General features: G+C 65.2%; 17 protein-coding genes and 6 pseudogenes. 15 read left to right on the top strand and 8 right to left on the bottom strand.

Annotation, left to right across the window (positions count from 1 at the left end; translation table 11 throughout):
• Positions 1–567, bottom strand: a 567-nt coding sequence (locus C5689_RS14610) for a Fic family protein (protein ID WP_280176413.1), incomplete at its 3' end; no start/stop codon positions are given.
• A 401-nt stretch (positions 568–968) separates the two neighbouring features.
• Between C5689_RS14610 and C5689_RS14605 the strand changes: the two genes are divergently transcribed.
• Entirely contained in the window at positions 969–2,084 is a 1,116-nt protein-coding gene (locus C5689_RS14605) for an RHE_PE00001 family protein (protein WP_108917999.1), read from the top strand.
• A gap of 166 nt (positions 2,085–2,250) precedes the next feature.
• On the opposite strand, the gene C5689_RS14600 is transcribed toward C5689_RS14605, so the two are convergent.
• The gene (locus tag C5689_RS14600) at positions 2,251–3,240 is read right to left on the bottom strand and encodes a LysR family transcriptional regulator (protein WP_244594721.1); all 990 of its coding nucleotides are present in this window, start codon (positions 3,238–3,240) and stop codon (positions 2,251–2,253) included.
• A 129-nt stretch (positions 3,241–3,369) separates the two neighbouring features.
• On the opposite strand from C5689_RS14600, the gene C5689_RS14595 reads away from it, so the two are divergent.
• Genes C5689_RS14595 through C5689_RS14585 form a run of 3 tightly spaced genes read left to right on the top strand, consistent with a single transcriptional unit; the run spans position 3,370 to position 9,366 of the window.
• Positions 3,370–6,591, top strand: a complete 3,222-nt coding sequence (locus C5689_RS14595; protein ID WP_108918000.1) for an efflux RND transporter permease subunit — start codon at positions 3,370–3,372, stop codon at positions 6,589–6,591.
• Entirely contained in the window at positions 6,578–7,777 is a 1,200-nt protein-coding gene (locus C5689_RS14590; RefSeq protein WP_108917997.1) for an efflux RND transporter periplasmic adaptor subunit, read from the top strand. Before C5689_RS14595 ends, C5689_RS14590 begins: the two co-directional genes overlap by 14 nt.
• Complete coding sequence (locus C5689_RS14585) at positions 7,774–9,366, top strand: efflux transporter outer membrane subunit (protein ID WP_108917996.1); 1,593 nt, start codon at positions 7,774–7,776, stop codon at positions 9,364–9,366. Before C5689_RS14590 ends, C5689_RS14585 begins: the two co-directional genes overlap by 4 nt.
• A gap of 61 nt (positions 9,367–9,427) precedes the next feature.
• On the opposite strand, the gene C5689_RS14580 is transcribed toward C5689_RS14585, so the two are convergent.
• Entirely contained in the window at positions 9,428–9,622 is a 195-nt protein-coding gene (locus tag C5689_RS14580; protein WP_108917995.1) for a hypothetical protein, read from the bottom strand.
• 51 nt (positions 9,623–9,673) lie between these two features.
• On the opposite strand from C5689_RS14580, the pseudogene C5689_RS14575 reads away from it, so the two are divergent.
• Positions 9,674–10,015, top strand: a pseudogene (locus tag C5689_RS14575) (IS6 family transposase); the annotation flags it as partial.
• A 72-nt stretch (positions 10,016–10,087) separates the two neighbouring features.
• A pseudogene (locus C5689_RS14570) lies at positions 10,088–10,459 on the top strand (IS6 family transposase); the annotation flags it as partial.
• 63 nt (positions 10,460–10,522) lie between these two features.
• Here C5689_RS14570 and C5689_RS14565 read toward each other — a convergent pair.
• Positions 10,523–11,190, bottom strand: a pseudogene (locus C5689_RS14565) (IS6 family transposase).
• A 197-nt stretch (positions 11,191–11,387) separates the two neighbouring features.
• Between C5689_RS14565 and C5689_RS18865 the strand changes: the two are divergent.
• Positions 11,388–11,597, top strand: coding sequence for a hypothetical protein (locus C5689_RS18865; protein WP_244594720.1), 210 nt, complete (start codon positions 11,388–11,390; stop codon positions 11,595–11,597).
• Positions 11,598–11,863: 266 nt separating this feature from the next.
• On the opposite strand, the gene C5689_RS14550 is transcribed toward C5689_RS18865, so the two are convergent.
• The 3 genes from C5689_RS14550 to C5689_RS14540 are packed head-to-tail and all read right to left on the bottom strand — an operon-like array spanning position 11,864 to position 14,757.
• Positions 11,864–12,907: a PLP-dependent cysteine synthase family protein gene (locus tag C5689_RS14550; protein ID WP_108917992.1), complete on the bottom strand. Its 1,044-nt coding sequence runs from the start codon at positions 12,905–12,907 to the stop codon at positions 11,864–11,866.
• Between the two features lie 7 nt (positions 12,908–12,914).
• On the bottom strand, positions 12,915–13,886 hold the full coding sequence (locus tag C5689_RS14545; protein ID WP_108917991.1) for a class I SAM-dependent methyltransferase: 972 nt from the start codon (positions 13,884–13,886) through the stop codon (positions 12,915–12,917).
• Positions 13,887–13,890: 4 nt separating this feature from the next.
• Entirely contained in the window at positions 13,891–14,757 is an 867-nt protein-coding gene (locus C5689_RS14540; protein WP_108917990.1) for a DMT family transporter, read from the bottom strand.
• Positions 14,758–14,878: 121 nt separating this feature from the next.
• Between C5689_RS14540 and C5689_RS14535 the strand changes: the two genes are divergently transcribed.
• Both C5689_RS14535 and C5689_RS14530 read left to right on the top strand, forming a co-directional pair.
• Positions 14,879–15,799, top strand: a complete 921-nt coding sequence (locus C5689_RS14535) for a LysR family transcriptional regulator (RefSeq protein WP_108917989.1) — start codon at positions 14,879–14,881, stop codon at positions 15,797–15,799.
• Between the two features lie 191 nt (positions 15,800–15,990).
• Positions 15,991–16,695: pseudogene (locus tag C5689_RS14530) on the top strand (IS6 family transposase).
• A 41-nt stretch (positions 16,696–16,736) separates the two neighbouring features.
• Here C5689_RS14530 and C5689_RS14525 read toward each other — a convergent pair.
• Positions 16,737–16,916: pseudogene (locus C5689_RS14525) on the bottom strand (IS256 family transposase); the annotation flags it as partial.
• 425 nt (positions 16,917–17,341) lie between these two features.
• Between C5689_RS14525 and C5689_RS14520 the strand changes: the two are divergent.
• From C5689_RS14520 to C5689_RS18690, 6 genes and pseudogenes are all read left to right on the top strand, one after another.
• On the top strand, positions 17,342–17,926 hold the full coding sequence (locus C5689_RS14520; RefSeq protein WP_108917988.1) for a toxin-activating lysine-acyltransferase: 585 nt from the start codon (positions 17,342–17,344) through the stop codon (positions 17,924–17,926).
• 3 nt (positions 17,927–17,929) lie between these two features.
• Complete coding sequence (locus tag C5689_RS14515) at positions 17,930–18,958, top strand: DUF4261 domain-containing protein (protein ID WP_108917987.1); 1,029 nt, start codon at positions 17,930–17,932, stop codon at positions 18,956–18,958.
• Complete coding sequence (locus tag C5689_RS14510) at positions 18,958–19,692, top strand: imm11 family protein (protein ID WP_108917986.1); 735 nt, start codon at positions 18,958–18,960, stop codon at positions 19,690–19,692. The genes C5689_RS14515 and C5689_RS14510 overlap by 1 nt, the downstream gene beginning before the upstream one ends.
• A 132-nt stretch (positions 19,693–19,824) precedes the next feature.
• Positions 19,825–20,562, top strand: coding sequence for an imm11 family protein (locus tag C5689_RS14505; RefSeq protein ID WP_108917985.1), 738 nt, complete (start codon positions 19,825–19,827; stop codon positions 20,560–20,562).
• Positions 20,526–20,849 (top strand): annotated as a pseudogene (locus C5689_RS19130) (AHH domain-containing protein); the annotation flags it as partial. The gene C5689_RS14505 and the pseudogene C5689_RS19130, both read left to right, overlap by 37 nt.
• A 282-nt stretch (positions 20,850–21,131) precedes the next feature.
• Positions 21,132–51,851, top strand: a complete 30,720-nt coding sequence (locus C5689_RS18690) for a tandem-95 repeat protein (RefSeq protein ID WP_244594719.1) — start codon at positions 21,132–21,134, stop codon at positions 51,849–51,851.
• The last annotated feature ends 294 nt before the right edge of the window (positions 51,852–52,145 follow it).

Here is a 52,145-nt window from a genome sequence, read left to right as displayed (position 1 = left end):
GTAATGCGCGATAGCGAGCCGGATCAGCGGATCGACGCCGTCATCCGCGTGGATGTAGCGCTCCCAATTGGCGAGTTTGTCGCGCAGCAGTTCGGCTCCTTCGGGCGGAGTGTAGACCACTCGGCCGGTCGCCTCGTTCAGCAGCGCTGTGCCTGGGGTTGCGCGGATATCGAGGTTCACTCCTTTGATGGTCCGACATATCTCGATGGCGCTCCGAGTCGAAAGCGGGCGGTCCTTCAGACTCTCGAAGCCCTGATAAAGCGCCGTGCGATAGCGGAGCGCTTCCTTGGTGGCAGGGTCGACGCCGGTTTCCGGCCGGTTGGCGAAGCGGAAGAGCCTGTCCGTGGTCGTGACGATGTTTTCGATCTCGGAGCTTGCTTGCGCTTCGAGGAGCGGAATCGAATTGATCAGAACCGACGGGTTGGGGATCAGCCGGCCAGAGATTTTGAGCTCCGCCAGCGCCGCGCGGGCCCCGACGCAGGCCTTGAGAACGGCCTTGGTCTCGACGTCCTGGCGCGGCGGCAGAGCCGGAAGATCATCATAGGGACGGGCAGGGTCGAACGACATGTCGATGAAGCCTTTGTCGATCGACAGATCGTTTCCGACATGTCGATGAGATCGACAAATGCCGGAAACGTGTCGATTATTCGAGATTCTATCGACATATAAGCTCCGGCGCAATACGCAAATACATAATCGTATGCGACTATAAATCGGTCGTTTGAAATCGCATCCGAAGGCCGACGCTCGCCGCCGGCGCATAGGGGCGAGCAGGAGAAAGGCCCGAAAAACAGCCCTTTTCGTCGATTTGCGGGCTAAAAGCGCGCCTCCAGAGCCGTGCCGAGGCGTGCTTTCGGCGGCCGAGGGGACGCATTTCGATCCGGGCGACGAAACAAACAAAGTGTCTTCTATCGCTCAAGCTAAATTCCAGATAAATTGATAATCGTCTTGATTCGTGCAGGATTAAAATGGGATTAGATCTTCCCGGCTCGGTTTCATTCGAGCCTCTGCAGGCGCCCTTCGAGAGCGCGTCGGACGCCCTCGCGCGTTTCGACGAGCGGCTTCGCTCCAGCCCCGTCGCCGAAGCCTTCGTTCTTCGCGCGCATTTCCACGACGCCTGCGCAGCCTTGTGGCGCGCGGGCGAATTCGTGCAGCTCGAAGACCTCGTGCTTCATGACGCCGGAATGGACGTGCGCACGCCGACGCACGAGCTCGTGCGAGCCCACGCCGTTCTGCTGACGCGCCGTCGCATTGCCGATCGCGAGCCGGGATGGGCGTTGACGACCGACGGCCTCGCCAGTCTGCGTGGCGCATGGCGACCGAACGGCGTTGCGTGCGAGCCGACCGCTGGTTCGCTCGTCATGGTCGAAGCCGCGGATCGGGAGGTGGATGACGAGGACTATGAGACGATCCTTACAGGAGAATTCGCCGAGATCGATGAATTGCTGGCGCGAACGTCACGCCCGATAGAGCGAATCCAGCCGGTTCCGCCGAAGCGGGACGACTCTGGTTTGGTCTACGACGAAGATTGGGACCGTGAGGCCCGTCTCGCGGAATGGCGCGAGCGTCTGGGCCGCAGCCAGAACCTTCCGCCTTTAATGGCGGCGAGCGTCGCGCTCGATGCTTGGGAGGAGATCGAGCCGTTGCAGCGCAGCGGTTGGCTCGGCCCCTTGCTCGCCGCAGCCTTGCTCAGATCCCGTGGAAAGACGCGACATCATCTCGCTGCGCTGCATTCTGGATTTCGATACGCCAAATATCGTCGAGTCGGCCGGGATGATTTGGAAACTCGATTGATCGCACTCGCATGTGCGATCGAAACGATGGCGAATGCGGACGCGAAGGAGCTCGACAGATTGACGCTCGCGCGCGAGCTCCTGCTCAGAAAATGCAAAGGCCGACGAACGAATTCGAGGATGCCGCAGCTCGTCGAATTGTGTCTCGCTTCGCCGGTCGTCACCGTCCCTCTCGCCGCCAAGGAGCTTCGGGTCTCTCAACAAGCCGCCACCACGATGTTCGACGAACTCTCGTCGAACCTTCGCGAGCTGACCGGGCGTGGGCGATACAGAGCGTGGGCTGTTGTCTGAGGGACGGGAACGCAATAATCGCGCGCGTCGCCGGCGAGATCGGAGGAGACGGCATCGAAAGTCTTCCAGTGGGGCGGATCGCATGTCTGGAAGGTGGGCTCGTCCCGCGGGAGAATGCCGCCGAACGCCGGTGCGGATGCGCCGCGGACGACGTCCATGTCATGCATTATTTCATGTCTTTCGCCCGTTCGCCGCACCGAGCCTCCATTTCCGCGAAGACTCGCTCGATCCACTCGATCACGAGCTTGATGCGCGCAAGATGCTTCAAATCGGATCGAACCAATAACCAGAGTTCTCGCGTGAGGACGGGTTCGGCTCCACTGAGCCGCACGAGACCTTCGTCACGGTCGCCCACGCAGATCGGCATGAGCGAGCGACCCAAGCCGGCGTGCACGGCATTCATCGCGAGATCGGAGTCGTTGACGATCAAGCCCGGGCCGAGGTCCGGCTCCTGCTTCACGGCCTCGGCGAGCCAGCGCGCGAGCGGCAAAGCGGACAGGCTCTCTTCGTAAGTGACCCAGGGCAGCTTTTCCGTCGAGGATCCAACGGCTCCGAAAACCCCATAGGGCAACTCGCAGATGCGGCGGGCGACGAGACGATAGTCTTGCTCGGGTCGGGCGAAGCGCACGGCGATGTCGATCTCCCTATCGCCGAGATCCAAGTTTCTCGGCTCGGAGACGAGGTGCAGCTGCAATTGAGGATGAGCCCGCAGAAATTCCGGGAGCGCAGGCAGCAAGACCCGATTCATGATCAGAGCCACCGAGGTCAATCGTACCGTTCCCGCGGCGCTGTCGTCCTGGCCTGTCGCGACGCTTTTGATGCCGCAGACGCCCATTTCGATTTGCTCGGCGTGCCGGAGAACCTCGTGACCGGTCTCCGTGAGCAGCAACTGCCCATTGGCGCGCTCGAACAGACGCGAGCCCAGGGCGCGCTCGACGCGAGCCACTCGGCGCGCGATCGTCGTTTCGTCGACGTGCAACTGCCGCGCCGCGGTAGCCAGACGGCCAGTCCGCGACAGGACAATGACATAGCGAAGATCGTCCCAATTCAGATTCTGCATTTTTGCAGACTGCTCCTGCAAAATCACTTCTAGCAAGGCAAAATTGTCGGTGCTAGCTTGCCCCCGGTCAAGGTGCGGCGTCGACGCTTTTTCCAACGGCTCGCCGGGCCGCCGGACGGATTCGATCCGCTCGGCGGGCGGAGGCGTCGCGTCGCCGATTAGCCCAAGCGTCGAATCCGTCGGCCGCCCAGCGCAGGCCGCCGTTTGTCCGACAAGGACTTCGAAATGCTCCAGCTCGTGCTGATCGCTCTGCGGCGCCCCTACACTTTCGTCGTGGCGGCGGTTCTCATCGTCATACTCGGCGCGTTGGCGATTGTCAGGACGCCGGTCGACATATTTCCGGCGGTCGGCATTCCTGTCGTGTCCGTGATCTGGACCTATGTCGGCCTTTCGCCGGACGATATGTCCACCCGCATCCTCTATCCTTACGAGCTGGCGCTGACGGCGCTCGTCAACGACATCGATCATGTCGAATCACAGAGCTACAATGGCATCGGCGTCAACAAGATCTATTTTCAGCCGAAGGTGAAAATAGATCTCGCGCTGGCGCAGGTGGGCGCGGCGGGCCAGACCGTCTTGCGCCTGCTCCCCCCGGGCGTGCAGCCGCCACAGGTCATATCTTTCAACGCGTCGACCGTGCCGGTCATTCAGATCGCGTTCTCGAGCGCCACACGCACCGAGGCGGAGGTCGCCGACGCCGTCTACACGCTCATCCGGCCGCCTTTGACGACAGTGACCGGCGCCGCCGTCCCTTTTCCCTATGGCGGCAAATCGCGGCAGGTGCGCATCGACCTCGACCAGGAAAAATTGCTCGGCCTCGGTCTCACGGCGCAAGATGTGGTGACTGCCGTCGAACGGCAAAATCTCATCATTCCCGCCGGCACGCAGAAGATCGGCGACTATGAATACGCCGTCCTCATCAACGACGCGCCCGCCGACATCGCCGCGCTGAACGACTTTCCGATAAAGCGCGCCGATGGCGCGATCGTCTATCTGCGCGACGTGGCCCATGTCCACAACGGCAACGCGCCACAAACCAATCTCGTGCGCGTCGATGGCGCGCCGGCGGTGCTGCTGCCCGTGCTGACCTCCGGATCGGCGTCGTCGCTCGACGTGATCAACGGCGTCAAGGCGATGCTGCCGCGATTGAAGCTCGCGCTCCCGGACGGGATCGAGATGACGGTGATCGGCGACCAGTCCGCCTTCATCAGCGGAGCGGTCGTGAGCGTCGCGCGCGAGGCGGCGATCGCGGCCGCGCTCACCGGCCTCATGATCCTGCTCTTTCTCGGCAGCTGGCGCTCGACGATCATCATCACGATCTCGATCCCACTCTCCATTCTCGCCGCCCTCTTCGCGCTGTCGGCGCTGGGCGAAACCGTCAATGTGATGACGCTCGGCGGTCTCGCGCTCGCCGTCGGCCTCCTCGTCGACGACGCGACCGTCACGATCGAGAATGTCAACCGTCACATGGAGGCGGGCGAGGCGATCGACGACGCGATCATCAAGGCAGCAAAGGAGATCATCACGCCCGCCACCGTGTCGCTGCTTTGTATCTGCATCGTGTTCGCGCCGCTGCTGCTTCTCGGCGGCGTCGCCGGCTATCTGTTTCGTCCGCTCGCCGAAGCCGTCGTCTTTGCGATGATTGCATCCTACTGTCTGACCTACACTCTGGTCGAGACGATGGCCCGCTATTTCCTCAGCGCGCAGCAACGTGAGGCGCTGCGCGAGGCGAAATACGGCCCGGCCCGGCGCGGCGTCTTCCTCGCGACGTTCACGCGCGCGCAAATCGCGTTCGAAAGAGGCTTCGAAAGATTGCTCGACACTTACGCGCGCGTGCTCCAACTGGCGCTTGCGCGCCCGAAGGCTTTCGTCGCTATGTTCTTCGCGGGCGTCGCGCTCTCTTTCACGCTGACCCCCTTTCTCGGACGCGATTTCTTCCCCGAGACCGAAAGCAGTTCCTTGCGACTGCATGTCCGCCTCCCCACGGGAACTCGTCTTGAGCAGGCTGGCGTTCTCTGCGACCGGATCGAAGCCGAGATCCGCGACGTTCTGCCGCATGGCGCGCTGACGAGCATCGTCGACAACATCGGCCTGCCGATCTCGGGCATCAATCTGAGCTACAACAACTCCGGCACCATCGGCACGAACGACGCCGATCTGACGCTGAGCTTCGATCCCGAGAAGGTCGCCGATGCGAGTCCCTTCGCGGAACTATTGCGCGAGCGTCTGCCCCGCGCCTTTCCCGGCGTCGTGTTCTCTTTCCTGCCGGCCGACATAGTGACGCAAATCCTCAATTTCGGCTTGCCGGCTCCGCTCGACATCCAGATCTCGGGAAGCAAGCGCGACGAAAACCTCGTCTATCTGCAAAAGACCTTGGAGCGAGTCGCCCGCGTGCCGGGGATCGCCGATCCGCGCATGCAGCAGGCGGGCGATTTGCCTACGCTCCACGTCGACGTTGATCGAACGCTCGCGCAGGAGGTCGGACTCTCGGAGCGCGACGTCACGGTCTCCTTGCAGACCATGCTCGCCGGCTCGTTCCAGACCTCGCCGGCCTTCTGGCTCAACGTCAAGAGCGGCGTCTCCTATCCGATCGTGACGATGGAGCCGCAGTTTTGGAACACGAGCCTCGACGCGCTGGCGAGCAAGCCGGTGGCCGCAGGCGAGGGACAACAAATTCTCAGCGGCATCGCCTCCATTCGGCGCGGCTGGAGTTCGGGCGTCGTCACGCATTTCAACAGCCAGTCGGCGTTCGACATCTATGCCGGCGTGCGCGGCCGCGACCTAGGCGCGATTGCGGATGACGTTCAAAAAATATTGGACGACACCCGCAAGGAAGCGCCGGCCGCCTCCAATCTGGCGCTGCGCGGTCAAATCGCCACGATGCGCAGCGCCTATGCGGATTTGCTGCTCGGCCTCGTCCTGTCGATCGTGTTCGTCTACCTCATCATCGTCGTCAATTTCCAATCCTGGCTGGACCCGTTCTTGATCGTCTCCGGCCTGCCGACGGCATTGGCCGGCATCGTCTGGATGCTCTTTTTGAGCGAGACGACCATATCCGTTCCGGCGCTGACCGGAGCGATCATGTGCATGGGCGTCGCGACGGCAAACAGCAATCTCGTCATCGCCTTCGCGCGCGAGCGGCTCGATCACGGCGACACTCCGCTCCATGCGGCGGCGGCGGCGGGCGTGACGCGCTTTCGCCCCGTCATCATGACGGCTCTCGCGATGATCATCGGCATGGCACCTATGGCGCTCTCCGCCGAGCAGAATGCTCCCCTCGGTCGCGCCGTCATCGGCGGCCTGACCTTCGCGACCATGGGAACGCTGCTGTTGCTGCCGGTCATGTTCAGTCTCGCGCATGGTTTCCTCGCCCGCCGCAGAGCGCAGCGCGCGCAATACGACGCGCCGGAGAATACGGAATTGGAGCAAGCGAATGTCGCACCATGAGCCGCCTCGTCTCCAACCGCCGGACCCGCTGGCGCAGGCGGAGTTCTTGCGCAGGCTGCGTCCGAGAGGACTCGTCGCCATAGGCGTTATTCTCGCGCTTGTCGTCTCCGGCGTGGCCTCGCGTCATGCGCGCGACGCCGAACTCGCGCGCGTGACGCAGGAAGCGGTGATTCCGACGGTCGAACTATGTACGCCGACGCTCTCGACAGCCACCCAGGAGCTCGTGCTGCCGGCCAATGTCGAGGCCTTCGTCGACGCGCCGATCTATGCGCGCGTCAACGGATATTTGAAGAGCTGGGCCTATGACATAGGCGCGCAGGTCAAGGTCGGCGACGTGCTTGGCGTCATCGACGCGCCCGACCTCAACCAGCAGGTGGAGCAGGCCAAGGGTCTCCTCGCGCGCAGCAAGGCGGAGCAAAATCTCGCGCGCGCGACGGCGAAGCGCTGGACCACGCTCCGCAACCAGGCCGCGGTCTCGCCCCAGAGCGCGGACGAAAAGACCGGAAATCTGGAGGCGGCGGCAGCCTCGCAGAATGCGGCTCAGGCCAATCTCGACCGGCTCGTCGCTCTCGAAGCATATCTCAATCTGACATCGCCTTTCGACGGCGTCGTTACAGCGCGCAATGTCGACGTCGGCGCCTTGGTCGACGCTGGCGCCGGGCGGCGGGAGCTGTTTCGCGTCGCCGACATTCACAAAATGCGCGTCTATGTCCGCGCGCCGCAGGCCTATGCGGCGAAGATCACGCCGGGGCTGACCGCGCGGTTGACGTTGCCGCAATATCCGACGCGGGAATTTTCGACGAAGATCATGACGACCGCCAGCGCGATCGCCGCGGGCTCGAGAACTCTGCTCGTGCAATTCGAGGCGGACAATCCCGATCGCGCGCTGCTGCCGGGCGCGTTCGGACAAATCAGGATTTCGCTTCCTCCCGAAGGGGCGCCGCTGCTTTTGCCGGCGAGCGCGCTCGTCTTCGTCAATGCGTCGCCGCAAGTAGCGACCGTCGACGAGCGGGGCGTCGTGCGCATGAAGAACGTGAAGATCGCGCGTGATCTCGGACCATCGCTCGAGATATCGGCGGGGCTCTCGGAGACCGATCGCGTGATCCGCACTCCATGGCAATCCGTGCATGACGGGATCGCGGTGAGAATCAAGGACGGCGAGCGGAAGGAAGCGCAGGCGAGATGAGATTGTTGCGTCAATTCCTCTTGATGACGGCATGTGTGTCTTTGAGCGGCTGCGACCTCGCGCCGGCCTATATCGCGCCGACGGTGGAGACTCCGGCGAGCTTCAAGGAAGCCAAAGGAGACGGATCCGCCGCCGAGAAAAAGCACGCCCTCTCGAGTGATGGCGGCTTGCAATGGTCTTCCGCCGACCCGTCGGATCTGAGTCCGCGGGGATCGTGGTGGCGCGCCTTTCGCGACAAGCGCCTCGACGCACTCGAGCGCGACCTCGACCAATTCAATCCGGACCTCGGCCAGGCCATGGCCGTCATGGACCGAGCGCGCGCCTTGGCCATGAAAGCCGCCGTCGGCCTCTCGCCGACGCTGACGGCGAGCGGCCAGCTGACCGAGAACAAGGAATCATTGCACCGCCCGCTTCGATTGGCCAATTCCTATCCGAGCGGCTCCGATTTCGCGCGATCGGCGCAGTCCCACGGCCTGCCCACGAATGCGCCGACTTTTTACGGCGACAATCAGCTGTCGATACAGTCGAGTTATGAGATCGATCTTTGGGGGCGCGTCCGCAATCTCGCATCCGCAGGCGTCGCGCAGGCGCAGGCGTCCGAAGCCGATCTCGCCGCCGTCGCTTTGAGCCTACACGCCGAGCTCGCGCGCGACTACATCAACCTGCAAGGCGCCGATAATGAGATCGCGCTGCAAAAGCGCATCGTCGCGGCCTATGGTCGCTCGCTCGCTCTCGTGCAGAAACGTGTCGGCGGCGGCATCACCTCGCCCGCCGACGTGACGCGCGCGCAGACCCAGATCGGCTTCGCGAGGGCGCAGCTCTCCGAAATAGAGGCGCGCCGCGCGCTGCTCGAACATGCGGTCGCAATTCTCGCCGGCCACACGCCGGAGAGCTTTTCTCTGCCGTCGTCGCAGACGCGCGTCGCTGCTCCGACAATTCCGCTCGACGCTCCGTCGCAGTTGCTTGAGCGCCGCCCCGACATTGCTGCCGTCGAGCGGCGGGTCTATGGCGCCAACCTTTCGATCGGCGTCGCGCGCGCCGCGTTTTTCCCACGCTTCACGATCAATCTTTCCGGCGGAACGCAAGACACGGGTCTCAGCCTCTTCAACGCGCGCAACAGCCTCTGGTCGCTCGGGCCAGCCGTGACGCTGCCGATCTTCGACGGTGGCGCGCATTCGGCCGATCTGCACGACGCCGAGGCCGCCTATCTCGAGGCCGTGGCGCATTACCGAAGCGTCGTCCTACGCGCCTATGGCGAGGTCGAGGACGCGCTCGCGCTCATTCGCTATTTCGACCGTCAGGAAAAGGATATTGCCGCCGCCGTCGTCGCCGGCAATAAGACGCTCGATATCTCGCTGAAGCTCTATGAGGAGGGCGTCGTGACCTATGTGGAGGTGGTGACGGCGCAGTCCGACGCCTTCGCCGCGCAGCGTCAGGCGATCGCATTGCGCACGGGACGCCTGCAGGCGGCGTTGTCGCTGATGACGGCGCTCGGCGGCGGTTGGAGTCGCCCGGTCTCTCCGCCACCCGTCGCGGAGTCGCCCTGCGCTCCGTGCGCAATGGCGACGCAGGCCGCGACGAAGTCCTAGCGCGCGCAGAAGAACGCGGAGGGTCGTGACGGATCGCGCCGTCTCGGTCTCCCCGATCAGTTCAATCCGCTTCGAGGATCTCGTCGGAGCGAAGCACCGACGTTTGGGCCGGCGCGAGGATCGGCGCGATCGTCTCGGTCACGCGGCCGTCATGCTCGAAGGCGATGCGCTTCAGCGGCGCGCGATAGAGCGAGCAGAGATTGTCCTCGGTGAGTATCTCGCGCGCCCTGCCGAAGAGATAATGGTTCTGGTGCAAAACGGCGTAAGCGGGACATAATCCGTGAAGGGGGAACCGGACGCTGGGGTAATGGGTGATGCTGAGCGTGGACGATCTTTTCAAAGACGCCATTTCGACCGCGAGATCATCGTTCTCTGCGTGCGGTGGTATCTGCGATACAAGCTCAGCTTTCGCGATCTCGTGGAAATGATGGCCGAACGCGGCTTGTCTTTGGCTCACACGACCATCATGCGCTGGGTTCAGCGCTACGTTCCAGAGTTCGAAAAGCGGTGGAACCGCTTCGCGCGCCAAACCGGCGGATCGTGGCGCGTCGACGAGACTTATGTCAAGATCAAGGGCCGCTGGGTTTATCTCTATCGCGCCGTCGACAAAGCGGGAAAGACGGTGGATTTTTTGCTGCGTGCGAAGCGAAGTTCTAGTGCAAACGGCGCGCGGGAGGCATAATTGCGTGGGCGAGACGCAATGGGGCTGGGGTAATTGGCGATGCTGAGCGTAGACGATCTTTTCAAAGGCCGCCATTTCGACCGTGAGATCATCGTTCTCTGCGTGCGGTGGTATTTGCGATACAAGCTCAGCTTTCGAGATCTCGTGGAAATGATGGCCGAACGCGGCTTATCTTTGGCCCATACGACCATCATGCGTTGGGTGCAGCGCTACGTTCCCGAGTTCGAAAAGCGATGGAACCGCTTCGCGCGGCAAGCCGGAGGATCGTGGCGCGTCGACGAGACCTACGTCAAGATCAAGGGCCGCTGGGTCTATCTCTACCGCGCCGTTGACAAGGCGGGGAAAACTGTGGACTTTTTGTTGCGCGCCAAGCGAGATGTCGCCGCCGCCAAAGCGTTTTTTCGTCGAGCGTTCAAGAGGGTTCTGTCGCAAATTTTGTCTACAGGCGCGCCGGGCAAGTGAGAATGACGTGGCTCAGGCGGCGAGGGAATAGAATTGCTGCGCAGGACGCATTTCGTTCGTCGTTCGCATCTGCCCCTTTCGGATCATGTGCATCAGCTCGATTCCAGAAAGCGTCGCGGCAGCCGATCGAAATGATTTGAAACCCAGCGTCGGACGCGTCACGCGTTTCACTGCTCGATGGTCCTGCTCGACGATATTATTGAGATATTTGATGCGCCGGATTTCGATGTCCGCTTCACGCTCCTCATTGTAGCTTTCGATCGCTGCTGTGTTGGCTCCGCTCTTGTCGATCGTTATATTCTTCGGCTCTCCGTGCCGGCCGATCGCCTTGCGCAAGAAGCGCAACGCCGCTTTGCAATCCCTCTTGGCCGTCAGAAGGCGACCGTCGCACCCGCTTTGTCGACGGCCCGATACAGATATTTCCAGCAGCCTTTGACTTTCACATAAGTCTCATCGAGACGCCAGCTCGACCCGACAGCGCGCTTGCGAGCACGAAACTCCTTCTCCAGCAAAGGCGCATATTTCGCGACCCAGCGGTTGAGCGTGGAATGGTCGACCTCGACGCCGCGCTCTTCCATCATTTCCTCGAGCTGACGATAGCTCATCGGATACGCCACATACCAGCGGACGCCCCACAGGATCACGTCGCGTTCAAAATGGCTGCCCTTGAAATCGATCATCACGCTATTCCGCCTGCCCCAGCCCGGCGATCATAGCCCCAACCGGCCCGCGAGAAAAATTCGCGACAGAGCCCAAGCTGGTCGGTCGCTGGCGCATCGTCGCGGCCGACCTCTGGGATCGCGCCTATCTCGACCTCTGCGGGCAGGCGGAGATCGTCATCGACGCCGACGGACGCGACGAAATCGCGTTCGGCGCAATGCAGGCGCCCCTCGATCTCGCATACGGCCCAACCTCGATCGCTTTCACATGGATGGGCTTCGACGAAATCGACGAAGTCTCCGGCGAAGGGACAGCCGAACTCGTCGATGACGGTTCGATCGAGATCGAGTTCGAATACGAAAACTGCGACGAGGCAGCCCTCAAGGCGACGCGAGACGGTTTTTCAACCAGCCTGCTTGAGATTTGAAAAATGGCGATGGAGTCCGACGATGGCAGGATCATGGAAGAGATCGGCGGGCTACTCGTGCACGCCGACCTTTGCCGCCTCGCTGCGCGAGCCGCTATCGTAGATCGACGCCAAGGCGAGGAGACGAGGCGACTGCGGCCCGTCCTTCGAACGTTTTGCTATCGCCAGCGAGGTTCCCGCATCGTAATCGCCCCGAAGCCCAAGCGCTGCCCATGACGGCCTCCTATATTCTCCAAGTCGGGAATCCCACGACGTGAGTTGGTCTCTCAGAGATTTGGCATCAGATGCTTATCCGGGACGAAACTCGCGTCTCGTTTCGGGACCAGCGTGCCGGGGTCACGGAAGGGTCGCATTTCATGGTCCACCAACCACTCATCGTTGTAAATTTTGGAAATATATTTCACGCCATTATCTGGAAGAACGGTCACGATGCTTCCGGGTTCTTTCATCCGGCGTGCGAGTTGAATGGCGCCCCACACGTTTGCGCCCGAACTGCCGCCGCACAGCAAACCCTCCGAGCGTGCGAGGTGATGGCAAGTGGCGAAAGCGTCTGCATCACTGAATTGGAGGACGTCCGATAGGACGGAAAAATCCATGCACTTTGCCAAATGGTCTTCGCCGACGCCCTCGACGTGATAGGGCGCGATCTGTCCTGGATCGACTACTCCTTGATGAAAATATTTGTGGTAGATTGAGCCTAATGGATCGAGCAGAACAATGTCGATCGCCGGATTTTTCGCACGAAGATAGCGACCTATTCCAGAAATCGTCCCTCCCGTGCTTCCCGAAGCGACGAATGCGCTGATCTGCTTGCCGAGGGCCGCCCATATCTCCGGGCCTGTCGATCGAAAATGGGCTTCGGCGTTGAGCGGATTGTCATATTGGTTCAGCATGAACGAGTTCGGTGTCTCCGCATGTACGCGACGCGCGGTTGCCACATAATGTCCCGGGCTGTCCGGTGGGGCGGAAGTGAGACAGACGACGACATCGGCACCCATCGCCGTGAGCGCATTCTGCTTCTCCTTGCTCACTTTGTCCGGCATGGTGAGAATGGCCTTGTAGCCGCGCATCGCTGCGAGCATCGCGATCGCCGCCCCGGTGTTGCCCGACGTATTTTCGACGATGGTCGAACCGGAACGCAAGATGCCGCGCCGCTCGGCGTCGTCCAGTATGTAGCTGACCACTCTGTCTTTGATGCTGCCGCCGGGATTGAGAAACTCCAGCTTGGCGAATATCCGCACGTGACGGGGAATATCGAGCGTCGTCAGCTCGAGCAGCGGCGTGCCCCCAATAAACGATTGCAGTCGCATGGAGTCCTCACTTGACCGATTCGAGAATGCCGACGGTGTGGCCGATATCCTGGCCGGCGCGCAATTGGATCAGGGCTTCAGTCGCCGTGATCTCGTGGCTGGAGAGAGCGGCCTCGATCGCGAGCGCCTGTGCTCCGGCTGCATGGACCGACATGCCCTCGAAGGTCTCTGCGAGAATGCTCGCCGGATAGAAATGGAACGGGCCGTGTCCGCGCACCTCCCATGCGGCGTAGCCTCCGATCACCTCTTCCGGTTCCGACTGTCGCTTCCATGTGTAGGTGAGGATGTTGCCGTGGTAACCTGTATGCTCTGCGAGATTCAAGATTTGCCGGAGCGGAACGCGGCCGCCGATGGAAGACAGTACGCGCCCGCCAGAGCGCAACATCGGACGAGCTTGCTCAAGCGCGAGATAGTGCAGCGTAATGAGATATTGTTCCGCGAACTTCGGAATAGCCTCCGAACGCTTCGTGATGAAGGTCGAGCTGGTTTGTCCATCTCGGATGTCCCCCGCCTCGGACAGGGGGATGTTCGGAAGATTCTCGTAGATGACGTCGAAATTGTCGGCCTCGCCGGCGAGAGGCGCGAGAATGTCCCCTGCCCCGGAGATGAGTTCGACCCGAACATCGGGGCGCAGATTGTCGAGAATGTTGTGGCGCGCGCGATCGACGACGTCCTGATGAAGATCGGTGAAAGCAACCGTATCGGATTTGAGTATCTCTATTGCGGCGAGGGCGTCCAACCCGGCTCCCGTGCCGATCGTGCAGAAGCGCGGGACGGAGGCGCCCGTTTGAGCAAGGGCTTTGAATGCCGGCGTCGCAACGCTGGCGACCCAGTCGCTGCGAAGATCGTTCGACTTGGGGAGATAGGAGCGATCGGTCAGGCCGATCTCGAGCGAGTCACGTATGCGCAGCACGGTCGGCAGCTCGAAGAAATCGGTCGGTGAAACACTGATACGAGTGTCTATTGCGGTAATGGTCATCGTATTACTCCTTCTTTCGTGGGGCTGAAATAACCAGAGCCAAGCCGCTCGCGACGATCGCAGCGCCGGAAAAATCGAGAATGCGTAACGGCGTCTTGAGCACGAGAGCGGATAGAACGACGCCGAAAAATGGATTGAGGAGGTGGTAGGAGGACGCCGTGGCGGCACCGGTCAGTCTTATGAGCAGTAGCCACAGTCCCATGCCGCCGATCGTCACCACGATCACGAGATAGAGAATGGCCGCAGCACTCTCGGTCGTCGGCGCAATCAAAGGTCTTCCAAAGAAATAGGCGATAGGCAACAGGACAACGGCACCGGTCATGGACTGCCAGAGATTCAACTGATCGATCGGATAGTGCTGTGCTCGCGCGTGGAACAGCACCGTCGCCAATGAGAACGAGGCGGTTCCCAAAATGGCGAGAGCAATGCCCGTGAGACTCGCGATCGCCCCGAAATCGATGCCGGTGGCGAGGATTACGCCCGAAAAACCGAGCGCTATGCCCGCGGCCTGTCGAAGCGACATCGCTTCGCTCTCGAAAAGCCAAGACAGCAGCAGAGTGAAAAATGGTGCGCAGCTGACGATGACGACGACTAGAACGGGCGAGATATAGTTCAGCGAATAGAACGTCAGACCAAGATATGCACAGTTGTTCAACAGGCCGAGCAGAACGCCTGTCTCGACAGCGTTCCTATTCGGCTTCGGTCGCGTGGCGACGACGAGCACGCCGAGAAGGAGCGACGCGATCATGAAGCGGACGACCAGCACCGTGAAAGGATCGTAATCGCGGAGAGCTATCTTTCCGACTACGAAAGCTGAACTCCAAATGGCGCTGAAGACGATTACTAAAACAGAGAGAGAAGTCCGCAACATCACGAGCCTCGCGAGGTTGTGAAGAACTATGGGGGAATGGGCATTTGCAGTAAAATTAGTAATTTGCGGGCGATATAAGTGCGCCTAATATGCCTTGTCATCGACAGCATATGAGGCGAGCATGAGCGATTTGCAGAACGACCGCGCGCGATCGGATGCGATCATGGGAGATCGTAGGATCACGCTCGAGCATCTTCGAGCATTCGTGGCGGTCAGCGACCATGGCGGTTTTCAGCGTGCCGGCAACGAACTCGCGCGCTCACAATCTGCGATCACGCAGGGCCTCAAAAGGTTGGAGGACATTCTTCGATGCGTGCTCGTCGTGCGTGATCGTGGCCACTTCGCGGGGCTAACCGAGGATGGCCATCGCTTCATTGGACCGGCGCGTGAGATTCTGGTGAAGCTCAACGACACGGTAGGGATCATGAGACAGCCGGATGCATCTGACCGGATCGCGCTGGGTGTCTTGGACGACTTCGAGGTCGAGCATTTGAACTCCCTCGCCGCACGCTCCCTCGAGAGCAATTCCAATCTGCGCGTCGAAGTCGTTTCCGGCCTGTCGGAGCAATTGAAAGAACAATTTTCCAGAGGCGCGCTGGATATCGTTCTCTACAAGGACATGGCGGAGGACAACCGCGTTGGCTGCGAGTGCAATATGCGGGTCATTCGTGAGGAGCCGCTGCTCTGGGTCGCCCGCGAGAGATTTCGTTTTGATCCGAGCTGTGCGCTACCGCTCGTCACCTTTCCAGACGGCTGCGCCTATCGGCGCGCGGCGATTCAGTCCCTGGAGACGACGGGCGTTAAATATTCGATCGCCTATTCAAGCGCATCCTACGAAAATGTCCGCTCGGCCATCAGCGCGAGGTTGGGAGTGGGAATACTCCCGAAGAGCGCGGTCGGCCCCGATCATGCGATCATGTCCAAAGACGTTGGGCTCCCCACCGTGCCGAACATTCGCCTGGTGCTCGCGATCCGCAATGGTTCGGCGCGGTTCGACAGATTCGCGGGCGACCTTCACAAGATGCTGACCGGACCGAAGTAACGAAAAGGCGATCAGATATGCTGACAGCCCCGTGACAAAGGCATTTGATCGGCCTCAACGCGCCGGAATCGAGTTTATGTGAGATCGTCCGCGAAAGGGTTGCAGTGCAAATTGAGGGAATGGGCACGCGATCAGGTTCGGGCGATGTCAGGTTAACGTTGGCGTAGGCAATTCCGGGTGATACGGATCGGATGACCGAGCCGCCGATCAGCTATAAGCGTCACCGCTTTCCGCCGCAGATCATCGCCCACGCGGTGTGGCTGTATTTTCGATTTCCACTGAGCCTACGACTGGTCGAGGAATTGCTGCTCGAACGCGGGGTCCTGGTTTCCTATGAGACGGTTCGCGTCTGGGCTAAAAAATTCGGACCGGATTATGTCCGGCGCTTGAAGCGAAAGAAGCCGAGCCGACAAGACATTTGGCATCTCGACGAAGTCGTCATCACGATCAATGGTGAAAAGCGCTATCTCTGGCGCGCTGTCGATCAAGACGGATATGTGCTCGACGAAATCGTCCAGATCCGCCGCGACACACGAGCTGCCAAGCGATTGTTGGAGCGGCTTTTGCGCAAACAAGGCTGTCCTCCCAAGCGCATGATCACCGACAAACTCGGCTCCTACGGCGCCGCCCGGCGCGAGATCATGCCGAAAGTGGAGCATCGCCAACACAAGGGTCTCAACAATCGCGCGGAAAACTCGCATGTTCCCATCCGAAAGCGCGAGCGAGCGATGTAAGGTTTTCGTTCATGGAGTGGGCTTCAAAGATTCGTCGAAACCTTTTCCGCCGTCCGCAATCTCTTCGTTCCACCGCGTTCACATCGCTCCGCAATCGCTACTCATCTGCATCGCCTCCCGGCGATGGCGGAGTGGAAATCCGTCACGCTGACCGTCGCCTAAAATTTGACCGTCGCGCGACATTTGCACCCTTCTCGAGTTAATCTGACATCACCGCGCTGGGCCAACTGGTCGGGCGAGCGCTCGCCGAGCGCGGCGCCGATCTTCGCGCCGACCTCCAGCTCCATCAGCCGCTCGGCGGCGAAACCGATCATCTCGCGAAGGAAATCGGCGTCGGGGGACTTTTCCAGAAGCGCCCGCAGGCTCATCATCTCGTCGGTCATCGGTGGGTACCTCGGTTGCGTTGAGATTCGCAAACCGACCTAACCGGAGAATCGCCGATGACCGTCGCAAGCCGCTCGCTCGCTACGGCGCTATGAAAAGCGCGCTTCGCGAGCGGCTTGCTCCCGAGCTGCTACACCATCGGAGGGGACACGACCCGAGGTCCGAGCTTGTTGTCAGCGTAAAAAATCACAAACTTGGAGATGACCTCTCGAACAACGCGCAGGGGACGCGGACCCTGCAAAAAAAATCTTATGGCTAAGCCCATGTCCGACAAAAGGGAATGCGCGTCGAGCCGGCGGCCGGCGGCCTCTTCGCGTCGCGGGCGCTTGAAAGGGCTGTTGCTCTCTTGATAACAATGCACCCTGAGTAGGGCTCGCCTCGGCGAGTCGGCGTCGCGCGGCAATTTTTTCCAAGGTGAGCGATTATGGAGCCGAGTCTTTTCAAAAACGGAGATGGACAGCGGCTGCCGCCGCCCGCGCCGCCGCTCTCCGACGAGCAGAAGCGCCAGATCGCCGCCTTTCGCGAGCATGTCTACGGGAGCCTCGGACGGGTCGTGCTGGCGATGGCGGCGACTCCGCGCTACCGGCATCATTCGCTCGCCGATTTGCAGTCGCTGGCGCTGGAGCCGCTGCTCGCCGGGCGAGTCGCGATCGCCATGGCGACGGAAAAGGACGGCGAGCCCACGGCCGCCGCTGCGGGCGTCGCGATCTGGGCGAGCGTGTCGGAGGAGGTCGACGCCAAGATCAGGGAGCAGATCAAGACCGGCGTGTTTCCGCTGCGCCTGAAGGCGCAGGAATGGGCCAGCGGCGACAAGCATTGGCTCCTCGACGTGATCGCGCCGACGCAAAAGCTCGCGTCTTTGGTGGTGGCGAATTTCCGGCAGGTGGTGAAGGGGGGCGAGTTGCGCATTCATCCGATGGCGGCGCGCATGGTCGATAAGGACATGCTCGAGCGGATGGCGGCTGCGTCCGCCAGCGGCGGAAGAGGTGAAGGCGGAAGAGGCGCATGATGCATGGCGCGAAATATCGAGACCGTCGGACACGCTCATGCGCGAAAAAATGCAGATCTAAAAAGCGACGCTCCGAGCGATGTCTCGACGCACGGCGCCGCCATCGGACGATGTCGAATTGATGAAGAAAGCGACGAGGCCCAGACCGCGATGAGCCATTTCATCACCTATCTCGCGTTGGAGGGGCGGTCGAGAGCGTCGGCGGCGCAGGTTATGACGCGGTATCGCGAACTCTTTACGGAGAAATGCTTCTCGATCCGGGCGGCGGAAGACGGCTCCGCAATAGAAGAGAAGCCTTTCGTTCTCTTGCTCGATGACATTGCGGTAGCGGTGATGTTCGTTGAACGTCCACTGCCGCTCGATGCCTGTGAGGAGGCCCTCGCCCTCGACATTGTCTGGCCCGAAGCCCGCCAGACCATGATGGAATGCCATGCCCACGCCATCGTCGCTCTCATCGGAGACCCTCGAGAGCATTTGGCGGCGCTCAACGGCGCCGCCGCGGTGACATTGGTGGCCGGGGCGCTGGCGGATCTGCTCGAGGCTCCCGCCTTGGTGTCCAGTGAAGGACGCGTTGTCATGAAGCGGGCGGACTTCATGCCGCTCGCCGTGGCGCTGGCCGATCTCGAGCCGCCGGTCCCCTTCTGGACGTCGATCGCGTTTTTCTCGGCGCCCGACGACGGTGGCGGACAGAAGCGGATCGGAGCCGCGAGCTATGGGCTCCAGCCGTTCATTGGTCGAGAGCTCGAATTCCAACCGGCGGCTCTGCAGCCTTATGAGATCGCGCGGCGTCTGGTCGGGCTTTTTCAATATCTCATCCTGAACGGCCCGGTCATCGAGGATGACGACACGGTCGGGGTGACGAAGGAAGAAAAAATACGCGCGCGCCTCGCGCCGCAAGGCAGAAGGCCGGGGCTTCCGATCATCGAATTGACGCTCGAGCGTCTCGACGATCATGCGCCACCCGCAACCTTTCGCCAGTCGGGCGCTCCTGCATCCGGCTCCCGAAAGGTCTTCGGCAAGAGGGGGCTGTGATGGCGGCGGTTCGAAAGAAAACGGAGGCGACGCCCGCAGTGTATTTGTTTCAGGCGGATATGGGCACGGTTCGAAGGCCGAGGTTCGATTTCGTCGAGAATGAAGAAAAAGAGAAGCTTTTCAAGGGCTACAAGCGCCTGACCCCTTCCGCGGCTCCGCTGAAAAGCAACGTCTATGCGAAGCAGCAAGACACAAAGAAGCTTTGCGACATTCTCCCGATCATCGGTTTCATTTGCGTAAGCCGCCGGGTGATGGATGTGATCGAGGAGTTTGAAAAGGGCGTCCATGTCTTTTACCCCGTCCATCTGCTGGACAAGGATGGAGCACCTTACGCGGAAGAATACTTCCTTCTGCTTCCAGGTCATCGCTTCAACGCGTTCATAGGCTCGTCCGAAGCGAGCTGGAGCGAAACAGTATCGGGAAAGCCGTATGCGCCATTCAATCGCGGGGGAATTATGAGCCTCAGAGAAATCGCGGGCCGGCACATATGGTGGCAGCTCTTCGCGCTGCCTAGTTACATTTTCATCTCTGGCGAGCTCCACGACCGTTTCGAAAAGGAGAAGTTTCGCTATGCGACCTACGATCGTTTAGTCGCCTCCGACATTCCCTGGACAGCCGAAGAGCAGATGGGGCCTTTTCTGCGCTGGGCCGAGGAAGATCCGAAACGCATCGCGGAGCTCGTCGAGGAATATCCCGACTGGGTGCGTCGACACCGGCCGCAATGGATGGATTGAGCACCTTCATAAAAAATTTGAGAGGGTTATTGCCATGGGGTTCACAACGTCGGCGCGGCCCGGTTTCCAAAATCGCCAATCGGGCGCTCCTGCGGCCGGCTCCCGAAAGGTCTTCGGCAAGAGGGGGCTGTGATGGCGGCGGTTCGAAAGAAAACGGAGGCGACGCCCGCAGTATATTTGTTTCAGGCGGACATGACCACCAATCGAAAGCCGATGTTCGATTTTGTCCAAGACGAAGGAAAAGCGGAATTCTCCGCCGTTTATCGGGGCAAATCGAAACTGGCGCAGCCCCAGAAACACAAGTTGTATGCGAAGCAGCAAGACACGAAGAAGCTTTGCGACATCCTTCCGCTTATCGGTTTCATCTGCGTAAGTCGCCGGGTCAAAGAGGTGATCGAGGAATTCGAAAAAGGCGTCCATGTCTTTTATCCCGTCCATTTGCTAGCCAAGGACGGAGCGCCCTATGCGGAAGAATATTTCCTTCTGCTTCCAGGGCATCGCTTCAACGCGTTCATCGCGGCGGCCTATCCGAAGTGGGACGAGACGGTGTCTGGAGAGCCGTATCTGCCCAGCCCTCCTCTCGGAGGAAGCATGAGCCTTCGAGAAATAGCCGGCCGGCATCTATGGAGACAGCTTTTCGCCCAACCGGAGAGGATTTTCGTCTCCGGCGAACTCCATGATCGTCTGGAGAGAGAAAAAATCCGCTACGCGACCTACAGTCGATATGACGCCTTCGATACTCCCTGGAGCGCCGAAAAGCAAATGGCGCCTTATCTGCGTTGGGCGGAGGAAGATCCAAAACGGATCGCCGAAATCATAGAAAAATATCCGGAATGGGCGCGCCAGCATCGGCCGCAATGGATGAATTGAGCATTGCAAAAAAAATTGAAAGGATGATTGCTATGGGGTTCGCAACGTCGGCGCGATCCGGTTTTCAAAATCAGCATATCATTCCTCAAGAACTCGCAAACCATCCGGTTCTGCGAGTTCTCGGGACCTTGTTTGATATCGACGACAACACGCACAACCGTCTTGAACTTCCGTCGTCGAAAGAAATGGCGAGCGCGACGGGGCTGGCCTTGGCGCCGGATGCCGTTCACAGAGGCTCCCACCCCGCCTATACGCGATATGTTCGGGAGATGCTTAATGATATTCAGACAAAATTCAACATCAGTGATGAGGGTGTTATCTCCGATCATGGAAGACTGGCCGAACTAGACAATTACATAAAAAATTTCCAGAATTTTCTCGCCTCAAAGCATACCTCTCTGCCGGGCGTAGACAAGTCGTCGCTGCCAGCCGCCTTCGTGTTGAACAACGCAGACCCTCGCTTGCAAGGACTCGGCGGGCTTTCGACAGATGAAATATATGCTAGGTATTACGCTCAACATAAATCCCTTGGTGTGTTGGAGGGCGATTCTTTTTTTAGGAATCGTGCTGTGTTGCAGGCTGCGGGCCTCGATTGGAACAATCGCTTCGATGGTCCGAACGGCAATACCAGCGTCAGCAGCAGGCTCAAGATCATCGAAGCGTTTCAAAAGGCCGGTCTGCACGACATCAACGGGATCGACCTCGCTGAATATGACGCCCAGAAAGTCGCTAAAAATGTCGAGCGAAAGGCGCTCGGCAAGCTCGACGCCTTAAAGAACGTCATCGAGGCAGCCAGTAAGAACTCGAGCGGATCGGTCGGGGTGGGTGGAAAATTTGTCGGTCTTTCCGACAAGCTCGGCGCACTCGACATGACGATGATCGGCCTCATCGGGCTCGGGCTCTATCAGATTTCGAAGGATTTGAATATTTCGGTCGCTGATTTGATCAAGGAATTGAAGCTCGACCTTTCTCCGGAGCTGCTGAAAGACGCCGCCGCTGGCGTAACGAAAATGATTTTCGAAAATGCCGCGCTGACTCTACTGACCGGAGGCGTCGGCACTGCGGTGCGTTTCGCCTATGACGCGAGCGACTCGACCGAGCTCGCGAAGCTCACATTCCAAATTCTGGACGTCGCCTTCCCCGAATGGGGGCTCGGCGCGACGTTCAAAGCCGTGTCGGACGAGCTGTCGAGCGAATACGAACATATCCAGCGCCTCATATCGAGTGCAATTACGAAGGCGGCGTTCAAGCTCAGCGGCGCCAAGGCGATGACGGTCGTCGATGGTGAGGAGCGTTTGGACTCGGGTCAGTTGACCGTCGCGGGCGACGATCAGATCGACTTCATGATGGCGAAGGGTTACGCCGACATTCGCGGAAACCAGGGAGACGACTGGCTCATTCACAGCGGGTCAGGGCAGGCTTCGGGGAATGAAGGGAATGATTTTCTTTTTGCCTGGAAGCCCGATTTCATCCGACAAGGGGAGTTCCTCGATCATGTTTCGGGGCCCGTCGCGGAAACCGATCTTCATCTCACGCTCGATGGCGGCGCCGGGGACGATTGGCTCGTCTCTCTCGGCGGTGAAAGGGCCATTACCGCCGGCGGCCTCGGCCGCGACTGGATCTTCAACACGTCGGACGGCGGCGAGCTCTGGGGGGATGTGGAGGGCAGCGTCTCGCTCGGCGGCGGGCGCTACGCCTATTTCGAGAATGGCGAGCAGAAGATCGTCGAGGACGGACACGATAATTCGGACAATTTCTGGTACGCGTCGAACACCACGATCATGGACGCCCAGCACAATGACGTGCTGAAGTTCTATGGCCTGCCGCTGACCGGCGGCGACGCCAATGGCGGCGTGGCGGGCCTCGCGATCAACGGGTTGGTCGGCAGCGCGATCGGCTTCGCCAACATCCTGCAGGGCAATCTCCAGGACCCGACCCGAGGGATCTATCAGGACCATCTGCTGCCCTGGATGACCTACGGCTTCAAATATGACGCCGAGGGCAACCTCGACATGTATGTCACCAACCAGTTCGACCAGCTGTTCCGCGCGGTGTTCGGGCTGGACAGCAGCGCGCTTTCCACGCCGTCCGACGGCGCGCTCAACGGCTGGATGAAGATCGAGAACGTCGATATCGTCGGCTCGCGGCTCGGCGCCGGGCAGTTCGGCCTGGAAGGCGAGGGCTCGCTCGGCATGGTGTTCCGCGCGGTCAATCCGCTGCAGGCGCTCCTGCCGGTGCTCAACCTCGTTCCCGGCGCGATCGGGGCGGCGCTCTATTATTCCGTTTACGCCGACACTCTCTTGTCGACCGTGGCGGCGACGCAGCGCTTCGCCAAGGCGCTCGAATGGTCGGCCGGCAACGACCCGCTGGTCATCGACCTCGACGGCGACGGCCTCGAGGCGACCGGCCTCGCGCGAAGCCATTCATGGTTCGACCTCGACGGCGACCTGTTCCGGCAAAAGACCGGCTGGCTCGATGGCGACGACGGCTTCCTCGCGCTCGACCGCAACGGCAATGGCCGGATCGATGATATTTCGGAGATGTTCGGCGGCCGCTTCGACGGCGGCTTCGCCGATCTGGCGCAGCATGACGGCAATGGCGACCGCAAGATTACGATGGCCGACGCCGTTTGGGCCGACTTGCGCGTTTGGCGGGATGCGGACGGCGACGGGGAGACCGATGCGGGCGAGCTGAAATCGCTCGACGAGCTCGGCGTCACCGAGCTGTCGCTGGCGTCGACGCCGCTCGGCGCGACCACGGCCGCGGGCGCTCGGCTGCTGTCGTATGGCTCGGTGACCTTCGCCTCGGGCGAGGTCTCGACGATGTTCGAAGCGATCTTCGCCTCGAGCGACACCGACACCAAATACGCCGGCGAGGCGGGCAAGGCCGATTGGCAGGCGGGTCAGAGGCTCGACGCCAAGGGGTTCGGACGGATCACCGACCTTTCGGTCGCGATGGCCAATGACGTCGCGCTGGAGGAGCTCGCGACCTCCACCGCCGCCGGCATGACCTCGATGAAGCTGGGCGAACTCGTCGCGCAGGCGGGCAAAGTGCTGGGCAAATGGGGCGAGAGCCTCGAGCTGACGCGCGAGCTGACGCCTGTGCTGATCGGCGCCGATGCGGACGGCGGGGCGGCGTTGCTCGACCGCGGCGTCTATGTCGAGGATGCGCAAGGGGGGTATTGGACGCTCGCCAGCGGGGCGTCGGTGACTGACGCCCAAGGCGCGCCCATCGCGCGCGCCAGCCTCGAGGAGCTGCTCGCCATGGGAGGCGGCTGGCGCCTCGAACAGATGTGGTCGCCGTCGGATCGCGCCTCGGCGATCCAGTTCCGCGCGGAAGCGCCGTATCTGATGCAGGTGGTCGACGGCCGTGCGGCGATCCTCGACTATGGCGTCGAGCAGGCCGACGGCGCGTGGAAGCTCGCCTCCGATCCGGCGACGATCTATGCGACGAAGGACGACATCCTCGCGCTCGCCCACGACGCGGGGACCGAGTGGCGCGTCGAGCAGATCGGCTTCAACCCCTATGCCGATCTTCCGGTCGACCGCATCGGAGTGCGCTTCACCAACGGACAGGCGGTCGACTACACCGTCGAGGTTACCGACCGGGACGGGACATTCTACGTCTGGGCCCGTAACCTCGACCGCGCGATCCAGCTCGAATGGAAGACCGGCGACAGCCGCGAATTCAACCTGCGAAATTACGCGATCGATTTCGATACGCTCGACGAAGTCGATTCGGCCGACGATTCCACCTACCGCGTCGAGATGCTCACGCCGGCGCAGTTCCACTTCGCGACCTCGCTCGGCGGGATCGACTTCCAGCCGCAGATGCTTTCGGCGACGCTCGATAACGCGACCGGGCATATCGACTATGCGGTGGGGCCGACCGGAAGCGCCAATCTTTCGAGCGATCCGGGACGCTACGTCTCCGGCGTCGGCGCGATGATCGACCTTCTCCAGCCGGTAATGGAGCAATATGTCGTCACCTCGCGGCGCTTTGCCGTGCGGCTGGCGTTGCAGGGCGGTCTTTCCGATTTCGCGCGCGGTTTTACTTACGACGTGACGAGCGATTCCTACCACTCGGTTCCTGTGGTGGTCGACACGGCGACGGGCGAGACGCGCAACCGCGAGCTCGCGCCGCTGTTCGAGGCGATCTTCGAGGCCGCGCCCGCGTCGAACGACAATGATGCTGTGCTCGACTACCTTACCGACTGGAACGAGATTCTCTGGCAGATCTACCCGGACTACAAGCCGGCGGGCGACGCCAACCCGCTGGGCGGCGCGGTGGCGGTCGACCAGGCCTTCATCATGCAGATGCTGCTGCCCGCGTTCGAGACGATAGGGGTCGACCTCGATCTGGAAGGCGTGGCGCACGCGCTTTCGATCGACGAGACGCGGATCGTGCGGCGCCAGGCCGCGGAGGCCGAAGTCGCCGGGACCGACGGCGACGATTTCTTCATTCTGACGGCGGGCGACCAGCATGTGACCGGCGGCGGGGGCTCCGACTACTACTTCGTGGGTCGCGGCTCGGGCGCCGACGTGATCTACGACCAGGATCTGAACGACAACGACGAGCTGCGCTTCACCGACGTCTATGCCGACCAGGTCGAGGCCTTGCGCATCGGCCAGGACCTGATCCTCCGGATCGATAACGGCGCGCGCGAAATCCGGTTGACCGACCAGTTTCTGGGCGAGCTCAACGACTACCTTTCGAGCGGCAAGCAGTTCGAGACCGGGGTGGACGCGATCGTCTTCGCCGACGGCGCGGTGTGGGACCGTTTCCGCATGGCGATGGAGGTCGTCGACAAGGACCGTGTGGCCGGAGTCTATAACGACAGTCTGATGGGCTCGGGCTCCGCCGACATATTGTGGGGCGGCAAGGGCAACGATTACATGAGCGGCAGCGCGGGCGGCGATTTCTATATCTTCGAACGCGGCGACGGACAGGACGTGATCGACGACCAGGGCGCGTTCTCCTTCGGCCTGGCCAAGGCGGGGATCGACTTCCTGCGATTCCAGGGCGATATCGCCGCAAGCGACCTCGAGCTGACCCGCGACGGGGAGAGCGACAATCTCACGATCACGCTGCTCGCGGACGGGGTCGAGACGAGCGACGCCATCGAGATCGTCGGTCAGTTCGCGGGCATACGCACAGGGCTGGGCCTGTTCGGCGACCTGCTCGGCAGCAGCGAGGGGCTGGATTATGTGGGGCCGAACCTGATCGAGCGCTTTGTCTTCGGGGACGGCTCCAGCCTCGAGTTCACCCAGATCATCGAGCAGGTTCTCCAGAACGCGAAGACCGACGGCGACGACGCGATCTACGGCTTCCTCAACGACAATACGCTCGACGGCGGGGCGGGCGACGATTTCCTGTCGGGCAAGGAAGGCGACGACACCTATATCTATGGACGCGGCTACGGCCGCGACGTGATCCTCGACAATGCGATCCCCGGCCTGTTCTCGCCGCCGCAGCACGACAGGCTGCAATTCGCCGACGACCTCCGCTGGACCGACCTCGAATTCCTGCGCGAGGGCGCGAGCGACACGCTGACGATGCGCGTTGCCGGCGCGACGGACGAGGTCACGCTTTCCGATTTCCTCGAGCAGGTCCCGATCCTCGGCTTCATCAACCTCATCGAGGACGTCGTCTTCGGCGACGGCACGACCTGGTCCGCCTACAAGCTCGCCCAGCACTATATCGATATCGCGAAGACCGACGGCGACGACACGATCTACGGCTTCGATCCGCTGTCCGACGAGATCGACGGCGGGGCCGGCGACGATACGCTGATCGGCTTCGACGGCAACGACGCCTATCATGTCGCCGCGGGCGAGGGGAACGACACGATCCTCGACAGCTCGGGCGCCGATCGCGTGCTGTTCGGGGGCCTGGCCTCGACCGACGTGACCTTCACGCGCACCGCGCTCGACCTCCTGGTGGTGGTCGAGGCGACCGGGCAGCGCATAACGCTGCAGAACCAGTACGTGCGCGACGGCGCGCAGACTTACGCGGTGGAAGACCTCGTCTTCACTGACCGCACGGTCTCGTTCCTCGACGTCAATCCCGAGGACATCGACCTCGTCGGCGCCGGCGCGGACGAGACGATCACCGGCTCGAACTTCGCCGAAACGCTCGACGGGCGCGACGGTAACGACACGCTGATCGGCGGCGACGGCGGCGACACCTACAAGTTCGACGCCGGTTATGGCCAGGACGTCATCATCGACCGCCGCTTGCGCGCTTCGTGGCAGGACCGGCGCGGCGTGCATGTGCCGGTGGACGATGTGGTCGAGTTCGGCGGCGGCGTCACCCGCGACGAGCTGGTCTTCACCAAGGACGGCGACGACCTGCTGATCTCGATCACCGGCCGAACCGACACGCTGCGCATCAAGAACCAGTTCCGCGACGCCGAGGACGGGGTGGAGCTGTTCCGCTTCTTCGACGGTTCGACGATCAAAATATCCGACGTCGAGGAACTGCTGCAGATCGCCGGGGGCAATCGCGGCGACAATGTGATCGAAGGCGTCGTCGACCAGCCCAACGTGCTCGACGGGCGCCAGGGCGACGACACGCTGATCGGCGGCGCCGAGGGCGATACCTATGCCTTCACCGCCGGCTATGGTTTCGACACCATCATCGAGAAGGCCGACGCCGCGAATGTGATCGACCGCGTGGTGTTCGGCGCCTCGGTGCGCGCCGAGGACATCGCCGTCAGTCGCAATGGCAACGACCTGCGGATCGATCTCGGCGACGGGGTCGACGTGCTGACCGTGGTGAATGGCCTCACCACCACGCGCGTCGAGCAATATGAATTCGCCGACGGCGCGGTGTGGACGATCGATCAGATCATCGATCGCATGCTGACCGGCGCCGGCGCCGACGACCATCTGATCGGACTCGACAACCGCAACGACACGATTTCGGGCGGCGGGGGATCCGACGCGCTCGAAGGCGGGCTGGGCGACGACACCTACCGCTTCGGCGTCGGCGACGGCAGCGACAGCGTCTACGATGTCGGCGGGATCGACCGTGTCGTGTTCGGCGACGACATCACCAGCGACATGCTGACCTTCGCCAATGTCGACGGCGACCTGGTGATCTCGATCACCGGCGCCGAGGACCATCTGGCCATCCTGTCGGGCTACGCGCTCGAGCCGGTCGAGAGCTTCGAGTTCGCCGACGGCGCCGTGCTGTCGCTGGCGGACGTGCGCGCGCTGATCCGCGACGCCATGCCCAACGCCGGGCAGGACATCGTCGACATGCGCGAGCTGCCCGCGGGCAGCGTGCTGCGGCCGGGCTCCGGCAACGACCGCATCATTCTGGCGAATGACGCGCGCGTCGAGATCGGCCAGCTCGAAGGCGTCGACAGCGTGGAGATGCCCTCGGGCGTCACCACCGCCACGGTCGCGCTGCTGGCCTATGCGTCGAGCGACGCCGTGGTGCGCATGGCTTCGCCCGATTCGACCGACCTGATCGTCGCCTTCCCCGCGACCGGCGACCAGCTGATCGTGCGCGGCGCGCTGGGCGGCGGCGCGCTGCCCTCGATCGAATTCGCCGATGGCGCGGCGTGGGACGGCGCGGCGCTGGTCCAGGCCTCGATCGCCGGGCAGGAAAGCGCGGGCGACGACGTGGTGACCGGCAGCGCGCGCGCAGACCGGCTGGCGGGCGGTGCCGGCGACGACGAGCTGAGCGGCGGCGCCGGCGACGACGCATTCGCCTTCGCGCGCGGCGACGGGCGCGACGTGATCGGCGATGCGTCGGGCGCCGATAGGCTGACGATCAGCGGCTATGCCGCGTCCGACATGCGCGTGTCGCAGATCGATCCGGCGCGCACGGAGCTGCTGCTGACCTTTGCAGACAGCGGCGACCAGATCGTTCTGCGCTACACCTCGGCCTGGAGCGGCGTCGACGCCGTCGTCTTCTCTGACGGGACCAGCTTCACGCGCGACCAGTTGCGCGACCTCGTCGCTGGCGCGGGGACTCGGCTGGATGACCGCCTGACCGGCTCGGCCCGCAGCGAGACTTTCGCCGGCGGCGCGGGCGACGATGTGATCGTGGGCGGCGGCGGCGACGACGTTTACCGTTTCGCGCGCGGCGACGGGCAGGACCGGATCGAGGGCAACGGCGGCGCCGACGGCAAGGGCGTGCTGGCGTTCGGCGCCGGCATCGCGCTCGCCGACATCGATGTGTCGCGCGATCTCGACGGCAATCTGGTGCTGGCGATCGCCGGCGGCGACGACCGCGTGACGCTGGTCGGCGTGGCGGGCGATCCCGACGCGGTGGTCGGCGCGGCGACGTTCGCCGACGGCGCGCGCGTGACCTACCAGGCGCTGGCGCTGATGGCGGCGGCGACCGGCGGCGACGACCACATCGTGACGCCGGGCGACATCGCCCAGCCGGCGATCGGCGCGGAAATCTATGGCGGGCTCGGCAACGACCACATAGAGGGCGGCCGCGGCGCCGACGTCATCACCGGCGGGCTCGGCGACGACCGGCTCGAAGGCGGCAATGGCGCCGACATCTACTATTTCGCGCGCGGCGACGGGCAGGACACGATCTCAGATGTCGAGACGAGCACGGGCGCGACCCCGCTCGACGCCGTGCGTTTCGGTCCGGGCGTCGCGCCGAGCGATATCCGCTTCCTCTCGGTCGGACCGGCGGACATCATCATCGGGATCGTCGGGACCGAGGACCGGCTGACGCTCGAGGACATGTTGCGCTCCGGCTCCTCGACCACCGATTATGGGGTCGAGCGATTCAGCTTCGCCGACGGCGCCGAGTGGCTGCTTCCCGACATACTGTCGCGCGCGGCCGCTTCGACCACGGCGGGTGACGATACGATCGACCTCGGCAGCCAAATCGACGTGACCGCCACGCTCGACGGCGGCGCGGGCGACGATTTGCTCGCCGGCGGCGTCGGCGACACGACTTACGTGTTCGGGCGCGGCTATGGCCGCGACACGATCAGCGAGGGCGCGACCTGGAGCGGGTCGGACGATATGCTGCGGCTCGGCGCGGGCGTCGCGCCGGCCGATGTCGTGGCGGTGCGCGACGGCGCCGACATCGTGTTGCGCCTCGTGGGGGCGGACGATCGCCTGAGGATCCTCGGCCAGGCGACCGCGTCCAAGCCGCCGGTCGACCGCGTCGTCTTCGCCGACGGAACGGTGTGGAGCGCGGCCGAGCTGCTGGCGCGCGCGCTCGATCCCGCGGCGGCGGAGCGCATGCTGCATCCCTCCGACCCGAACGCGGATCCCTTTGCCGATCCGATTTTCGCGACCGCCGCGGGCGGGGGCGACACCGGCTCGGAGTCGTCGCCGACGGTGGGCGTCGCCGCCAGCCAGACGCTGATCGACTCCTATGTCGATGGGCTCGCCGTGGTCGGTTCGGCCAGCGCGCTGGGCGACGGCGCCTACCAGCTCACCCCCGCGTCGGGGAACAAGGCGGGCGCGGTATGGGGCGAGGTCGACATCGCCGACGACGTGGTGTGGACCACGAAAATGCTGTTCGGCCAGAGCGACGGCGGCGCGGACGGCATGTCCTTCGCGGTCCAGAACAACAGCGCCGCCGCGCTTGTCGGCGGCGGCGGCATGGGCGCGTTGACGCCGGGCTCGTTCGGAATCATCTTCGACACCTGGGGCCAGAGCGCCGACTTCAGTCAGTTCGTCTACAACGGCCAGCTCAACGACAGCGCCTTCGATCCGCGCCACGACTACGCGCAGCTCGAGGACGGCGCGTGGCGCGACGTGGTGATTTCCTGGTCGGCGGCGACCTCGACCTTCTCCTACAGCGTCGACGGGGTAGAGATCGGCTATAAGTCGGTCGATGTGGTCGACCGGCTGTTCGGCGGCGACAGCCATGTCTGGTTCGGCTTCGGCGGGGCCACCGGCGGCGCCTATAACGATCAGCGGGTCCAGATCGTCTCGATCCAGACGACCGCGCCGGGCGCGGCCGATCCGGACACTGTCGGCGCGGTCGAGCAGATCGGCTCGGGTCTCTACCAGCGCATGCTGGCCGGCGCCGCGGCGCAGAACGTCTATGACGTGTTCGCGCCGCTCCACGCCTGGGGCGACAAGCTCGACACGATCGTCAATTTCACCGCCGGAGACGCGGGCGACAGCCTGAATATCGCGATCGGCGAGGGCCTCGACGGCGAGGTGCTCGCCGTCGCGGACGGCGCCGACACGCTGGTCTATTTTGCCGAGGCCGGCGTGCGCCGGCTGGCGGATGCGCGGCTGCTGCTGCGGCTCGAGAATGTGGCGCCCGACACGCTGACCGGCTTCAACTTCGCCGGCGCGCCGTTCGTCGCGGTGGCCGACCAGACGATCGACGGCGCCAGCGGGGTCGACGCGCTCACCGGCGGCTGGGGCAATGACACGCTGTCGTCTTCCTTCGGCGCCGACCGCCTGATCGGCGGAGCGGGCGACGACATGCTCGAGGGCGGCAGCGACGACGATACCTACGTCTTCAATGTCGGAGATGGACAGGATACGATTCGCGACGAGCACTCGCAGTGGCCGACGCTCTATTCTGGCGGCGGCAACGACACGATCGAATTCGGTGAGGGCGTCGACTGGAGCATGCTGCGCTTCAGCGTGTCGGGCGGCAGCCTGATCATCGACATCGCCGGCGGCGATGACCGCATCACCGTTTCGGGGGGCTTCCGCAGCGGGCTGTACGGGGTCGAGCGGCTCACCTTCGCCGACGGCTCGGTCAAGACCTACGCCGATATCATGGCGGCGCTCTCGGCCGGCGGGCCGGGCGACGACCTGCTCTATGACGATACCGCGGCCGGAGTGCTGACCGGCGGGGCCGGCGACGATACGCTCGACGCCTATTGGGGCGCCGACCGCCTGGTCGGCGGCGCCGGCAATGACATGCTTCGCGGCGGCGGCGACGACGACACCTATGTGTTCGACCTGGGCGACGGTCGGGACACGATCCGCGACGAGCACTCGCAGTGGCCCACGCTCTATTCGGGCGGCGCCAATGACACGATCGCGTTCGGCGAGGGCGTCGACTGGAGCATGCTGCGCTTCAGCATGTCGAGCGGCAATCTGATGATCGACCTCGCCGGAAGCGAAGACCGCATCACCATTTCGGGCGGCTTCCGCAGCGATCTCTACCGCATCGAAAACCTCCGCTTCGCCGACGGCTCGGTCAAGAGCTACGCCGACATCATGGCCGCGCTGTCGACCGGCGGGCCGGGCGACGACCTGATCTACGACGATTCCGCGGCCGGATCGCTGATCGGAGGGGCCGGCAACGACACGCTCGATTCGTTCTGGGGCGCCGATCGGCTCGAGGGCGGGACGGGCAACGACATACTGCTGGGCGGCGGCGACGACGACACCTATGTGTTCAACCTCGGCGACGGTCGGGATACGATCCGCGACGAGCATTCGCAGTGGCCCACGCTCTATTCGGGCGGCGCCAACGACAGGATCGCGTTCGGCGCCGGCGTCGATTGGGACATGCTGTCGTTCGCCGTCTCGGGCGGCGATCTGATTGTCTCGATCAGGGGGACCGGCGACCGCATCACCATCGTCGGCGGCTATAGCGACGCGAATAAGCGCATCGAAACCTTCGCCTTCGCCGACGGCGGCGCGAGGTCGTTCGCCGAGGCCGTGGCGCGGGTGGGCGAGGATCGCGTCACCGGACTGACCCTGACCGGAATCGCCTCGGCCAACACGATTCGCGGCGGCTTTGGGGACGAGGCGCTGTCGGCGGCCGCCTTCAGTTCCGGCGTGACGTTGGAAGGCGGGGGCGGGCAAGACCAGCTGACTGGCTCGGCCTATGTCGACACGCTGATCGGCGGCGCGGGCAATGACACGCTGGCCGGCGGCGCGGGCGGCGACATCTATCGCTTCTCGGCCGGTTTCGGCCAGGACCTCATCAGCGAATCGACCTCGAACGGCTCTCTCAACGTCATCGAGCTCGACGCATCGCTCTCGTCCGACGACCTCGTCATCAAGTCGAATTTCAGCGCCGCCGCCGACGGCGCGATCAATTTCGGCGCGGCGATCATCGCTTTCGCCGGCTCCGACGACCGCATCCGCGTGAGCGACCTCGACGTTGTCGCCGAGATCCGCTTCGCCGACGGCGCGATCCTCGACAAGGCGGCGATGGCCGCGCGCGCGGTTCCCTACGCCACCATCGAGCAGTATCTGAATTACTGGGACGTTCCCAGCGACGACACCTTCGTCGGCGGCGCGGGCGACGACACGCTCGATGGCGGCGGCGGGGCGGACCAGCTCGACGGCGGCGCGGGCAATGACGAGCTGTGGGGCGACGACGGCGACGACATTCTCACCGGCGGCACCGGCAACGACGCGCTGCGAGGCGGCGCGGGCGCGGACGTCTATCGGTTTTCCGTCGGTTCGGGCCACGACAGGGTCTACACCGGCGAGTCCGGGCTCGATTGGATCGAATTCGACGCCAGCGTCTCGCCCGCGGACATCGCGGTCGAGCGCGGCGGCGTCGAGCGTGGCGACAGTAGGAGCCTCTACCTGCGCAACACCATCGTCGGCGACGTGGTGGAGATCGCCGATGCGCTCGATTCCGCCGGCGACGCCGCGATCGCCGGCGTGCGCTTCGCCGATGGAACCAGCTGGGCCTTCACCGATCTCGCGGCTCAGGCGGTCGCCATTGGCGGCGTCGATATCCGCCACGGCGGCGCGACCGTCGACACGCTGGTCGGCTCCGAGAGCGGCGACACGCTCGACGCCGGCGCGCTCGACGACACGCTGATCGGCGGGGGCGGCAATGATTTCCTCTATGGCGGCGACGGCGACGACATCCTGGACGGCGGCGCGGGCCGCGACGATATCGAAGGCGGCGCGGGCGGGGATATCTACCGCTTCTCGGCCGGCTTCGGGGCCGACTGGCTGCGGGACCAGCATGAGGACGGCAGGGTCAACGCGATCGAGTTCGACGCCACGATCGCCAGCGCCGACATCGCGGTCTATTATTCGCACGACGGCCAGAGCCTGCTGCTCGAGGAAATCGGCGGCGACGGCTCGATCCTCATCGACAGCGCCTACACCGACGCCGCCTATGGCGTCGACGAGGTGCGTTTCGCCGATGGCGCAGTGTGGACGCGCGACGACCTCATCGCCGCGGCGGTCGAGGTCCCGGGGCTGCTGCTCGGCGGCGATGCGACCGACCAGACGCTGACCGGCTCCGACTTCGACGACGTCATCAACGGCGGCGCCGGCAACGAAACGCTGGTCGGCGGCGCCGGCAACGACGAGCTCCACGGCGACGCCGGAAGCGACATCCTGATCGGCGGGGCGGGCAGCGACTATCTGGAAGGCGGCGCGGGCGACGATGTTTATCGCTTCTCCGCCGGGTTCGGCTCGGACTGGCTCGCCCTATCCGACTGGGGGGACGCGGACACGATCGAGTTAGACGCCACGATCGGCCCGGCGAGCGTGCACATCGCCGACTTCAGCGCCCGGTCGAGCGGCGAGTGGCTGATCACCTTCGACGGCTCGGACGACATGATCGACATGTGGAGCATGGACTCCGCCGATCGCATCGTCTTCGCCGACGGCGCGACCTGGACCTATGACGACATCATGGCGCGGGTCGAGCCGGCGGCGGGTCTCGATCTCTACGGCGACACCGGCCTCCAGTACGAAGGCTCCGAGCTGTGGGACCGGCTCTACGCCAACGGCGCCGGCCCGGCGGTCATGCACGGCTATGCCGGCGAAGACGAGATCTACGGCAATGGCGGCGACAATCTGATCGACGGCGGCGGCGGCGACGACTACCTGTCGGGCGGCGCGGGAAGCGACACCTACCAGTTCTCCGCCGGGTTCGGTCAGGACCTCATTTCCGACGAAAATGCCGGTTCGGACGTCAACGTCATCTCGTTCGACGCCAGCATCACAGCCGACCAGCTGGTGCTGGAGGGCCGGAGCCGCATCGTGATCGAAGGTCCGCCGGAGCCTTTGACTCTGTCGGATATCCGCATCGCGGGCGCCGACGATCGGATCAGCTTTCTCGACGATTTCAACGCGGGCAATTTCGAGATCCATTTCGCCGACGGCGTGGTCTGGACGCAGGCCGATATCGATGCGCGGATCACGCCCGCCTCGGGCGAGGAGCTGTCGGGCGGCGCGCCGATGATCGGCGGGGCGACCGACGATTACCTCTACGGCGGCAGCAATGGCGAAGCGATCGAGGGCGGCGCGGGCAACGACCGGCTCTACGGCAACGGCGGCGACGACATCCTGACCGGCGGAACCGGATCGGATTCGCTCTATGGCGATATCGGAAGCGACACCTACCGTTTCGCCAAGGGGTTCGGCGAGGATTGGATCAATGAGACCGCCGAAGCCGGTTCGGTCGATGTCGTCGAGTTCGACGCGTCGATCGACTCCGCCGACGTCTCGGTCCTGACCGACAGCCCGTCGCTCTCCGGCGCGTTCTACCTGTCCGTCGCCGGCGGCGAGGACCGGCTGTGGATCTGGCGCGGCTACAATGAAGCAATGATCGCCGAAGTGCGCTTCGCCGACGGCGTGGTGTGGACCGCCGCCGACCTCGAGGCGCGGCTCGCCTATTTCGTCAGGCCGACGATTTCCACGCTGACCTCGGGCGCTTCGGTGGACGGCTCCGCCGGCGACGACGCGCTGACCGGCACTGCCGGGGCGGACACGATCCAGGGCGACAGCGGCCAGGTCTGGCGGGCGACCGGCGACAATCTCGTCGTCAACGGCAGCTTCGAGCAAGCGGGCGCCGGCGTCGCCGCCAAGAGCTGGGGCCAGTCCAGCCTCGATTCGCCGGGCTGGACGCGGATTAATTCGACCCAGCCGGCGAACACGCCTTGGTACGAGCAGATCAACGCCGGCTATTCGGGTGTGACCCCGACCGACGGACAATATTGGATCGATCTCGACGGGGCTTATGGCGGCAGCTGGGGCAGCGGCAGCAACCTGCAGATCGTGCAGGATATTTCCGGCGTTTCCGACGGCGAGACGCTGCTGATCCAGTTCGACCACGCCAATCGCACCTCGGCGAGCAGCGGGTCGTTCGACGTGCTGTGGAACGGCGCGGTCGTCGCCAGCTTCAACAACACCGGCTCGGCGATCCATTCCAGTGTGCGGGTGACCGCGCAGGCCGGGGCCAACCAGCTCGGCTTCCGCGGCACGGGCTCGCAGGACGGGAACGGCGCGTTGCTCGACAACGTCATGGTGACCGGCGCAGAGGCCGTCGCCAGCGACGCGATCGGCTTCGACACGATCTCGGCGCTCGATGGCGACGACACGGTTCACGCCGGGGTCGGCGACGACATCGTCTCGGGCGGCGCCGGCGACGACACGCTCCACGGCGAGTCGGGCAACGACACGATCGCCGGCGACGCTGGCGACGACGTGATCGTGGGGGGAACCGGCGACGACACGCTGAGCGATTCGGCCGGCGATGACGCCTATCGCTTCGCGAGGGGCGACGGGCAGGACAAGATCACCGACGCCGCGGGAACCGACCGGATCGAATTCGGCGCCGGAATCGCCGCGTCGGATGTGCGGGTCGAGGTGGTGGGCGACGCCTCCACGCTGCAGGTGACCTTTACCGGAACCTCGGACCGGATCACCATCGTCAACGGCTCGCTGACCGACGCGCGCGCGATCGAGAGCTTCAGCTTCGCCGACGGCGCGATTTGGACCTACGCCGACATCGCGCGGGCGTGGCAGGCCCCGACCGACGGGGCGGACCTCATCATCGGCAGCGCCGGCGACGAGACGCTGGCGGGCGGCGCCGGCGACGACCGGATCACCGCCGCGCTCGGCAACGACACGCTGCTGGGCGAGGGCGGCGACGACACGCTGACCGGCTCGACCGGCAATGACGTGCTCGCCGGCGGGACCGGCGTCGACTCCCTGGCGGGCGCCGGCGGCGACGACACCTACCGCTGGGGCCGAGGCGACGGCGACGACGCCGTCACCGACAGCGGCGGCGGCGCCGACCGGGTCGAGATCGCGGCCGGCGTCTCGCCGGCCGACATCGACGTCTACGCTCTGGACAGCGCGAGCCTGACGCTGCGCATTCGCGACACCGGCGAAACGCTCGATCTGGTCAATGTCGTCTCGAACGCGGCCTATGCGATCGAGACGATCGCCTTCGCCGATGGCGCGACATGGAGCGCGGCGGACCTCTTCGCGAGAAGCCTGATCGGCGGCGACGGCAATGACACGCGCACCGGCGCGTCCGGCGGCGAGACGCTGCTCGGCGGCGGCGGCGACGACACCCTGTCGGGCCTTGCCGGCAACGACGCGCTCGACGGCGGCGGCGGGGCGGACACACTGCTCGGAGGGACCGGAACCGACACGCTCGCGGGCGGCGCCGGCGACGATGCGCTGAGCGGCGGGTCCGGAGCCGACACTTATGTCTTCGCGGCGGGCGACGGCGTCGACATGATCGAGGATATCGGCGACGGCGCCAGCGACACGATCCGCATCGCCGGCTATGCCGCTTCGGCCGTGCGCTTCGCGGCGGTGGGCGACGATATCGTCATCCGCTTCGCCGGAAGCGCCGACCGGATCGTGGTCCGCCACGCGCTGGCCGACGGCTTCGTCGACACGATCGAGGCGTTCGCGATCGCCGATGAGGGCGTCACATTCACGCTCGAGCAGGTCGAGGCGCGACTGGTCGAGGACATCGCCACGACTGGCGACTGGCTGGTGGGCGGCGACGGCGCGGATACGCTGACCGGCGGCGCGGGCGACGACTTCCTGTCGGGCGGCGACGGCGCCGACACGCTGTCGGGCGGCGACGGCGCCGACCTGCTCGCCGGGCTCTCCGAGGACGCCTTCTCCGACACGCTGACCGGCGGCGCCGGCCGCGACACCTACTCCTTCCTGCCGACGCGCGCCGGCGCCGGCGCGATCGTTGCCGACACGATCACCGACTTCACCCCCGGCGCCGAAGGCGACGTCATCCGCCTGCGCACCAGCAATCCCAATCCCTTCCAGGGCGGCGGGCTCAGGCTGGCGCAGGACGGCGCCGACACCGTGCTGCTGGTCCGCGCGGCGAATGGTTCCGACCAAATCGCGCTGCGGCTCGCCGGGGTCGATTCGGCGGCGCTGAACTCGGCCAACTTCGACGGCGCGCCGATCGCGATCGACAACTCGGCCGGCATCAGCGACGGCGAGGCCGGCAACACGCTGGAAGGCGGCCCGCTCGGCGACCGCATCTTCGGCAACGGCGGCGCGGACACGATCTTCGGCTATGCCGGGAACGACCGCCTCGCCGGCGGGGCCGACGGCGACAGGATCGACGGCGGTTTCGGCAATGATTTGATCGCCGGCCAGGAAGGCGCCGACACGTTGATCGGCGGCGCGGGCGGCGACATACTGTCGGGCGGCGCCGGCGATGACGTGCTCACCGGCTATGGCGACGGCAGCGGCGCCGCCGACAGCGACGTACTCGACGGCGGCGAGGGCGACGACCGGCTGAACGGCGGCGCCGGAAACGATGCCTACCGCTATGCGCCGGGCGACGGACGCGACACCATCGCCGACCTCGGCGGCGCCGATCGCATCGAGTTCGCCGCGGGCGTCGCGGCGGGCGACGTCACCGTCGGCCAGGACGGCGGCGACATCGTTCTGCGCATCGCCGGAGACGACGGCGAGATCCGGCTGAGCGGCGGCGTGACCGGCGCGACCGTGATAGAGACCGTGGCCTTCGCGGACGGAACCGAATGGAGCTGGGACGATCTGCTAGGCCTCGCCAGTCGGGGCGGCGCCGGCGACGACGTGCTCACGATCCCGCAGCCGATCGGCGCCAATCTGCTGGTGAACGGCGACTTCAGCCAGATCACCACGGTGAGCGGAACCCCGAGCTGGGGCGTCCAGGCGAGCCGCGTTCCGGGCTGGACCGACGCCACCGGCCAGACCTTCGAATTGTTTCCCGACGGCGCCGGCGGCTACTGGATCGATATCGAGGAATATTACGCGCACATGGACATCCGCCAGACCATCGGCGGGTTGTCGGACGGGCAGGAAATGCTCGTGTTTTTCGATCTGGCGCATCGCGACTGGGCGCCGACCAGCGGCATCGAGGCGCTGTGGAACGGCGCGGTGATCGGCGCCTATGAGGTCGACCACACCGATTTTCGGACCATCACGCTCAGCGTCACCGCGGTGGCGGGCGACAATCGGATCGAGTTCCGCTCGGTCGGCGCGACCTCGGCCGATGGCGTCTCGCTCGACAATGTCGGCGTCTTCGCCGTGGGCGGCGCGCTGGGCGGCTCGATCGACGGCGGCGCGGGCAATGATGTGCTGACCGGCGGCGCCGGCGCGGACATGATCGCGGGCGGAACCGGCGACGACCGCCTGCTGGGAGGCGCGGGGGACGACACCTATCTCTTCGCGCGCGGCGACGGGCAGGATACGATCCTCGACACGCAGGGCGCCAACACGCTGCGCTTCGCCGACGGCGTCGCCGCGGACGACGTGCGCGCGGTGCGCGGCACGGCGAATCTCGTGCTCGAGATCATCGGCGCCGGCGACCGCATCGACCTCGGCGCCCCGGCGCGGCCCGGCATGGGCGTCTCGCGCGTCGAATTCGCCGACGGCGCGGTGTGGAGCGAGGACACGCTGATCGCGCTGGCGCGCGCGCCGGGCGACGGAGCCGATGTGATCCGCGGCGACGCGCTCGACAATGTCCTGGCCGGCGGGGCCGGCGACGATCTGATCCTGGGCGGCGACGGGGCGGACAGCATCGACGGCGGTCTCGGCGGCGACCGGCTCGAAGGCGGCGCGGGCGACGACGCCTACGCCTTCCAGCGCGACGGCGGGCGCGACCGCATCGCCGACGCGGGCGGCGCCGACGCCATCGTCTTCGCCGCTGACATCGCGCCCGGCGATGTGGCGGTCGAGCAGAGCCGCGACGGCGCGGATTTCGCGCTGGTCGTGCGCGCCACCGGCGCGCGCATCACCATCGAGGACGCCTTCGGCGCGGGCAAGGTTGAGGAAATCCGCTTCGCCGACGGCGCTGTGTGGACCACCGACGACCTCATCGCGCGCGCCGCCACCTTCGGCGACGACGTGCTGTCGGGCGATGCGGGCGCCAATGTCCTCGCCGGCGGACTCGGCGACGACGTCCTTGCGGGCCTCGGCGGCGACGACACCTACCGCTTCGCGCGCGGCGACGGCGGCGACGTCATCCGCGACGGCTCGAGCTCCGTCGCCGACCGGCTCGAGATCAGCGGCTATTCCGCGAGCGAGATCAGCTTCCATCGCCTCGGCAGCGACAGCAGCGACGTGGCGATCCGCTTTGCCGGCAGCGACGACCAGATCCTCATCGCCAATGCGCTGGGCGCCAATTCGGCGGGCGTCGAGACCATCGCGCTCGACGACGGCGCGACGTACCACGTCGCCGATTTGGCGCTCGCGATCGTCTCCAGCCTCGCGACCGACGGCGACGACACGATCATCGGCACGGGCGGCGACGACACGCTGGTCGGCGGGAAGGGCAACGACCTTATCGCCGGCGGCGCGGGCTCGGACACCTACCTTTATGCGCGCGGCGACGGCGATGATCGGATCGACGCCTTCGGCTCCGGCGCCGACACGGTCCGCCTGACCGACTACACCGTCGCCGACGTGCTTTCCGCCGTGCGCGGAGGGCCCGACAGCAACGATCTGGTGATCACATTCGCCGGCGTGGGCGACCGGCTGGTGCTGGTCGATGCGCTGGCTGCGGCCAATGGCTCGGGCGGCAACAGCCTTACCGTGAGCTTCGCCGACGGCGCCTCCTGGAATCGCGACGCGATGCGCGCCCGCGCGCTGTCGGACGTCTACGGCGACGGCGACGACAACGCCTACGGCTTCGACGGGGCGGACAGCTTCGCGGCGCGGCCCGGCGACGATCTGATGGCGGGCGCGGGGGGCGGCGACGCCTATGCGTTCGGCCGGGGGTCGAGCCACGATACTGTTTCCGACAACGGCGCCTCGGGCGCCGACACGGTCCAGATTCTCGATTTCGCCGCGACCGACGCCAGCGTCGAGCGGCTCTATCGCGGCAGCGACGCCGTGGTCATCCGCTTCACCGGCGACGACGCGGACAGCCTGACGATCGTCGATGCGCTGGCGACCGACGCCAAGGGCGTGGAAACGATCACCTTCGCCGACGGCGTCGCCTGGACCAAGGACACGCTGCGCCAGCTGCTCGACAACCGCGCCCCCGAAGCCGCGGACGACGGGTTCTACTCGGTCACCACCGGCGTCGAGCTGGTGATCGCGGCGACCGAGATCCTGGGCAACGACTTCGACGCCGATGGCGACGCCTTGCGCATCGTGGCGGTCGACGCCGGCAGCGCCGGCGTCGCCACGATCGACGCCGAGGGCAATGTCCACTACACCGCGATCGGCGGTCATCACGGCTCCGCCTCGATCAGCTACACCGTGGCGGACGGGCGCAACGGCTTCGACAACGCCGCGATCGACCTGCGCGTGCGCCCGGTCGCGACCGCGCTGCCCGACGACGGCTTTTCCGTCGCCGAGGACGATTCGCTGGTCATCCGGGTCGAGCGTCTGCTGTCCAACGACCTCGACGGCGACCGCATGGTGGTCGGCCAAGTCTACGGCGCCACGAACGGCGCGGTCTCGCTCTCGAGCGACGGCAACATCTCGTTCACCCCCACCGCCAATTTCAACGGCGCCGCCGAGTTCACCTATGTCGCCAACACGCCCGAGGGCGGGCGGGCCGAGGCCAAGGTCGCCATCACGGTCACCCCGGTCAATGATGCGCCGGCGGCGCGCGACGACAGCGCGCCGGCGGTTCCCGAAGGCGCCGTCTTCACGCTCGATCCGCGCGTGCTGCTCGCCAATGACAGCGACATCGACGGCGACGTTCTGGCCGTCCATTCAGTGCAGTCCAACGCCGATGTTTCCGTGTCGATCGGCGCCGACGGGCTGATCCACGTCCAGCCGGCCGCCTATTACTGGGGCGCCGCGTGGTTCGACTATGTCGCCGCCGATCCCAGCGGGGCGACCTCGACCGGGCGCGTCAGCTTCACCGTCACCCCGGTGAACGATCCGCCCGAGCCGCATGACGACCGCTTCGCCACCACCCAGTCGGGCGATCCGATCCTCGAGGACAATCCGATCGTCATCTCGGCCGAGCGGCTGATGGCCAATGACATCGAGCACGATGGCGAGGCGATGACGGTCACCGCCGTGGCCAACGCCCACGGCGGCCGCGCCGAGCTGCTCGACAATGCGACCGTTCTGTTCACCCCCAACGCGAATTTCAACGGCGACGCAGGGTTCGACTATCAGGTCGACGACGGTCATGGCGGCGCGGCCTGGGCGCGCGCGACGATCGCCTATCAGCCGGTCAACGACCGCCCGGTGGCGCGCGACGACAGCTACGGCCAGCTGGGGCTGGAATTCCTCCGCGGGCAGGAAGACACGCCGATCGAGATCCCGCTGATCGAGCTGCTGAAGAACGACGACGATCCCGAGGGCTTCGCGGTTCGGTTCGAAAGCGCCGGCAACGCGGTGCACGGCGCGATCGAGCTGACCGACCACGGCTCCATCCTGTTCACGCCCGACCCGAACTATTGGGGCGAAGCGACATTCAGCTACCTCGTCGCCGATAATGAGGGCCTGGTCGACGGCGCGGTGGTCGATCTCTACTTCGACAATGTGGGCGACGGCCCGCCCGAGGCGCGGCGCGACGTCATCTATGTCAACGAAGACATCCCCACGGTCATCCCGATCTCCACGCTGCTGGCGAACGACGCCGACATCGACCTCGACACGATCGAGTTCGTCGGCTGGCGCCATGCGGGTCTTCTCGATGCGCTGCTCTATGGCATCGACGCCGTTCAGAAGATCAACGGCACGGTCGAATACGACGCCGACGGCAACCTGCTCTACACGCCCGACCGCGACGCGACCGTCGCCTCTGGCGTCGTCTACCGCGTGACCGACAACGCCGATGGCGTCGCCGACGGCTATGTCGACATTGTCATCGTCCCCTCGAACGACGATCCGACCGCGCAGGACGACTTCGGCTTCGTCACCCCGCTCGATGCGCCGCTGGTGCTGCGCGCCGGCGATCTGCTGTCCAACGACTACGACATCGAGGAGGCCGATCACGACGGCGACGGCGTGATCGACGACATGCTCGACGATCCCGATCGCGCGCGGCCGAGCTTCGTCGGCGTGGTCGGCGTGTGGTCGGCCGATGCTCTGGCGCAGGGCGAGCGCGCGCCGGTGGGCGAGGCGGAAGTCGTCGGCTGGGCGGGTGAGCAATTCATCGTCGTGCGTTTCCCCGAAGGCTTCAATGGCAATGTCGCGGTCGAATACAGCATCGCCGACGCGCAGGGCGCGACCGACACCGCTTTCGCGATGGGCAGCGTGGCCGATTTCTACGCCGGGCAGCTGCGCGGCACCGCGCGGCCCGACTACCTCGCCGGCACGCCGGGCGCGGACGCCATCCAGGCGCTCGCGGGCGACGACTATGTTCTCGGAGACGCCGGCGGCGACGTGATCGAGGCGGGCGATGGCGACGACTGGATCGACGCCGGCGCCGACGACGACCGGATCGACGGCGGTGACGGCGCGGACCGCATCGGCGGCGGCGCGGGCTATGACACTGTGAGCTTCGTCGGTTCGGACGTCGGCCTGCGCGCCGACCTCGAATCGCGCATCGGCCAGGGCGGCTGGGCGCAGGGCGACACTTTCCTCGGCGTCGAGGCGCTGATCGGCTCGGCTTTCGCCGACCAGCTGGGCGGCGACGCGGGCGACAACCGGCTGGAGGGACTGGGCGGCGACGACATATTGGAGGGGCGCGACGGCGCCGACACGCTGCTCGGCGGCGACGGCGCCGACACGCTGACCGGCGGCGCCGGGGCCGATGTGATCGACGGCGGCGCGGGCGTCGACACCGCCGACTACTCGTTCGGCGCGGCGGGCGTTTCGATCTCGCTGGCGGCGGGGGCCGCCTCGGGCGGCGACGCCGAGGGCGACGTGCTCATCGGCATCGAAAATCTCACCGGCGCCGACGCGGCCGATATGCTCGAAGGCGACGACGGCGCCAATGTGCTGTCGGGCGGGCGCGGCGACGACGCGCTGCTGGGCGGCGCGGGCGACGACACGCTGATCGGCGGTCGCGGGGCGGATCGGCTCGAGGGCGGGGCGGGCGTCGACATCGCCGACTACACGCTCTCGGCCGAGGGCGTGATGGTCGACATGGTCGACGGCGGCGCCGGCGGCGGCGACGCGGCGGGCGACATCTTCTCGGGAATCGAGATCGTCCAGGGCTCGTATCATGACGACACGATCCGCGGCGACGATGGCGACAACCGTATTCGCGGCGGGCGCGGCGCCGATGTGATCGACGGGCGCGGCGGTTTCGACGCCGCCGACTATTCGCGCGCCGACGAGGGCGTGGCGGTCGATCTCGGCGCGGGCGCCGGCAGCGCCGGCGAAGCGGCGGGCGACGCGCTGATCGCGATCGAGAAGCTGATCGGCTCGCTATGGGCCGACCGACTCGCCGGCGGCGCGGGCGCGGACACATTCCAGGGCCTGCGCGGCGACGACACGATCTTGGGCGGCGGCGGGTCCGACGACTATCTGTTCACCTTTGACGACGGCCACGACACGATCGTCGAGCAAGGCGATGCGGCGGACGCCGACCGCATCGTGCTCGGCGCTGAGATCGCGCCCAAGGACGTGTCGGTGCTGCGCGACGGCGACGATCTGGTGCTCGAGCTCGAGCGGCAAGACGGCTTCCTCATCGATGCCTTGCGCGTCACCAACCACTTCCTCGGCGCCGAAACCGGCATCGAGCAGGTGGCGTTCGCCGACGGCGCCATCTGGGACCGCGGGCGTCTGGACCAGCTCCAGCGGCTGGGCCGCTTCAACGCGGCGGACGACATCGCGCGCTTCGCGGTGGAGGACGAGCCGATCGCGATCGATCCGGCCGACCTCATCGTCAATGACGCCGAGATCGGCGCGCTCGACCTGCTGCTGGTCGGCGTGGACCGCCCGACCAACGGCGCCGTGCGCCTGCGCGACGATGGGATGATCGAGTTCCTCGGCGCCCAGGACTTCAACGGCGACGGCTATTTCTATTACACCGTGCGCGACCAGTTCGGGCGCGAATCCTCGGCGCGGGTCGAGGTCGACATCTCGCCGGTCAACGACGCGCCGACCGCCGTGGACGATCCGCTGGTCTATGCGGTGGAGGACACCGTCCTGCATGTGCGCATCGAGAACCTGCTGGCCAACGACTTCGATGTCGACGGCGAATACGAAGGCCTGCACATCGTCTCGATCGCGCCGCTCGAGAACGACGCCGGCCAAGCGATCGATTCTTATTGGAATGCCGACCACCAATATGCGGCGACCAATGTCACCGCGAGCATCTCGAGCGATTACATCGACTTCGCCATGCGTCCCGACTATTTCGGCGCGGCGGGCTTCGCCTATACGCTGGCCGACGACAGCGGCGCGACCTCGACCGCGACGGTCGAGATCTACATCAGCCCTGTCAACGACGCCCCGCGCGCCAGGGACACCGTGCATTCGGTGCGGCTGGAGACCACCGCGACGCTGACCGTCGCGGATCTGCTCGCCAACACCTACGACATCGAGGGCGACAGCTTCACCTTCGTCGGCCTGCATCCGGGCGCGGACGGCAATCCGGCGGCCAATGGCGAGGTCACCTTCGATCCCGACGCCGGCGCGATCCTGTTCACGCCATGGGCGCTGGGCGACGCCAGCATCGAATATGACGTGATCGACGCGCGCGGCGCCGGCGCGATGCTGAGCTACGAGTACAAGGTCCGTCCGCTCAACGATCCGCCCAAGGCCTACAACGACTATGGCCTGCGCACGCTCGAGGACCAGGCGCTGGTCATCGATCCGGCGCAGCTTCTCGCCAATGACGCCGACGAGAACGGCGACACGCTGACCATCGAGAGCATTTCGCGCTTCGCCGACAATGGCAAGGCGATGCTGCGCGACGACGGCATGATCGAGTTCCGTCCGCGCCCCGACTTCAACGGCTCGGCTGGCTTCGACTACACGATCAGCGACGGGCGCGGCGGCGCCTCCACGGCGCATGTGTTCATCACCATCCTGCCGCGCAACGACGGCCCGATCTTGCGCAACGATCTGGTCAGCGGGCTGGAGGACGGCCCGCTCTACGTGATCCCGGCCGAGGCCTTCGGCAACGACATCGATCGCGACGGCGACGTGATCTTCTTCAAGCGCAGCTCTGTGCTGGGCGTGGTCGATCACCGCTATCTTTCGGCCGACTACACGGTCGCCGCGCGCATGGCCGACGGCGGCGCGCTGGCGGATTCGATCGCCTTCGATCCCGCGACCATGCGCTTCACGGGCAGCTTGCCCGCCGCGCAGGACAAGGTCGCGGTCGACGTCTGGCTGACCGATCCGGCCGACGGACGCGTGTTCAACACCCGCTTCGAGCTCACCGCCGACGAGCTTTCCAACGGCCTCGACGTTTCGGGCGCGGTGCTGGACGGTTTCGAGATCCGCTCCGACTTCGCGGTCGACTTCGCGTTCGGCGCGAACGACCTCGACGCGCAGACGACCGTCACCGCGACGCTGGCCGACGGCGCCGCGCTGCCCGCATGGCTGGTCTTCGACGCGCAGGCGCTGACCTTCACCGGAGTCGCGCCCGACGGCGCCTCCGATCCGTTCGACGTCACGATCGGCTTCACCCGTCCCGATCCGCAGGGCGGCGCGGCGCTGGCGTGGAGCGACACGGTGTCGCTCGATCCGGCGCAACTGGCCGGAGGCGTGGCCTACCACAGCAAGCTGGCGCTGTTCGACCTCGAGAACGGCGCTGTCTCCGCCTCGCTGATCGGCCAGCGCCCGCTGCCCGACTGGCTGAACTTCGACGCCGCCGCCCGGCGGCTGAGCCTGTCGGGTTTCGAGCCCGACGCCGATGCGCAGCTCGCGCGGCTCGATGTGACGTTCACCCCCGCGGAGCGCGACCTGCCGCAAGGCGTCCATGCCTCGAGCGACAAAGGCTTCACGCTCGAATTCGTGATCGATCCGCTCGGCGACCTCGCCGCGCAGCTCGCCGCGATCAACCGCGCGCTGGCGGGCGATCCCTATTTCGCCGCGCAAGGCCTGTTCGCGCTCGATCTCGACGGGGCCGGTCCGATCGTGGCGAGCCGCGAGAGCGGCGCGCCGCTGCCCGCGTGGCTGACGTTCGACGCCCGGACTCTGTCCTTCGAAGGCGCGCCGCCGCCCTCTTGGGTCGGCGCGATACCCGTTCGCATGGACATTTCCGCGGGCGGCGGCCTGCCGGCGATGTCGGTGATCGCCGAGGCGGTGGTCGACGACACCTTCCGCGTGACCTCGGCCAACGGCCTTTCGGTCTCGACCGCCTCCGAACGGATCGACGTCGACGCGCCCGCCGACTTCAACGGCGCGATCGTCATCTCCTACGACGCCAACGATGAAAAGGGCGGGGCGTCGAGCAAGCCCGCGCTGATCTTCTACGACGTGAAGCCCACGCGCGAGCGGCCCGACGCGGCGACCGACGATATCGCCGCGCGCGAAGGCGAGACCACGCGCTTCGCGGTCATCGACCTGCTCGCCAATGATTTCGACCGCGACGGAGATCCGCTGCGGCTGATCGGCGTCGGCCAGCCGGCCAATGGCGTGCTGGCGCTCGAGCTGGCGCATCTGGCGATCGATCCTCCGGCCGGCATCGCGCAGGCCGACGGCGCGGTCTGGAGCGCGAGGCTGGCCGATGGCGGCGACCTGCCCGAATGGCTGGCGGTCGACCCGGCGACCGGCGCCATCGCCGGCGACGCGCCGCTCGATTTCAAGGGCGGGCTCGACATTGTCGTGACCCGCACGCTGGGCGCCGACGCGCAGACCGCCACGCTCCACCGCGACGTCGACGGCAACGAGGGCGCCTTCGCGGTCTACACCCCGGCCGACGCGTTCTCCGGCGCAGACAGCTTCGCCTACACCGTCACCGACGACCGCGAGGGTCCCTCGACCGGCGCCGGCGTGCTGCACGTCGCCTCGGTCGACGATCCGCCGGTCGCGGTCGAGGACACCGTCACCGCGATCGAGGACATGCCGCTCTCGATCGATCCGGCGGCGCTGCTCGCCAACGACCATGACGTCGACGGCGACCCGATCCGCTTCCTCGACGTCGCCAATCCCACCCACGGCGCGGTCAGCTACGACGGCGAGACGATCGTCTTCATGCCCGACCACAATTTCAGCGGCAAGGCTTCGTTCGAATATGTCGTGACCGACGACGCCGACGGGTCGAGCGCCGGCCTGGTGACGGTCGATGTGGTCTCGACCAACCAGGCGCCGATCGCCGCGGCGGACGTCTTCGCCACTGTGGAAGACACGCCGTTCGAATTCTCCAAGGCGGATTTGCTCGCCAACGACAGCGACCCGGACGGCGACGCGATCACCTTCCAGTCGATCTCGCGCGGCGCGACCGGCGGGCGGATCGTCGAGCTCACCGGCGGCCGCTGGCAATTCGTGCCCGACGAGAACGTCAACGGCCCGGTCGCCTTCGGCTATACGATCGGCGACGGACGCAGGACCGACGTCGGCGCGATCACTTTCGACATCGCCCCGGTCAATGACGCGCCGATCGCCAACCCCGATGGCGCAGGCGCGGCCAATGATCCCGAAGGCGTGTTTCGCACGCTGCAGGACGAATCCGTCACCATCGATTTCGCCGCGCTCCTCTCCAACGACCGCGACGTGGAAGGCGACGTCTTCTCGATCGTCGAGGTATTCGACGGCGACCAGGGGACCGTGGCGCAATCGGGTGACGCCGCGGTGTTCACGCCCGACGCCGGCTATATCGGCGACGCGGGCTTCCACTACCGCGTCACCGACGCCAAAGGCGCGAGCAGCGTGGGCTATGCGACGATTCTGGTGGCGCCCGACGCGCCGCTGCCCACGCCGGTTTCGGACTTCGGCCTGGAAGCGCTGGAAGACAGCCATATCGACATCGATCCGGCCCAGCTGATGGCCAATGACGTCGCGCCCGAAGGCACGACGCTCGCCTTCGTGCGGCTCGACGGCGCCGAACTGCTCGACAACGGCAAATACCGCGTCACGCCCGCGCCCGACTACTACGGGCGGATCGAGCTGCGCTATTGGATACAGAATGAGCAGGGCTTCCCGGTCTCGACCACGGTCGCCATCGACGTGCTGCCCGTGGCCGACGCGCCGGCGGCGGTGGACGACACGCTGGCGACCGTCGAGGACAGCCCGCTGGTGATCTTTGCCAGCCAGCTGCTCGACAACGACAGCGACGCCGACCACCAGGCCTTTGTGATGAGCCAGATCGTCGACGCCTCGGGCGTGACGGTGGCCGACCTCGGCTGGGGCCAGCTTCAGATCACCCCCGACGCCAACTTCAACGGCGAGGCGTGGTTCGACTACGAGATCGAGGATTCGACCGGCCTCACCGGCGTCGCGCGCGTGACCGTGACGGTCGATCCGGTCAATGACGCGCCGGCGATCGCCGCGATTCCCGTTCTCGAGGGGGTCGAGGATCATCCGTTCAGCGCGACGCTGCCCGCCGGCTTCGCCAGTGACGTCGACGGCGACGCGCTGGTGGTCGAGGTGCGCGGGCAGGGCGGGGCGGCGCTTCCCGGCTGGCTCTCGTTCGACCGCCAGACGCGGACGCTCAGCGGCGATCCGCCGGCCGACTTCAATGGCTCGATCACGCTCGAGGTCGCCGCTTCGGACGGCCAGCTCGGAAACATGCGCGAGCTGCTGGTCTCGATCGCTCCGGTCAATGACGCGCCCTATGTCGCGATGGCGCTGGCCGACCGCGTCTCGCCCGAGGAGCAGGCGGTGGACTTCGTGTTGCCCGACGGCAGCTTCGCCGATATCGACAGCGCCTCGCTGGCTCTAAGCGCGACGCTGGCGGACGGTTCGGAACTGCCCGGCTGGCTGTCGTTCGACCCGGCGGCGCGGCGCTTTGCCGGCCAGCCGCCCGCCGATCACAACGGCGCGATCGAGGTGCGGGTCACCGCGAGCGACGGCGAGCTCGGCGTGAGCGACGTGTTCACGCTGACGGTCACGCCGGCCAACGACCCTCCGGTCGTCGCGATCCCGCCCGCCGACGCGCACGGCGCCGAGGACACGCCCTTCGTCTTCGCGCTGCCCGCCGGAACTTTCGCCGACATCGACGGCGACGCGCTGACGCTGACCGCGATCCTGTCCGACGGCTCCGCTCTGCCCGCTTGGATCGGCTTTGCCGACGGCGCCTTCACCGTGACGCCGCCGGCCGACTTCAACGGCTCGCTGGCGCTCGAGGTCCGCGCCAGCGACGGTTCGCTGAGCGTCGCGGCCGCCTTCGCGCTGATCGTCGATCCGGTGAATGACGCGCCGGTCGTCGCGACGCCGATTCCATCCCTGTCCTCTCCAGAGGACGCGTCTTGGACCTTCCAGGTTCCGGCTGGAACCTTCGTGGATGTCGACGACGATCGGCTCGACTATACGGCGTCGCTCGCGAATGGCGATTCGCTGCCGGCGTGGCTGTCGTTCGACGCTATGACTCGGACGTTCTCCGGCGCGCCGCCGGAGAATTACAATGGTTCGCAATCGCTGCGCGTAACGGCGTCGGACGGGGAGCTGGCGACTTCGGCCGAGTTCGAGCTGACTCTCGTCTCCGCCAACGACGCGCCGGTCGTCGCGTCGCCGATCGCGTCCCAGGATTCGCCGGAGGATGCGCCCTGGGTCTTCCAAGTCCCGGCGGAAACTTTCCTCGACGTCGACATTGATCCGCTGATCTACACGGCGTCTCTCGCGAATGGCGAAGTGCTGCCGGCGTGGCTGTCGTTCAACGCTATGACTCGGACGTTCTCCGGCGCGCCGCCGGCGAATTACAATGGCTCGCAGCCGCTGCGCGTGACGGCCTCGGACGGGGCGCAGGCCGCTTCGACGACCTTCACGCTGAACGTGACGCCGCTCAACGACGCTCCGATCGCGCAGGACGATGCCGGCTTCGCGGCCGTCGCGAACGCGCCTTTGACGATCGCCTTTTCGGCGCTCCTCGCGAATGACAATGATGTCGATATCGGCGACGTGCTGGCGATCGCCTCGGTCGGCGATGCGCAACACGGTTCTGTCGCGTTGACGGCCGACGGCGTCGTCTTCACCGCCGCGAGCGGCTATTCCGGGCCGGCATCCTTCGTCTACACTGTCTCCGACGGGGCGGGAGGCTCGGCGAATGCGTCCGTCAGTCTCACAGTCGACAATCCGGTTTCCGTCATCAACGGGCCGGCATATGGCGGCGGGAGGATCTGGGGCGTCGCGGGCCCCGAGACGATCAATGCGTATGGCTATGGCAATAAGATCTATGCCAATGGCGGCAGCGGCACGATCAACGCCGGCTCCGGCAATGCGACGGTCTTCGCCGGCTCCGGCGATCTCACCATCAATCTCGCCGGCTACAATGATGTCGTGATCGGCGGCGATGGCGACGACATCGTCTCGGGATCGGCCGGAAGCGCGACCGTCAGGCTGGGCAATGGAACGGATGTGGTGACGGTCGGGGGTTACGGCAACAGAGTGACGCTCGGTGACGGCGATGACACAGTCGATCTCGGCCTCGGCGGCAGCCGCCTCAAAATCGGGAACGGAAGCAACAAGATCACCATCGCAGGCTACGGCAATACCGTCGTCGCCGGGGATGGATCCAACACACTCTCGGGCGGCTCGGGTAACGAGAGCCTGACCTTCGGTGATGGAGACAACGATATCAAAACGTCCGGCTACGGCAATGTGATCCGAGTCGGCGATGGCGACAATGCCATCGTCGCGGGCAGCGGCTCGGATACGGTGACTGCGGGCAATGGCGACAACACGATTACCCTTTCTGGATACAACAACACTGTCTCTCTGGGAGCGGGGGTCAATCTCGTAGACGGCGGCTACGGCGGCGACAGGGTGACGGTCGGCGGTGGTAGCGCCGTGATCGATCTCGACGGATGGAACAACGTCGTGACGATCAATGGGGGCGCCACAGCGACGATCAACGATCATGGCGGCGGCCTGGGAGTGAAAATCGGCTCGTCGCTCGATCACGTCGTGATCAATGGGATGAGCGCGGATATGAGCGCCTGGATCGATCTCTTGTCGCCGAGCATGGGCTATTCGTCGAGATCGGCTATCATGAGCGCGCTGCAGAGCGATGGAAACGGCGGAACTTTGCTGACCCTGGCGGGCGGAGGCGCGATCGATATCACCGGCGTCACGCCGGACCATCTCAGCGCGGCCAATTTCAGGATCGGCTGACGGCGAGGGGGCGGGCGTACAGCTCGCGTAAGGACGCGTCGGGGTGGCGGTGAGGCGCGGAAAGGCGCGATTGGCTCATGAGCCCGATGCGCCGCTACAATGTGCTTCAATGAGGTCCGGGCGGTGAAGCCCTGAAAGGCGGCTCTTTCGTAGTGAACGGATTCGAAAGCCCGAAGACTACCCCAGGCGATGTCACGTTAACCGGCAAATAGGTCGCGGCGGGCCATTTTGGGCGTCATGAATCCACCGACCTCGAGCTACAAGCGCCATCGCTTCCCACCGCAGATCATCGCC

Origin of the sequence: Methylosinus sporium, from assembly GCF_003113265.1 — a bacterium.
Taxonomy (GTDB): Bacteria; Pseudomonadota; Alphaproteobacteria; order Rhizobiales; family Beijerinckiaceae; genus Methylosinus; species Methylosinus sporium.
Note: the sequence above shows the minus strand (reverse complement) of the source record. Positions and strands in the feature narration are given on the sequence as shown.

Excerpts from the sequence above, each read along its gene's own strand:
- C5689_RS14605 (WP_108917999.1), top strand. The coding sequence starts at position 969 with ATGGGATTAGATCTTCCCGGCTCGGTTTCATTCGAGCCTCTGCAGGCG.
- C5689_RS14595 (WP_108918000.1), top strand. The coding sequence starts at position 3,370 with ATGCTCCAGCTCGTGCTGATCGCTCTGCGGCGCCCCTACACTTTCGTC.
- C5689_RS14590 (WP_108917997.1), top strand. The coding sequence starts at position 6,578 with ATGTCGCACCATGAGCCGCCTCGTCTCCAACCGCCGGACCCGCTGGCG.
- C5689_RS14585 (WP_108917996.1), top strand. The coding sequence starts at position 7,774 with ATGAGATTGTTGCGTCAATTCCTCTTGATGACGGCATGTGTGTCTTTG.
- C5689_RS18865 (WP_244594720.1), top strand. The coding sequence starts at position 11,388 with ATGCAGGCGCCCCTCGATCTCGCATACGGCCCAACCTCGATCGCTTTC.
- C5689_RS14550 (WP_108917992.1), bottom strand. The coding sequence starts at position 12,907 with ATGCGACTGCAATCGTTTATTGGGGGCACGCCGCTGCTCGAGCTGACG.
- C5689_RS14545 (WP_108917991.1), bottom strand. The coding sequence starts at position 13,886 with ATGACCATTACCGCAATAGACACTCGTATCAGTGTTTCACCGACCGAT.
- C5689_RS14540 (WP_108917990.1), bottom strand. The coding sequence starts at position 14,757 with ATGTTGCGGACTTCTCTCTCTGTTTTAGTAATCGTCTTCAGCGCCATT.
- C5689_RS14535 (WP_108917989.1), top strand. The coding sequence starts at position 14,879 with ATGAGCGATTTGCAGAACGACCGCGCGCGATCGGATGCGATCATGGGA.
- C5689_RS14520 (WP_108917988.1), top strand. The coding sequence starts at position 17,342 with ATGGAGCCGAGTCTTTTCAAAAACGGAGATGGACAGCGGCTGCCGCCG.
- C5689_RS14515 (WP_108917987.1), top strand. The coding sequence starts at position 17,930 with ATGGCGCGAAATATCGAGACCGTCGGACACGCTCATGCGCGAAAAAAT.
- C5689_RS14510 (WP_108917986.1), top strand. The coding sequence starts at position 18,958 with ATGGCGGCGGTTCGAAAGAAAACGGAGGCGACGCCCGCAGTGTATTTG.
- C5689_RS14505 (WP_108917985.1), top strand. The coding sequence starts at position 19,825 with ATGGCGGCGGTTCGAAAGAAAACGGAGGCGACGCCCGCAGTATATTTG.